General features: G+C 64.6%; 52 protein-coding genes (2 of these 52 running past the window's edge). 27 read left to right on the top strand and 25 right to left on the bottom strand.

The genetic code is table 11. The features are described 5' to 3' along the window. Positions 1-819 carry the 5' portion of an LLM class flavin-dependent oxidoreductase gene (locus A9971_RS11810; RefSeq protein WP_077933199.1) on the bottom strand. Its footprint begins 510 nt before the window's first position, so the window shows 819 of its 1,329 coding nt (coding positions 1-819); its start codon is at positions 817-819; its stop codon lies beyond the left edge, outside the window. A 143-nt stretch (positions 820-962) separates the two neighbouring features. After that, the gene (locus A9971_RS11805) at positions 963-3,221 is read right to left on the bottom strand and encodes a TonB-dependent receptor (RefSeq protein ID WP_077933198.1); all 2,259 of its coding nucleotides are present in this window, start codon (positions 3,219-3,221) and stop codon (positions 963-965) included. Between the two features lie 205 nt (positions 3,222-3,426). Between A9971_RS11805 and A9971_RS11800 the strand changes: the two genes are divergently transcribed. Then, a complete protein-coding gene (locus A9971_RS11800) occupies positions 3,427-4,473 on the top strand; it encodes a LacI family DNA-binding transcriptional regulator (RefSeq protein ID WP_077933197.1) in 1,047 nt (348 codons plus the stop codon). A gap of 12 nt (positions 4,474-4,485) precedes the next feature. On the opposite strand, the gene A9971_RS11795 is transcribed toward A9971_RS11800, so the two are convergent. The 3 genes from A9971_RS11795 to A9971_RS11785 all read right to left on the bottom strand — a co-directional run bounded on the left by A9971_RS11795 (position 4,486) and on the right by A9971_RS11785 (position 6,207). Then, on the bottom strand, positions 4,486-4,887 hold the full coding sequence (locus tag A9971_RS11795; RefSeq protein ID WP_041120520.1) for a type II toxin-antitoxin system HicB family antitoxin: 402 nt from the start codon (positions 4,885-4,887) through the stop codon (positions 4,486-4,488). A 29-nt stretch (positions 4,888-4,916) separates the two neighbouring features. Further along, entirely contained in the window at positions 4,917-5,099 is a 183-nt protein-coding gene (locus A9971_RS11790) for a type II toxin-antitoxin system HicA family toxin (RefSeq protein WP_041115175.1), read from the bottom strand. A 217-nt stretch (positions 5,100-5,316) separates the two neighbouring features. After that, positions 5,317-6,207, bottom strand: a complete 891-nt coding sequence (locus tag A9971_RS11785; protein WP_011058633.1) for a LysR family transcriptional regulator — start codon at positions 6,205-6,207, stop codon at positions 5,317-5,319. A 132-nt stretch (positions 6,208-6,339) separates the two neighbouring features. Here A9971_RS11785 and A9971_RS11780 point away from each other — a divergent pair, with 132 nt between their 5' ends. Beyond that, the gene (locus A9971_RS11780) at positions 6,340-7,080 is read left to right on the top strand and encodes an SDR family oxidoreductase (RefSeq protein ID WP_019094920.1); all 741 of its coding nucleotides are present in this window, start codon (positions 6,340-6,342) and stop codon (positions 7,078-7,080) included. A gap of 52 nt (positions 7,081-7,132) precedes the next feature. Continuing rightward, positions 7,133-7,390: a hypothetical protein gene (locus A9971_RS11775; protein ID WP_015633747.1), complete on the top strand. Its 258-nt coding sequence runs from the start codon at positions 7,133-7,135 to the stop codon at positions 7,388-7,390. 9 nt (positions 7,391-7,399) lie between these two features. Here A9971_RS11775 and betT read toward each other — a convergent pair whose 3' ends face one another. Together betT and epsC are read right to left on the bottom strand one after the other, a co-directional pair. Further along, entirely contained in the window at positions 7,400-9,361 is a 1,962-nt protein-coding gene (betT, locus tag A9971_RS11770; protein ID WP_161466434.1) for a choline transporter BetT, read from the bottom strand. 386 nt (positions 9,362-9,747) lie between these two features. After that, positions 9,748-10,674, bottom strand: coding sequence for a serine O-acetyltransferase EpsC (gene epsC / locus A9971_RS11765; protein ID WP_183000632.1), 927 nt, complete (start codon positions 10,672-10,674; stop codon positions 9,748-9,750). A 189-nt stretch (positions 10,675-10,863) separates the two neighbouring features. Between epsC and A9971_RS11760 the strand changes: the two genes are divergently transcribed. The 11 genes from A9971_RS11760 to A9971_RS11710 all read left to right on the top strand — a co-directional run bounded on the left by A9971_RS11760 (position 10,864) and on the right by A9971_RS11710 (position 22,430). Next, on the top strand, positions 10,864-11,859 hold the full coding sequence (locus tag A9971_RS11760) for a D-cysteine desulfhydrase (RefSeq protein WP_011058629.1): 996 nt from the start codon (positions 10,864-10,866) through the stop codon (positions 11,857-11,859). 339 nt (positions 11,860-12,198) lie between these two features. After that, positions 12,199-12,996 carry a cystine ABC transporter substrate-binding protein gene (gene tcyJ / locus A9971_RS11755; RefSeq protein ID WP_011058628.1) on the top strand — a complete coding sequence of 266 codons (798 nt, stop codon included), beginning with the start codon at positions 12,199-12,201 and terminating at the stop codon, positions 12,994-12,996. Beyond that, entirely contained in the window at positions 12,996-13,661 is a 666-nt protein-coding gene (tcyL, locus tag A9971_RS11750; RefSeq protein WP_015633746.1) for a cystine ABC transporter permease, read from the top strand. The genes tcyJ and tcyL overlap by 1 nt, the downstream gene beginning before the upstream one ends. A gap of 4 nt (positions 13,662-13,665) precedes the next feature. Next, the gene (gene tcyN, locus A9971_RS11745; RefSeq protein WP_011058626.1) at positions 13,666-14,427 is read left to right on the top strand and encodes an L-cystine ABC transporter ATP-binding protein TcyN; all 762 of its coding nucleotides are present in this window, start codon (positions 13,666-13,668) and stop codon (positions 14,425-14,427) included. Between the two features lie 694 nt (positions 14,428-15,121). Beyond that, positions 15,122-16,363: an SfnB family sulfur acquisition oxidoreductase gene (locus A9971_RS11740; protein ID WP_053148467.1), complete on the top strand. Its 1,242-nt coding sequence runs from the start codon at positions 15,122-15,124 to the stop codon at positions 16,361-16,363. A gap of 39 nt (positions 16,364-16,402) precedes the next feature. After that, the gene (locus A9971_RS11735; protein ID WP_103290581.1) at positions 16,403-17,602 is read left to right on the top strand and encodes an SfnB family sulfur acquisition oxidoreductase; all 1,200 of its coding nucleotides are present in this window, start codon (positions 16,403-16,405) and stop codon (positions 17,600-17,602) included. After that, positions 17,602-18,969, top strand: a complete 1,368-nt coding sequence (locus A9971_RS11730; RefSeq protein WP_015633741.1) for an LLM class flavin-dependent oxidoreductase — start codon at positions 17,602-17,604, stop codon at positions 18,967-18,969. Before A9971_RS11735 ends, A9971_RS11730 begins: the two co-directional genes overlap by 1 nt. 112 nt (positions 18,970-19,081) lie before the next feature. Continuing rightward, on the top strand, positions 19,082-19,891 hold the full coding sequence (locus A9971_RS11725) for a MetQ/NlpA family ABC transporter substrate-binding protein (RefSeq protein WP_183000631.1): 810 nt from the start codon (positions 19,082-19,084) through the stop codon (positions 19,889-19,891). A gap of 1 nt (position 19,892) precedes the next feature. Next, positions 19,893-21,017, top strand: coding sequence for a methionine ABC transporter ATP-binding protein (locus tag A9971_RS11720; protein ID WP_053155887.1), 1,125 nt, complete (start codon positions 19,893-19,895; stop codon positions 21,015-21,017). Continuing rightward, complete coding sequence (locus tag A9971_RS11715; protein WP_053148458.1) at positions 21,007-21,651, top strand: methionine ABC transporter permease; 645 nt, start codon at positions 21,007-21,009, stop codon at positions 21,649-21,651. The genes A9971_RS11720 and A9971_RS11715 overlap by 11 nt, the downstream gene beginning before the upstream one ends. Before the next feature lie 152 nt (positions 21,652-21,803). Continuing rightward, positions 21,804-22,430, top strand: coding sequence for a bifunctional 2-polyprenyl-6-hydroxyphenol methylase/3-demethylubiquinol 3-O-methyltransferase UbiG (locus A9971_RS11710; protein ID WP_183000630.1), 627 nt, complete (start codon positions 21,804-21,806; stop codon positions 22,428-22,430). 229 nt (positions 22,431-22,659) lie between these two features. Here A9971_RS11710 and A9971_RS11705 read toward each other — a convergent pair whose 3' ends face one another. The 3 genes from A9971_RS11705 to A9971_RS11695 are packed head-to-tail and all read right to left on the bottom strand — an operon-like array spanning position 22,660 to position 27,904. Continuing rightward, positions 22,660-25,746: an efflux RND transporter permease subunit gene (locus tag A9971_RS11705; protein WP_183000629.1), complete on the bottom strand. Its 3,087-nt coding sequence runs from the start codon at positions 25,744-25,746 to the stop codon at positions 22,660-22,662. Next, positions 25,743-26,813, bottom strand: a complete 1,071-nt coding sequence (locus A9971_RS11700) for an efflux RND transporter periplasmic adaptor subunit (protein WP_053148452.1) — start codon at positions 26,811-26,813, stop codon at positions 25,743-25,745. Before A9971_RS11700 ends, A9971_RS11705 begins: the two co-directional genes overlap by 4 nt. Next, complete coding sequence (locus A9971_RS11695) at positions 26,810-27,904, bottom strand: efflux RND transporter periplasmic adaptor subunit (RefSeq protein ID WP_011058616.1); 1,095 nt, start codon at positions 27,902-27,904, stop codon at positions 26,810-26,812. The genes A9971_RS11700 and A9971_RS11695 overlap by 4 nt, the downstream gene beginning before the upstream one ends. 274 nt (positions 27,905-28,178) lie before the next feature. Here A9971_RS11695 and A9971_RS11690 point away from each other — a divergent pair, with 274 nt between their 5' ends. Beyond that, positions 28,179-29,375 (top strand): AAA family ATPase, encoded by a 1,197-nt coding sequence (locus A9971_RS11690; RefSeq protein ID WP_011058615.1) that lies wholly within the window; start codon positions 28,179-28,181, stop codon positions 29,373-29,375. 239 nt (positions 29,376-29,614) lie between these two features. On the opposite strand, the gene A9971_RS11685 is transcribed toward A9971_RS11690, so the two are convergent. From A9971_RS11685 to A9971_RS11635, 11 genes are all read right to left on the bottom strand, one after another. Beyond that, on the bottom strand, positions 29,615-30,499 hold the full coding sequence (locus tag A9971_RS11685; RefSeq protein WP_015633733.1) for a transporter substrate-binding domain-containing protein: 885 nt from the start codon (positions 30,497-30,499) through the stop codon (positions 29,615-29,617). Continuing rightward, positions 30,496-31,278 carry an amino acid ABC transporter ATP-binding protein gene (locus A9971_RS11680; protein ID WP_183000628.1) on the bottom strand — a complete coding sequence of 261 codons (783 nt, stop codon included), beginning with the start codon at positions 31,276-31,278 and terminating at the stop codon, positions 30,496-30,498. The genes A9971_RS11685 and A9971_RS11680 overlap by 4 nt, the downstream gene beginning before the upstream one ends. Beyond that, the gene (locus A9971_RS11675; RefSeq protein ID WP_183000627.1) at positions 31,275-31,934 is read right to left on the bottom strand and encodes an amino acid ABC transporter permease; all 660 of its coding nucleotides are present in this window, start codon (positions 31,932-31,934) and stop codon (positions 31,275-31,277) included. The genes A9971_RS11680 and A9971_RS11675 overlap by 4 nt, the downstream gene beginning before the upstream one ends. Further along, positions 31,915-32,580 carry an amino acid ABC transporter permease gene (locus A9971_RS11670; RefSeq protein ID WP_011058611.1) on the bottom strand — a complete coding sequence of 222 codons (666 nt, stop codon included), beginning with the start codon at positions 32,578-32,580 and terminating at the stop codon, positions 31,915-31,917. Before A9971_RS11670 ends, A9971_RS11675 begins: the two co-directional genes overlap by 20 nt. 471 nt (positions 32,581-33,051) lie before the next feature. Next, positions 33,052-33,834 carry a MetQ/NlpA family ABC transporter substrate-binding protein gene (locus A9971_RS11665; protein ID WP_011058610.1) on the bottom strand — a complete coding sequence of 261 codons (783 nt, stop codon included), beginning with the start codon at positions 33,832-33,834 and terminating at the stop codon, positions 33,052-33,054. Between the two features lie 407 nt (positions 33,835-34,241). After that, the gene (locus A9971_RS11660) at positions 34,242-35,174 is read right to left on the bottom strand and encodes a sigma 54-interacting transcriptional regulator (protein ID WP_011058609.1); all 933 of its coding nucleotides are present in this window, start codon (positions 35,172-35,174) and stop codon (positions 34,242-34,244) included. Positions 35,175-35,231: 57 nt separating this feature from the next. Beyond that, complete coding sequence (locus tag A9971_RS11655) at positions 35,232-35,813, bottom strand: alpha/beta hydrolase (RefSeq protein ID WP_011058608.1); 582 nt, start codon at positions 35,811-35,813, stop codon at positions 35,232-35,234. A gap of 423 nt (positions 35,814-36,236) precedes the next feature. After that, positions 36,237-36,638 carry a biopolymer transporter ExbD gene (locus tag A9971_RS11650; RefSeq protein WP_011058607.1) on the bottom strand — a complete coding sequence of 134 codons (402 nt, stop codon included), beginning with the start codon at positions 36,636-36,638 and terminating at the stop codon, positions 36,237-36,239. Position 36,639: 1 nt separating this feature from the next. Next, entirely contained in the window at positions 36,640-37,365 is a 726-nt protein-coding gene (locus A9971_RS11645) for a MotA/TolQ/ExbB proton channel family protein (RefSeq protein WP_011058606.1), read from the bottom strand. Positions 37,366-37,420: 55 nt separating this feature from the next. Next, positions 37,421-38,236, bottom strand: a complete 816-nt coding sequence (locus tag A9971_RS11640) for an energy transducer TonB (RefSeq protein ID WP_011058605.1) — start codon at positions 38,234-38,236, stop codon at positions 37,421-37,423. 511 nt (positions 38,237-38,747) lie between these two features. Continuing rightward, the gene (locus A9971_RS11635) at positions 38,748-39,611 is read right to left on the bottom strand and encodes a LysR substrate-binding domain-containing protein (RefSeq protein WP_011058604.1); all 864 of its coding nucleotides are present in this window, start codon (positions 39,609-39,611) and stop codon (positions 38,748-38,750) included. A 108-nt stretch (positions 39,612-39,719) separates the two neighbouring features. Between A9971_RS11635 and A9971_RS11630 the strand changes: the two genes are divergently transcribed. The 9 genes from A9971_RS11630 (at position 39,720) to A9971_RS11590 (ending at position 45,641) form a co-directional block, all read left to right on the top strand. Further along, positions 39,720-40,382, top strand: coding sequence for an ankyrin repeat domain-containing protein (locus A9971_RS11630; RefSeq protein ID WP_183000626.1), 663 nt, complete (start codon positions 39,720-39,722; stop codon positions 40,380-40,382). 28 nt (positions 40,383-40,410) lie between these two features. Further along, positions 40,411-40,872, top strand: a complete 462-nt coding sequence (locus A9971_RS11625) for a nucleoside deaminase (protein ID WP_183000625.1) — start codon at positions 40,411-40,413, stop codon at positions 40,870-40,872. Beyond that, a complete protein-coding gene (locus tag A9971_RS11620) occupies positions 40,859-42,064 on the top strand; it encodes a CynX/NimT family MFS transporter (protein WP_183000624.1) in 1,206 nt (401 codons plus the stop codon). The genes A9971_RS11625 and A9971_RS11620 overlap by 14 nt, the downstream gene beginning before the upstream one ends. Before the next feature lie 150 nt (positions 42,065-42,214). Then, on the top strand, positions 42,215-42,691 hold the full coding sequence (locus A9971_RS11615; RefSeq protein ID WP_019095364.1) for a DUF6392 family protein: 477 nt from the start codon (positions 42,215-42,217) through the stop codon (positions 42,689-42,691). 540 nt (positions 42,692-43,231) lie between these two features. Then, positions 43,232-43,810 (top strand): hypothetical protein, encoded by a 579-nt coding sequence (locus A9971_RS11610; protein ID WP_011058599.1) that lies wholly within the window; start codon positions 43,232-43,234, stop codon positions 43,808-43,810. 9 nt (positions 43,811-43,819) lie between these two features. Continuing rightward, positions 43,820-44,035, top strand: a complete 216-nt coding sequence (locus tag A9971_RS11605; protein WP_011058598.1) for a helix-turn-helix transcriptional regulator — start codon at positions 43,820-43,822, stop codon at positions 44,033-44,035. 75 nt (positions 44,036-44,110) lie between these two features. Further along, positions 44,111-44,782, top strand: coding sequence for a hypothetical protein (locus A9971_RS11600; RefSeq protein ID WP_047335383.1), 672 nt, complete (start codon positions 44,111-44,113; stop codon positions 44,780-44,782). A 95-nt stretch (positions 44,783-44,877) separates the two neighbouring features. Then, positions 44,878-45,315, top strand: a complete 438-nt coding sequence (locus A9971_RS11595; RefSeq protein WP_011058596.1) for an SMI1/KNR4 family protein — start codon at positions 44,878-44,880, stop codon at positions 45,313-45,315. Beyond that, positions 45,312-45,641, top strand: a complete 330-nt coding sequence (locus A9971_RS11590; RefSeq protein ID WP_220802970.1) for a hypothetical protein — start codon at positions 45,312-45,314, stop codon at positions 45,639-45,641. The genes A9971_RS11595 and A9971_RS11590 overlap by 4 nt, the downstream gene beginning before the upstream one ends. A gap of 64 nt (positions 45,642-45,705) precedes the next feature. Here the strand turns inward: A9971_RS11590 and A9971_RS11585 are convergent, their stop codons facing one another. After that, positions 45,706-47,043, bottom strand: a complete 1,338-nt coding sequence (locus A9971_RS11585) for an aryl-sulfate sulfotransferase (RefSeq protein ID WP_183000623.1) — start codon at positions 47,041-47,043, stop codon at positions 45,706-45,708. A 66-nt stretch (positions 47,044-47,109) separates the two neighbouring features. Next, positions 47,110-49,482, bottom strand: a complete 2,373-nt coding sequence (locus tag A9971_RS11580; RefSeq protein ID WP_183000622.1) for a TonB-dependent receptor — start codon at positions 49,480-49,482, stop codon at positions 47,110-47,112. A 154-nt stretch (positions 49,483-49,636) separates the two neighbouring features. Between A9971_RS11580 and A9971_RS11575 the strand changes: the two genes are divergently transcribed. Continuing rightward, positions 49,637-50,581, top strand: coding sequence for a LysR family transcriptional regulator (locus tag A9971_RS11575; RefSeq protein ID WP_047283431.1), 945 nt, complete (start codon positions 49,637-49,639; stop codon positions 50,579-50,581). Between the two features lie 233 nt (positions 50,582-50,814). Continuing rightward, positions 50,815-52,431, top strand: a complete 1,617-nt coding sequence (locus A9971_RS11570; RefSeq protein ID WP_015633721.1) for an alkaline phosphatase family protein — start codon at positions 50,815-50,817, stop codon at positions 52,429-52,431. Between the two features lie 158 nt (positions 52,432-52,589). Here the strand turns inward: A9971_RS11570 and A9971_RS11565 are convergent, their stop codons facing one another. Further along, the gene (locus tag A9971_RS11565; RefSeq protein ID WP_015633720.1) at positions 52,590-53,495 is read right to left on the bottom strand and encodes a TauD/TfdA family dioxygenase; all 906 of its coding nucleotides are present in this window, start codon (positions 53,493-53,495) and stop codon (positions 52,590-52,592) included. Positions 53,496-53,678: 183 nt separating this feature from the next. On the opposite strand from A9971_RS11565, the gene A9971_RS11560 reads away from it, so the two are divergent. Further along, on the top strand, positions 53,679-54,599 hold the full coding sequence (locus tag A9971_RS11560; protein WP_015633719.1) for a LysR family transcriptional regulator: 921 nt from the start codon (positions 53,679-53,681) through the stop codon (positions 54,597-54,599). Between the two features lie 160 nt (positions 54,600-54,759). On the opposite strand, the gene A9971_RS11555 is transcribed toward A9971_RS11560, so the two are convergent. Next, positions 54,760-55,622, bottom strand: the 3' portion of a protein-coding gene (locus tag A9971_RS11555) for an ABC transporter substrate-binding protein (protein ID WP_041115133.1). It continues 160 nt past the right edge of the window; only the last 863 of its 1,023 coding nucleotides appear in the window; its start codon lies beyond the right edge, outside the window — the gene reads right to left on this strand; the stop codon is at positions 54,760-54,762.

Below are 55,622 nucleotides of genomic sequence, written 5' to 3'. Positions count from 1 at the left end.
AGGCATGATTTTCAGGGATTGCGTACTACGATCGTACTGCTTAAGGCGTCCTTTCAGGTCGGCATAGAAGGCCTGCGCGGCAGCCAGGGAGGGCTGGGCGGTGAATACCACTTCGGCGGTCTGGGCCGCCAGCTCACGACCGCTCTCGGAGGAACCGGCCTGGACGATCACCGGGTATCCCTGGGGTGGGCGCGCCACATTCAGTGGCCCTTTGACCTGGAAGAATTCACCGCGATGGTCCAGTAAATGCTGCTTGTCTGGGTCGAAATACTCGCCCCTGGCCTTGTCGCGGACAAAGGCGTCGTCCTCCCAGCTGTCCCAGAGCCCGGTGACCACCCGATGGAACTCCCGGGCCCTGCGATAACGTTCCGCGTGCCCAAAATGTTCCTCCCGACCGAAATTCCGCGCTTCGGCGGCATTGTCGGAAGTCACCAGGTTCCACCCCGCCCGACCACCTGAAAGATGGTCCAGCGACGCGAATTTACGTGCTACGTGGTACGGTACGTTATAGCTCGTAGTGCTAGTGGCAATTAGCCCTATCCGCTCGGTCACGGCCGCCAGGGCCGCCAGTAACGTCAAGGGTTCGAAGTAATCGGAGCGGGCCATGCGGCTGGCGATGGGGCCGGTAGGGGCTGCCAGGCTGTCGGCGACGAACAGTGCATCGAAGCGCGCGGCTTCGGCGATCTGCGCCAGTTCTTTATAGACGGCAAAATCCAGCCCTGCCTGGGCCGGAACATCCGGATGACGCCAGGCAGCAACGTGGTGACCGGTGGCCATGAGAAAGGCGCCGAGCTTGAGCTGGCGAGTGGAACGGGACATGGATCACTCCTTGTTTCATGCTGCAAAAGGGACACCGCCAAAGCCCGCTGTAGGAGCGGGCTTGCCAGCGAAAGCGCCCTCGGGACCTGCTCCCAGCTCGCCGACCCATTCGCCGGCAAGCCGGCTCCTACAACGGCAGGGCATCAGAAATCCTTGCGCAACTGCACGCCGAAATAACGTTCGTCATCCCGGGGCACGGCGCGGTAGATGTAGTTGCCGCCACTGGCCAGCAAGGGCGAATAGGACTTGTCGGCGAGGTTCTTGCCCAGCAACGCCACGCGCCAGCCATCGTTGTAGTCGGCCAAGGCAATGCTGGCGTTCCAGATGCCGTAGGCGCCCTGCCGGGTGTCGAGGTTCTGGCTGATGTCGTACTGCACTTCGCTTTGCCAGCTGTAGTCAGTGCCCAACTCGATATCCAGGCCGTTATCCAGGGGAATGCTGTAGTCGGCGCGCACGTAGCTTTTCCAGTCCGGGCTGAAGGGCAACGGCTTGCCGTTGACGTTGCACGAAGCCGCCGCGCCCGCCGGGCAGGCGAATTCGTCGATGCGCGCCCGGGTGTAGGCCAGGGCCCCGGAGAACTTCAGTTGCTGGGTGGCCTGCAGGGCGTAATCCAGTTCCACGCCCTCGCTGCTGACGCTCCCGGCATTGATCAGGCGGGTCACTACCTGCCCGGCCACGGTGTCGAAGAAGTTGGCCTGGTAGTTGTCGTATTCGCTGTGGAACACCGCGAGGTTGGTGGTCAGCCGGTTATTCCAGCTGCTGGCCTTGATCCCCGCCTCCCAGGTGTTGGAGGTTTCGGGTTTCAGCGCTTGGGTGTCCCGCGGCTGCATGTTGAAGAACACGTTGTAGGCCGGGCCCTTGTAGCCCCGGGAATAGGTCAGGTAGCTGGTGACCGTGGCGCTGAGGTCATATTGCAGGCCCAGGCGCCCGGACCAGCCATCCTCGTCCACCGAGCCGGAACTCTGGGTGCCCGGCTGGATGCCGCTGACCGTGGTCGCCGAAGTCGAGACCCGGCGGTGATCGTACTTCAGGTCATCGTGGGTCCAGCGCAGGCCGGCGATGCCACGAAAGTCCTCGGTGAAATTCAGGGTGCTCTCGCCAAATACCGCGTAGCTGTCGTTGGTGGTGCTGTAGTCGGCAATGCCCCGGTTGGCGCCGGTGGTCGTGGTCAGGGTGCGCTGGTAGGTTTCTTCATCCTTGCCGTGCATGTAGAACAGGCCGCCGACGTACTCCAGGAACCGCCCCTTGGGCGATGCCAGGCGCAGCTCCTGCGAGTACTGGTTGTAGTCCAGGTCACCCTTGTCGGCGGTCCCGGGGAACGCCGCAGTGACCGTGCCAAGACGGTCGCCGTCCTGGTACTGGGTATTGTTCCAGCCGCGCCAGGCGGTGATCGAGGTCAGGGTGTAGTCGCCCAGGCTCCAGTCCAGCTGGCCGGAAAGGCCCTTGTTGATATCGTCCACATGGGTACGGGTGTCGGTGTTGATGTCCCGGTTGTCGCTGCTGGCGCGCACGGGGTTCAGGGCATTGGCGAAGGCGGGTGTCAGGGCCTTGCTCACCACCCCGTTGGGGGCGTCATCATGGGATTGCATGTAGTCCGCCGCGAAGGTGAACTTGAGGTCCTCGCTGGGGGTGAACTCCAGCTTGCCGCGCACGCCCTTGCGGTTGTAGCCGTTGACCTCCTGGCCGTTGTGGCGGTTATCCACATTGCCGTCGTAACTGCCGAACAAGGTGGTGAACGAGCCCTTGAGGGTGTCGGGAATCAGGCTGCCGCCAATGCCGAAACGGGTGCGGCTTTCGTTGCCGCTGTAGTAGGCCTGGTCGATGTAGCCATGAGTCTCGGCCGTAGGCGCCTTGGTGATGACATTCAGCACCCCGGCCGAGGCGTTCTTGCCGAACAGGGTGCCCTGGGGCCCGCGCAGGACTTCGATCCGTTCCAGATCCAGCAGGTCCAGGGTGGCCTGGCCGGGGCGGCCGTAGACCACGCCGTCGATCACCGTCGCCACCGTGGGCTCCACCCCCGGTGAGGTGGAAATGGTGCCCACGCCACGGATGAACAGCGAGGTGTCCTTGTTCGAGGCACCCGTGCGGAAGTTCAGCGATGGCACCTGCTGCACGATGCTTGCAACGCCGTTGCGGTTATCCCGCTCCAGTTGCTCGCCCTCCACCACCGAGACCGCCACCGGGACTTTCTGCAGCGATTCTTCGCGGCGGGTGGCGGTGACGGTCACCGACTTCAGGGTCGGTTCCTGATCCTGTGCGCTGGCGCCGCTGTCAGCGGCATAAGCCGCCGGCAGCGGCAAGGCGGCCAGCCCCGCCAGCAACCAGCCCAGATGGGGTCGCAATGGCGTGGCACCACGGATCGACTGCGTGAGACTGTGCTGTTCCCCAAGAAAGTTCTGCATGCTGCACCTGCTGAAAAATGCCCCGAACCGCTGCCGATCTGTGCCGGCAGCGCCTGAAAACTGTCTTGGGCATTCGCTCGAGCGAGTAGCAGACATGGCGCTTTGTTAGCGCTAACATCGCCAGTATCGACAGGCTCCTGATAGAGCGTCCAATACTGAAAAATTACTTTTATATGCATTTTTGTTCAGCCAAAGGAATGCGCCCATGACCTCTGACCAAGCGCCTGGCCGCAAGCGCCGCGGCGCCGGCCGCGTAACCCTGAACACCGTGGCGCGCCAGGCCGGGGTGTCGGCGATCACCGTTTCGCGCTATTTCAACCAGCCCGACAGTGTTTCCCCCGAGCGCCGTGAACGCATCGCCGCGGTGGTCGCCGAACTCGGCTATGTACCGAACCTGGTGGCCGGCGGGCTGGCCTCGGCCCGCGGGCGGATTGTCGCCATGGTCATCCCGAACATTTCCGGGCCGATTTTCGCCCAGACCATCCAGGGCTTCAGCGACACCCTCAGCCGCCATGGCTACCAACTGCTGCTGGCTTCCAGCTACTTCGACGCAAGGCAGGAGGAGAGCGCGGTAAGGGCCTTTCTTGGCTGGTCGCCGGCAGCCCTGGTACTGACCAGCCACTTCCATAGCCCGGGCACGGAAAAGATGCTCGCCGACACCGAGATCCCGGTGATCGAAACCTGGGACTACCAGCCCCAGCGCCAACCGCTGCAGATCGGCTTTTCGCACTTTCAGGTAGGGGTCACGGCCGCTCGCCACCTGCACGCCAAAGGCTACCGGCGCATCGCCTTCGTGCAGAACAGCGCCCCCGGAGACTTCAGTGCCCTGGAGCGGCGCGACGGCTATCTGGCAACGCTGGCCGAGTTGGGGCTGGCGCCCCGGGTGTTTGCCCCGGATGCCGACCGCGCGCCCTTCGAGGCCGGCAAACAGGCCATGGAAGCGCTGATGGGCAGCCCGGAACGCCCCGACGCGATCATCTTCGCCAACGACAACCTGGCGGCCGGCGGCCTGCTGGCGGGGCAACGAGCCGGGCTGAAGATCCCCGAGGAATGTGCGGTGCTGGGCTTTGGCGACTACCCCTTTGCGCAGATGCTGCTGCCCAGCCTGAGCACCATCCAGCCACCGGCGCTTCAGATCGGCGTACTGGCCGCGACCCGGGTGCTGGAGAGCCTGGGAGTGCTGCCAGTGGCCGGCACGGTGCAACGCCTGAACCTGCTGCAATGCCAGCTGATCGAGCGCGAAAGCAGTTGAGCCCACCGCCCCTCAGGCAGAGAGCTCGCGCAGCGCCGCAGCGGCGAGGAACCCGGAACGCGAACGGTAGCGCTGATCGCGTTCGACCCTCTGGTCGATGCGCTCCAGCAATTGCTCCGGCAGGGTGGCGTTGAAGCGCACCGACTTGCCGAAGTAGGGCGTCACGTCGAACTCCACCACGCCCCATACGCCACCGGCGTAGTCGGGGTTGTCCAGGTGATCGTCAATCTCATGCACCTGGGGCAAGGGCTCGCCGTCCGCCACCAGGCCCTCGTAGTGCAGGGACAGCGCTTCCTTGATGTTCTCGAACGCCAGGGAAACCGTCGGGCCGGCAGAATGGCAGCCCGGTACATCCGGAACTGTCACCCCATATTCGGAGTCGGCATCCTTGTGCAGAACCACCGGGAATTTCATGTCGTTGGACTCCTCGTTCAGAAACAGGCTCATTTCAGGCCCGCCTGTTTCAAGATGCTGTTGAGCGTGCCTTTGGGCAGATCCGTATCCGGGTGCCTGATGGTCACGCGGCCCGGCTTGAAAGGATGCTTGTACTGATGGTGACTGCCCTTGACGGCCACCAAGTACCAACCATCCGCCTCGATCCTGCTGATCATTTCCCGACTGCGCATAGCCCCGCCCTGTGGATGCCGAACGATCAGGCACCTTAAGCAATGCAGCAGAGCAAAATACACACTATACACACTTGGTTAATTAATACGCTGGTGGCCAATCGCCCAGCGTGCAGGAGCCGGCTTGCCGGGGAACAGGCCTTTAGGTCCGGCATCGCTCTCGCGGCGGCCTTCGCTGGCAAGACGGCTCCTGCGCATGGCGTGCCATCGGGGGGCGTCAATGCGCCTCGGTAAACACCTGCGCCAGCCAGTCGACAAATACCCGCACCCGCGGCGACATGTGCCGACTGTGGGGGTAGACCACCGACACCGGCATTGCCGGGGGCGGCGTGTGACAGAGAATCTCGCGCATCGATCCCTGCTCGATCTGCCGCGCCACGTGATAACGCGGACACTGGATGATCCCCAGCCCCGCCAGGGCCGAGGCGCCGTAGATCTGCGCACCGAACACCGACAAGGCGCCATCGATGGCCACTTCGCGCACCTGCCCCTCGACCAGGAACTCGAAGGGGAACGAGCGGGTGGCGGTACGCGAAACGTAGTTCACCGCCCGATGCGCGCCGAGTTCGTCCAGGCTCTGCGGTTCGCCGTATCGCGCCAGGTAGGCGGGGCTGGCGCAGGTCACCTGCTGCAGGTTCGCCACCCGCCGGGCAATCAGCGAGGAGCCTTCCAGGTTGCCGGCACGCAGCACGCAGTCCACGCCCTCGGCGACCAGGTCGACAAAGTGGTCGGCCTCGCTGATGGCCAGTTCGATCTGTGGATAACGTTGCATGAACTCCCCCAGCCGCGGGATCACGAAGTGCTTGGCCAGGGTGCCGTGCATGTCCACCCGCAAGCGCCCATGGGGCTCCACAGTGCGAAACGCCAGTTCAGCCTCTTCCAGCTCCGCCAGCAGTTGCACGCAACGGGGGTAATAGGCCTGGCCATCCAGAGTCGGGCGTACCCGGCGGGTGCTGCGCTCCAGCAGCCGGGTACCGAGCCAGGCCTCGAACTGGTTGAGGGTGTGGGTCAGGGTCGCCCGGGGCAGGTTCAGGTCATCGGCGGCTAGAGTGAAGCTGCTGCGCTCGTAGATCCTTACGAACACTTTCATCCCTTTGACTTGGTCCACAGGTGGCTCCAGAAGCTCGATTGTTGGCGAATATTGAACAGTCAAGGCAACTCTGGCGCATTTATCCAGCACGGTAAATCCGTGAACCTGTTGCCCAGACAAGCCGTTCAACCTCCATGAAGGACTGACCCCATGACCGCTCAAGCCGCAAAAGTCGCCATTGTCACCGGAGCCTCCCGAGGCATAGGCGCAGTGATCGCCCGCCAGTTGGCCAAGGAGGGTTACGCCGTGGCGATCAACTACGCCAGCAGCAGCGAGGAAGCTTCCCGGCTGGTGGTGGAACTGCGCCAGGCCGGGCACCGGGCCATAGCGGTCAAGGCCGACGTGGCCAGTGCCAGCGATGTGCGCCGGCTGTTCGAAGAGACCGAGACCCAACTGGGCAAGGTCGATGTGCTGATCAACAACGCCGGCATCCTCAAGGTGCTGCCCCTGGCCGAGCACAGCGACGAGCTCTATGAGCAGACCTTCGCCATCAACACTCGCGGTACCTTCAACACCCTGCGCGAAGCCGCCGGGCGCCTGAATGACGGCGGCCGTATCGTCAATTTCTCCAGCAGCACCGTCGGCCTCAACCTGCCGGGCTACGCGGTGTACATCGCCAGCAAGGCGGCGGTGGAATCCCTGACCCAGGTGTTTGCCAAGGAGCTGCGCGGGCGCCAGATCACGGTCAATGCCGTGGCGCCGGGGCCGGTGGCCACCGAACTGTTCCTCAAGGACAAGACTGCCGAGCAGGTGGCCAGCTTCGCCAGGATGCCGCCCCTGGAACGCCTGGGGCAGCCGGAGGATATCGCCAGCATCATCAGCTTCCTGGCGAGCCCGGCGGCGGCCTGGGTCAACGGGCAGATCCTGCGGGCCAATGGCGGGCTGGTTTGACGCCTATGCTCGATATATGCGCCGGCACACCGGCTCCCGGGGAGTACCCATCATGCACACCACCATCATCATCACCTTTGGCCTGATCCTGCTGGCACTGGTGCTGTTTATCGGCGAGCGGCTGGGTTTCAGCCGCCAGACCCTGGGCTATGGCTTCTCGGGGCTGTGGCTGGCGTTGACGGTCATCAACGGTGCGGTGGGCATGGTCACCGCCCACCAGCCCCTGCGTTCGGAGCTGGCGGTCGGCAGCCTGGTGTTTGCCGTGCCGGTGCTGGCCCTGGTGTTCTACCTGTTGCTCACCAAGGCCTGAGCGAACGGCTCAGCGCACCAGATGCAGGAACTGCATATGGCGTTCGTACTGGTCGAGGATGTCGTTGATGATCTGTTCCTTGGTGTAGCCCATCAGGTCGTAATCCTGACTGCCCTCGGCCAGATGCACCTCGGCCCGGTAGTAACGGCGGTTGCGCAGCTCCTTGGGCCCCATGCCGCCACGGGCGAAGGACGGGGTGAAGTAACCGCGCATCTGCACCTGATAGATGAACGGGTGCTGGTCGCCATGGCCGATTTCCAGGCTCACGCTGTCGTTGGCCGGGTCCGGCTGGGTCACCACGTTCAGGCCCTTCTCGACGAACACCGCGGTCACCTCTTCGATAGCCGGGCGCACCGTCTGATCGAGGAAGCGATACACCTCATCCCGTGACGGGAAATGCACCGCCTGGCTCAGGCGCTGGCGCCAGCCGCCCTTGCCCCGCCGCGAAGGCGCAACCGGCGCCAGGGAATGCAACTGGGCGATGCGCCGCTGGGATTCCAGGTAGAACGCCTTGTGCAGCCCCCACATCATCAACAGCAGGATCAGCGAGAACGGCAGCGAGGTCAGCACCACCGCCGACTTCAGCGAGTCGATGCTGCCGGCGAACAACAGCGCGCTGGTAACCAGCGCCGTCATCGCCCCCCAGAACACCCGCAGCCATTTCGGCCCATCCTCATCGGCGTTGCCGCCCTTGGCCGACAGGGTCGAGAGCACCACGGTGCCGGAATCCGCCGAGGTGACGAAGAACACGAAGCTGATGAACACCGTGACCGCAATCACGGTCTTGCTCCAGGGGTAGGTTTCCAGCAGCAGGTAGAGGGTCATCGACGGGTTGTCGATAGCCGACATGCCCAGGGCGCTCATACCGTGGTTGAGCACCTGGTCGATGGCGCTGTTACCGAAGATCGACATCCACGCCAGGGTGAAGCCCAGGGGAATCAGCAGTACGCCGAAGACGAACTCACGAATGGTCCGGCCCCGGGAAATCCGCGCGATGAACAGGCCCACGAACGGCGACCATGCAATCCACCAGGCCCAGTAGAACACCGTCCAGCCGCCCAGCCAGTCGCTGGGCTTGTTGTAGGCGTAGACGTCGAAGCTCTTGGTGGGCAAGGCGCCCAGGTAGTCGCCCAGGTTCTGGATCAGGGTGTTGAGCAGGTGCTGGGTGGGCCCGGCGAACAGCACGAACAGCAGCAGCGCCACCGCCAGCAGCATGTTGATGTCGGACATCACCCGCACGCCCTTGTCGACCCCGGACACCGCGACAATGATCGCCGCGCCCATCATCAGGGTGATCAGGCCAACCTGGATCCACTGGGTGTGGGCGATGCCGAACAGGTAGTCGAGGCCGGAGTTCAGGTGCAGTACGCCAAAGCCCATGTCGGCGCCCAGGCCGAACACCGTGGCGATGATGCCGAAGCCATCCACCGCGTAGCCGATAGGGCCGTTGATGCGCTTGCCGATCAGCGGGTACAGCGCCGAACGCAGGGCCAGCGGCAGGTTGTGCCGATAGGCGAAGTACGCCAGGGCCATGCCGACGAAGGCGAACACGCCCCACCCGTGCAGGCCCCAGTGCAGGAACAGCAGCTGCATGCCCTGGCGCGCCGCCTCGGCGGTGCCGGCCTCGCCCTGGGGCGGTTGCAGCATGTGGGTCAGGGGCTCGGAAACGCAGAAGAAGAACAGCGTGATGCTGATCCCGGCGGCGAACAGCATGCCGGCCCAGGACAGGTAACTGAACTCGGGTTCGTCGTGGTCGGCACCGAGCTTGATCTTGCCGTAGCCGGACAAGGCGGTGACCACCACGAAGACCAGGTACAGGGTCATCGCCAGCATGTAGTACCAGCCGACCGTATTGGCCGCCCAGTTTTGCGCCGCCAGCAGCCAGGCGCCGGCCTGTTCCGGCATGGAAATGACCACCACGCCGAAGATCAGGATAAAGCTCGCGGCGAAGTAGAACACCGGAGGGTTCATGCGAATCAGAGCATTCGCGGAGGTGGATGGTGCACTCATGAACGGTGCACCTCGAAGGGATGAAACATGGCTGAAATAGACGGACTCAGCAAAGGCAAGCCTCCTGTTGTGAGCGGGCAGCGAACCACCGGTTTAACTTGAACAAGCGTTCAAGTTAAACATGGATAGGGGGCTCAGGACTAATCGCAGGGCTCAGCGGTACCTTTTTGTACGCTAGCTCAGGGAAGGGTATGACGTGTGTCGAACGCAATCGTTCAGCAGAAAAAGCCCCTTGCCGGGCCGGCCTCTCTCCCGTAGGAGCCGGCTTGCCGGCGAAGAGGCCCGCAGCCCTGCATCGCTCTCAGGGACGCCTTCGCTGGCAAGCCAGCGCCTACACAAGCCAGCGCCTACTTCTGCGAGCCGTCTTCGTGCTGCAGGTTGGCCTGGGTCAGGTTGCAGCCGGCCGGCACGCTGCGGGTCAGCCAGACGTTGCCGCCAATGGTCGAGCCCTTGCCGATGGTGATGCGCCCCAGGATGGTCGCGCCGGCGTAGATCACCACGTCGTCCTCGACGATCGGGTGGCGCGGGTGGCCCTTCTGCAACTGGCCGTCCTCGTCCGCCGGGAAGCGCTTGGCGCCCAGGGTCACCGCCTGATAGATGCGCACCCGCTCGCCGATGATCGCGGTCTCGCCGATCACCACGCCGGTACCGTGGTCGATGAAGAAGCTGCGGCCGATCTGCGCACCCGGGTGGATGTCGATGCCGGTGGCCGAGTGGGCGATTTCCGAGCTGATCCGCGCCAGCAGCGGCAGGCCGGCGCGATACAGATGGTGCGCCAGGCGGTGGTGGATCACCGCCAGGATGCCGGGGTAGCACAGCAGCACCTCATCCACGCTGCGGGCCGCAGGGTCGCCGTGATAGGCCGCCAGCACATCGGTGTCCAGCAGCACCCGCAGGCCGGGCAGGGCCAGGGCGAAATCCTGGATCAGGCGGATCGCCCGGGCGTTGACTTCGGCATCGGCCTCGCCGCTCTGCCGGGCCACATAGCGCAGCTCCAGGCGCGCCTGGGCCAGCAAGGCGTTGAGCGCCGCGTCCAGGGTGTGGCCCACGTAGAAATCCTCGCTCTCTTCGCGCAGGTCCACCGGCCCCAGGCGCATGGGAAACAGGGCACCGCACAGGGCCTCGAGGATTTCCGCCATGGCCGCCCGCGACGGCAGCTCACGCCCGCCCTGCTCGCCGCTGACCCGACCGTTGCGGGTACGCCACTGGTCACGGGCATCACGCAGTTGGCCAACGATGGTCTGCAATTGCCAATGGCTGGAACGCTCGCTCACGATAAGACTCCTTACTCGGGCGGCCGGACAATCGGGCCGCGCAAACGGCGATCACTTTACGCCCGGCGACGGCGGCGCTTAAGAACTAATTGTCTGGCTTCAAGCACTTTTTCGCATAAGCGATTGGCGGTTGCCCGGGCAAAAAGGGCTGCCTATAGTCCTTGCACCTTCCCTGTTCCGTGCGGCCCCATGATCAAACAACAGCTCGCCCGCTTTAACCGTCTCGACCTGCTCAGGTCTACCACCGCCCTGGAAAAACTCGAACGCCTGTCGGCCTGGATCGGTCGCGATGTCTACGTCAAGCGTGACGACAGCACACCCCTGGCCATGGGCGGCAACAAGCTGCGCAAGCTCGAATACCTGGCCGCTGATGCCCTGGCCCAGGGCGCCGACACCCTGATCACCGCCGGTGCCATCCAGTCCAACCATGTGCGCCAGACCGCAGCCCTGGCCGCCAAGTTGGGGCTGGGCTGCGTGGCCCTGCTGGAAAACCCCACCGGCACCCAAGACCCCAACTACCTGGGCAATGGCAACCGCCTGCTGCTGGACCTGTTCGACGCCAAGGTGGAGCTGGTGGAAAACCTCGACCAGGCCGACGAGCAACTGCACGCCCTGGCCGCGCGCCTGCGCAGCAACGGCAAGAAACCCTACCTGGTGCCCATCGGCGGCTCCAACGCCCTGGGGGCCCTGGGCTACGTGCGCGCCGGCCTGGAGCTGGCGCAGCAGATCGAAGACAGCGGCCTGGAATTTGCCGCCGTGGTCCTGGCCTCCGGCAGCGCCGGCACCCACAGCGGCCTGGCCCTGGCCTTGAGCGAAGTGCTGCCGCAACTGCCGGTGATCGGGGTCACCGTGTCGCGCAGCGAAGAAGACCAGCGGCCCAAGGTCCAGGGCCTGGCCGAGCGCACCGCCGAACTGCTGGGAGTGAAGCTGCCCGACGCTTTCAACGTGCAGTTGTGGGACGAGTACTTCGCCCCGCGCTACGGTGAACCCAATGCCGGGACGCTGGCGGCGGTCAAGCTGCTGGCCAGCCAGGAAGGCCTGTTGCTGGACCCGGTATACACCGGCAAGGCCATGGCCGGCCTGCTGGACGGGGTCGGTCGCCAGCGCTTCGATGATGGCCCGCTGATTTTCCTGCACACCGGCGGCGCCCCGGCCCTGTTCGCCTACGCCGGCGCCTTCTCGTAGGAGGTGAAGTTTTGTGTAGGAGCCGGCTTGCCGGCGAACAGGCCGCAAGCCATGCGCCGCCCTCGACGGCGCCTTCGCTGGCAAGCCAGCTCCTACGGGTTGAGTGCCGTGAAGTTTTTGTAGGAGATGGTGGCGCAACAAAACCAAACAAAAAGGAATAACAAAGTAAATTTATATTATTTTTAAACCTATAAATGCCGTCTTATAGTCGCGCCGCAGGCCCAATTGCCACGAGACGCGCCGCGCGCATTTAAGGCAGGATAAAGCACAGTTCGCGCCTCACCGATTGACCTGCAACTCCACCCGCATCGTGCATAAGAAAACACACAGGGGCTTGTCATGAATTTTTCCGTACTGCGTCGCAATCTGCTGATTGGCACACTGGGCCTGGCCTTGGGTGCCGGACTGATGGGGCAAGCGGTTGCCGGCGAGCAACTGCAGAAAATCAAGGATGCCGGAGTCATCAACGTCGGCCTGGAAGGCACCTACCCACCGTTCAGCTATGTGGACGAAAACGGCAAGCTGACCGGCTTCGAGGTGGAATTCTCCGAAGCCCTGGCGAACAAGCTCGGGGTCAAGGTCAAGCTGCAGCCGACCAAGTGGGACGGCATTCTCGCCGCCCTGGAGTCCAAGCGCCTGGACGCCGTGGTGAACCAGGTGACCATCTCTGAAGAGCGCAAGAAAAAGTACGATTTCTCCATCCCCTATACCGTCTCCGGCATCCAGGCCCTGACCCAGAAGAAGGACGAAGGCAAGTTCAAGACCGCCGCCGACCTGGGTGGGCACAAGGTCGGCGTGGGCCTGGGCACCAACTACGAGCAGTGGCTCAAGGACAACGTGCCCACCGCCATCATCAAGACCTACGACGACGATCCGACCAAGTACCAGGACCTGCGCGTAGGCCGTATCGAAGCCATCCTGGTGGACCGCCTGGCGGCCTTCGAGCTGATCAAGAAAACCAAGGACACCCTGGTGGTATCCGGCGAACCCTTCTCCCGCCAGGAAGCCGGCGTGGCCCTGCGCAAGGGCGAACCTGAGCTGCTGGCGGCGGTGAACAAGGCCATCGAGGAACTGCGGGCGGACGGCACGTTGAAAAAACTCTCGGAAAAATACTTCAACGCTGACGTCACCCAATAATGGAAGCAGGCCTGCAACTGGCGCTGGAATCAGCGCCATTTCTTCTCAAAGGCGCGTACTACACGGTCATCCTCAGCCTCGGCGGCATGTTCTTCGGACTGCTGCTGGGCTTTGGCCTGGCCTTGATGCGCCTGTCGCGCCTGGCCCTGGTGAGCTGGATCGCCCGCATCTACGTGTCGTTCTTTCGCGGCACGCCGCTCTTGGTGCAGCTCTTCGTGATCTATTACGGCCTGCCGCAACTGGGGCTGGAACTGGACCCGCTGCCCGCGGCACTGATCGGTTTCTCCCTGAACATGGCGGCCTATGCCTGTGAAATCCTCAGGGCTGCCATCGGCTCCATCGAGCGTGGCCAATGGGAAGCCGCCGCCAGCATCGGCATGACCCGCGCGCAGACCCTGCGCCGGGCGATCCTGCCCCAAGCCATGCGCACGGCTCTGCCGCCGCTGGGCAACAGCTTCATTTCCCTGGTCAAGGACACGGCCCTGGCCGCCACAATCCAGGTGCCTGAACTGTTCCGCCAGGCGCAGCTGATCACCGCCCGCACCTTCGAAATCTTCACCATGTATCTTGCCGCCGCCCTGATCTACTGGATTCTCGCCAGCGTGCTCGCGCACCTGCAGAACCGGCTTGAAGAGCGGGTCAATCGGCACGACCAGGAGTCCTGAAGCCATGATCGTGGTGGAAAAACTGACCAAGCAGTTCAAGGGCCAGACGGTGCTCAATGGCATCGACCTGGAGGTCAAGGAAGGCGAAGTGGTCGCCATCATCGGCCCCAGCGGCTCGGGCAAGACCACCTTCCTGCGCTGCCTGAATTTTCTCGAAGAACCCACCAGCGGCCGCATCCGCATCGGTGACATCAGCATCGACAGCAGCATCCCCCTGAGCCATCAGCAGGGCCGGATCCGCCAGTTGCGCCAGCAAGTGGGCTTCGTATTCCAGAACTTCAACCTGTTCCCCCACCGCACCGCCCTGGAGAACGTCATCGAAGGCCCGCTCGTGGTGAAGAAGACCCCGCGGGAGCAAGCCGTCGCCCTGGGTCGCGCGCTGCTGGCCAAGGTCGGGCTGGCAGGCAAGGAAGATGCCTACCCCAGGCGCCTGTCCGGCGGCCAGCAACAGCGGGTAGCGATTGCCCGGGCCCTGGCCATGGAACCGCGGGTGATCCTGTTCGACGAACCCACCTCGGCCCTGGACCCGGAGCTGGTGGGCGAAGTACTGGCCACCATCCGCAGCCTGGCCGAAGAGAAACGCACCATGGTCATCGTCACCCACGAGATGGGCTTTGCCCGGGACGTGGCCAACCGGGTGATCTTCTTCGACAAGGGGGTGATCGTCGAACAGGGCGAAGCCAAGGCGCTGTTCGCCAACCCCCAGCACGAACGCACCCGACAGTTTCTCAGCAAGTTCCTCGGCGCAAGCCACGCCCCCTTGTAGGAGCCGGCTTGCCGGCGAAAAGGCCCTCGAGCCTTGCATCGCCCTCGCGGACGCCTTCGCTGGCAAGCCAGCTCCTACAGCAGATCACGCCCCCTCCCCCGTAGGAGCCGGCTTGCCGGCGAAAAGGCCCTCAAGCCTTGCACCACCCTCGCGGACGCCTTCGCTGGCAAGCCAGCTCCTACAGCAGATCACGCCCCCTCCCCCGTAGGAGCCGGCTTGCCGGCGAAGAGGCCCTCAAGCCTTGCATCGCCCTCGCGGACGCATTCGCTGGCAAGCCAGCTCCTACAGCAGATCACGCCCCCTCCCCCGTAGGAGCCGGCTTGCCGGCGAAAAGGCCCTCGAGCCTTGCACCACCCTCACGGGCGCCTTCGCTGGCAAGCCAGCTCCTACGTGCAGGTATGGGGTGGTTTTGGGGGACATTCGTCGCTAGAACCACAGCCGTGGAAGCACGCTAAGGCCTTGATCCATAACGCCTGCGGGCTTCGATTCAACCCTTCTATTCATATTCCTAAAAGTTAGTTTATTTAATTTTTATACGCGCATAGGGTATATGCACCGGACCACCGGACATTCTTGATTCTGATTTCGCCGCATGACGCGGCCTATCCAAAAGATGTGAGGTAGGTATGGTCCGGAACACAATCACCCCAGTGCAGATCGCCAGGGCATTGCGTGCAGCCAAGGAGTGGCACTGATGTCCAGTCTGATCGAAGCCCAGGTCCAGAGTGACCTGGATATCGCTCCCCTTTTGCTGCCCGCTCGGGTTCTGCGCAACGACGCCGAAGCCCTTCAGGCTGCCCATGAATTGGCCGACGCGGCCCGCCAGCAGGCCGCCCAGCGCGACCGCCAGCGCAAGCTGCCCTGGGCGCAGATCGAACAATTCACCCGCAGCGGCCTGGGCAGTATTTCCGTGCCCCGCGCCTACGGCGGGCCACAGGTTTCCTTCGTCACCCTGGCCGAAGTCTTTGCCATCATTTCCGCGGCCGACCCGGCCCTGGGGCAGATCCCGCAGAACCAGTTCGGCATCCTCGGCCTGATTCTCGGCTGCGGCACCGAGCGGCAGAAGAAACAGCTGTTGCAGAGCGTCCTGGAAGGCTGGCGCATCGGCAATGCCGGCCCGGAACGCGGCACCAAGAACACCCTGGAACTCAAGGCACGGATCACCGCCGACGCCGACGGCCACGTGATCAATGGCCAGAAGTTCTACTCCACCGGCGCCCTGTTCGCCCACTGGGTGGCGGTCAAGGCACTCAACGAGGAAGGCCGCCAGGTGCTGGCCTTCGTCCGTCGTGGCACCCCGGGGCTGCGCATCGTCGACGACTGGTCGGGCTTCGGCCAGCGCACCACCGCCAGCGGCACCATCCTGCTCAACGATGTGCGGGTGGACGCCGAGCTGGTGCTGGACAACTGGCGGATCAACGAAACACCGAATATCCAGGGCGCGGTATCCCAGCTGATCCAGGCCGCCATTGACGCCGGCATTGCCCGGGAAGCCGTGGCCGACGCCATCCGTTTCGTTCGTGAACGAGCACGCCCGTGGATCGATGCCAACGTCGAGCGGGCCGGCGATGACCTGTATGTGATCGCCGACATCGGCAAGCTGCAGATCGAACTGCACGCCGCCGAAGCCCTGCTGCGCAAGGCCGGGCAGGTGCTGGACCAGGTCAGCGCGGCGCCGATCACTGCCGAGTCCGCGGCCCGCGCCTCCATCGCCGTAGCCGAAGCCAAGGTGCTGACCACCGAGATCTCGCTGCTGGCCAGTGAAAAGCTCTTCGAGCTGGCTGGCAGCCGCGCCACCCTCGCCGAATTCAACCTCGACCGTCACTGGCGCAACGCCCGGGTGCACACCCTGCACGACCCGGTGCGCTGGAAGTACCACGCCGTGGGCACCTATCACCTGAACGGCACCTTGCCTGCCCGGCACTCCTGGATTTAACCGCCCAGAACGCTTTTGACCAGATCTCTGGAGAAACACATGTCTCTTTCCCAACACGTCGCGGTCATTACCAGCGATGAGCAAGCCCTGATTGTCGCCAGCGACCTGGCGGAAGATTTCAAGCGCGACAGCGCCCTGCGCGACCGCGAGCGGCGCCTGCCGCACCCCGAGCTGGAAGCCTTTTCCCGCTCCGGCCTGTGGGGCATCAGCGTGCCCAAGGAATACGGCGGCGCCGGGGTTTCCAACGTCACCCTGGCCAAGGTCATCGCCCTGATCGCCGAGGCCGACGCCTCCCTGGGGCAGATCCCGCAGAACCATTTCTACGCCCTGGAAGTGCTGCGGGTGAATGGCAGCGAGCCGCAGAAGCAGCGGCTGTATGCCGAAGTCCTGGCCGGCCGGCGTTTCGGCAACGCCCTGGCCGAGCTGGGCACCAAGACCGCCCACGACCGCACCACCCGCCTGAGCCGCGACAGCAACGGCCCGGGCTACCGCATCGACGGGCGCAAGTTCTACGCCACCGGCGCCCTCTACGCCCAGCGCATCCCCACCTCGGTGGTGGATGAACACGGCGTGCAGCAACTGGCCTTCGTCCCCGCCGACGCCCAGGGCCTGGACGTGATCGACGACTGGAGCGGCTTCGGCCAGCGCACCACCGGCAGCGGCTCGGTGCAATTCGACAACGTGTGGGTGGACGAGGCCGACGTGGTGCCGTTCCAGAGCGCCTTCGAGCGCCCGACCCCAGTCGGCCCGCTGGCGCAGATCCTCCACGCCGCCATCGACACCGGCATCGCCCGCGCCGCCTATGAAGACGCCCTGCGCTTTGTGCGCACCAAGACCCGGCCGTGGATCGACTCCGGCAACGACAAGGCCACCGACGACCCGCTGACCATCAAGAGCTTCGGCCACCTGAGCATCCGCCTGCACGCCACCGAGGCCCTGCTGGAACGCGCCGGGGAGTTCCTCGACAAGGCCCAGACCCAGACCAACGCCGACACCGTGGCCGCCGCGTCCATCGCCGTGGCCGAGGTCCGCGCCCTGAGCACGGAAATCTCCCTGGCCGCCGGCAGCACCCTGTTCGAACTGGCGGGCAGCCAGGCGACCCTGGCCGAGCATGGCCTGGACCGCCACTGGCGCAATGCCCGGGTACACACTCTGCACGACCCGGTGCGCTGGAAGTACCACGCGGTGGGCAACTACTACCTGAACCAGCAGAACCCGCCGCTGCGGGGGACCATCTGATGGCCGCGCCACAAACCACCAAGAAGAAGATCCTGCTCAACGCCTTCAACATGAACTGCGTCGGGCACATCAACCACGGCCTGTGGACCCACCCGCGGGACAACTCGACCCAGTACAAGACCCTCGAGTACTGGACCGAGCTGGCCCAGTTGCTGGAGCGCGGGCTGTTCGACGGGCTGTTCATCGCCGACATCGTCGGGGTCTACGACGTCTACCAGAACTCGGTGGACGTGCCCCTCAAGGAGTCGATCCAGCTGCCGGTGAACGACCCGCTGCTGCTGGTCTCGGCCATGGCCGCGGTTACCAAGAACCTGGGGTTCGGCCTCACCGCCAACCTCACCTACGAGGCGCCCTACCTGTTCGCCCGGCGCCTTTCCACCCTCGACCACCTGAGCCGTGGCCGGGTCGGCTGGAACATTGTCACCGGCTACCTGGACAGCGCCGCCCAGGCCATGGGGCTCAAGGAGCAGATCGAGCACGACCGCCGCTACGACCAGGCCGACGAGTACCTGGAGGTGCTGTACAAACTCTGGGAAGGCAGTTGGGAGGACGACGCGGTCCTCAATGACCGCGAGCAACGCATCTATGCCCAGCCGGAAAAAGTGCACAAGGTCGAGCACCAGGGCGAGTTCTACCAGGTCAGTGGTTACCACCTGTGCGAACCGTCGCCGCAACGCACCCCGGTGCTGTTCCAGGCCGGCAGCTCGGACCGCGGCCTGCTGTTCGCCGGGCGCCACGCCGAGTGCGTGTTCATCAGCGGGCAGAACAAGGCCGCGACCAAGGCCCAGGTGGACAAGGTCCGCGCCAGCGCCGTGGCTGCCGGGCGCAATCCCGAGGACATCAAGGTGTTCATGGGCCTCAACGTGATAGTCGGCGAGACCGAGGAACTGGCCTGGAAGAAGCACGCCGAGTACCGCAGCCACGCCAGCGCAGAGGCCGGGGTGGCGCATTTTTCCGCGTCCACCGGGATCGATTTTTCCCAGTACGAGATCGACGAGCCGATCCAGTACGTGAAGAGCAATGCCATCCAGTCGGCCACCAAGAACCTGCAGAACAACGACTGGACCCGACGCAAGCTGTTGGACCAGCACGCCCTGGGCGGCCGCTACTTCACCGTGGTCGGCTCGCCGCAGCAGGTGGCCGACGACCTGGAATCCTGGATCGCCGAAACCGGCCTGGACGGCTTCAACCTGACCCGCATCGTCACCCCGGAAAGCTACGTCGACTTCATCGACCTGGTCATCCCCGAACTGCAGCGCCGTGGCTCCTACAAGACCGCCTACGACGACGGCACCCTGCGGGAAAAGCTCTTCCGCCAGGGCCGCAAGCTGCCCGAACAACACACCGGCGCGGCCTACCGCCGCTAAACGCTTCGCCGGCAAGCCGGCTCCTGCACACCTCACTGTAGGCGCTGGCTAGCCAGCAAAGAGGCCCGCAACCACACCCCATTCCCTGGCCCCGACTCGGACCCTGACCCCTATGAAAACCAAACGCCTGCGCCACCCGCTCAAAGCCCTGGCCCTCGCCCTCGGCCTGTTCAGCAGCGCCGTCTTCGCCGCCGACGCGCCGCTCAAGGTCGGCACCACCGCCGCCTTCGCCATTCCCCTGGAGGCCGCCGTGGAAGAGGCCGACAAGCAGGGCCTGAAAGTCGAGCTGGTGGAGTTCACCGACTGGATCGCGCCCAACGTCAGCCTGGCCGCCGGTGACATCGACGTGAACTACTTCCAGCACATCCCGTTCCTGGAAAACGCCAAGGCCGCCGCCGGTTTCGACCTGGTGCCCTTCGCCCCGGGCATCATCAACAACGTCGGCCTGTACTCGAAGAAATACAAAAGCTTCGACGAACTGCCACAAGGTGCCAGCGTGGCCATCGCCAACGACCCGATCAACAGCGGGCGCGGCCTGCAACTGCTGGCCAAGGCCGGGCTGATCACCCTCAAGCCGGGCGTTGGCTACAAGGCCACCGAAGAAGACATCGTCAGCAACCCGAAGAAGATCAAGATCCTCCAGGTCGAAGCCGTGCAACTGGTGCGCGCCTATGACGACGCTGACCTGGTCCAGGGCTACCCGGCCTACATCCGCCTGGCCAAGACCTTCGATGCCGGCTCGGCGCTGCTGTTCGACGGCCTGGACCACAAGGAATACGTGATCCAGTTCGTGATCCAGCCCAAGAGCCAGAACGACCCGCGGCTGATCAAGTTCGTCGACATCTACCAGCACTCGCCTGCCGTTCGCGCCGCTCTGGATAAAGCCCACGGCAAGCTCTACCAAGCCGGTTGGGAAGGTTGAGATGAGTGTCGCGACGCTACAGCGCAAGCTGCCGGAAGCGGCGCCCCGGCGCGCCGAGCAGACCGAGCTGCACCCCGAACTGAATCGCGCCCAGGTGCGCTTTATCGGCCTGGGCAAGACCTACCAGGGCCAGCAGGGTCCGGTGCAGGCCTTGCACGATATCGACCTCTCGATCCAGCGCGGCGAGGTGTTCGGCATCATCGGCCGCAGCGGCGCCGGCAAGTCGTCGCTGATCCGCACCATCAACCGCCTGGAGCAGCCCAGCAGCGGCCGGGTGCTGATCGACCAGGTGGACATCGGCGACTTCGACGAAGACCGCCTGGTGGCCCTGCGCCGGCGCATCGGCATGATCTTCCAGCACTTCAACCTGATGTCGGCCAAGACCGTGTGGCACAACGTCGAGCTGCCGCTGAAGGTGGCCGGGGTACCCAAGGCCGAGCGCCAGCGCAAGGTGCGCGAGCTGCTGGAGCTGGTGGGCCTCAAGGACAAGCACCGGGCCTACCCGGCGCAGTTGTCCGGCGGCCAGAAGCAGCGGGTGGGGATCGCCCGGGCCCTGGTCCACGATCCCGAGATCCTGCTGTGCGACGAGGCCACTTCGGCCCTGGACCCGGAAACCACCCAGTCGATCCTCGGCCTGCTGAAAGAGATCAACCAGCGCCTGGGCCTGACCATCATCCTCATCACCCACGAGATGGCGGTGATCCGCGATATCTGCGACCGGGTGGTGGTACTGGAGCACGGGCGCATCGTCGAACAGGGGCCGGTCTGGGAAGTCTTCGGCAACCCGCAGCACGAGGTCAGCAAGACCCTGCTGGCGCCCCTGCAGCACGGCCTGCCGGAAGAACTGCAGAACCGCCTGCAAAGCCATCCGACGTCTTCCGATGCGGCGCTGGTGCTGAGCCTGCGCTTCACCGGCAGCAGCCATGAGGAACCGGACCTGGCGGCGCTGTTCGGCGCCCTGGGCGGCCGCGTACGCCTGCTGCAAGGCGGCGTGGAACGCATCCAGGGCCACGCCCTGGGGCAACTGCTGCTGGCGGTCCAGGGCTCGTCCCTGGAGGCTGCGCAACTGCGCCAGCGCGCCGGGCAATGGGCACAGCAAGTGGAGGTACTGGGCTATGTGGTTTGATCGCTTGTTGCAGGGCGTCCTCGACACCCTGCTGATGGTCGGCGTGTCCTCGCTGATTGCCCTGCTGGCGGGGATTCCCCTGGCGGTGATCCTGGTCACCAGCGGCAAGGGCGGGATCTATGAGGCGCCGACCCTGAACCGGGCCCTGGGGGCCTTTGTGAACCTGTTCCGCTCGATCCCGTTCCTGATCCTGATGGTGGCGCTGATCCCCTTTACCCGGCTGATCGTCGGCACCACCTACGGCGTGTGGGCCGCCGTGGTGCCGCTGACCATCGCCGCCACGCCGTTCTTTGCGCGGATCGCCGAAGTCAGCCTGCGGGAAGTCGACCACGGCCTGATCGAGGCCGCACAGGCCATGGGTTGCCGGCGCTGGCACATCGTCTGGCACGTGCTGCTGCCCGAAGCGCTGCCGGGCATCGTTGGTGGCTTCACCATCACTTTGGTGACCATGATCAACTCCTCGGCCATGGCCGGGGCGATTGGCGCGGGCGGCCTGGGGGACATTGCCTACCGCTACGGTTATCAGCGTTTCGACAGCCAGATCATGCTCACGGTGATCGTGCTGCTGGTGATTCTGGTAGCCGCGATCCAGCTGGGTGGCGACCGCCTGGCGCGGGTGCTGAACAAGCGTTGAGGGCTGTGGTGTCCGTTCGGACGCCTTCGCGAGCCAGCTCGCTCCTACCAAGGACGGTGATCATCCCGTAGGAGCGAGCTCGCTCGCGAACAGGCCGCCAGGCCGTCATTGGCGGTATATTGGCCGCCTCCTCTCTACCCACGCAGCCCGCCATGAAACTCGCCCCCGACGATCTCGACAGCATCACCGCCACCACCCTCGGCCACTACAACCAGGTGGCCGAAGGTTTTCGCGAAGGCACCCGCGACCACGATGTGAGCCAGAACATCGACGCGCTGCTGCGGCATATCCAGGGCCCGGCGCCGTTCAGCGTGCTGGACTTCGGCTGCGGCCCGGGGCGTGATCTGCAAACCTTCACCCGCCTGGGCCATGTGGCCATCGGCCTCGACGGCTGCGAGCGCTTCGCCCAGATGGCCCGGGAAGACAGTGGCTGCGAGGTCTGGCAGCAGGACTTCCTCAAGCTCGACCTGCCGGCTGAACGCTTCGACGGGATCTTCGCCAACGCGGTGCTGTTCCACATTCCTCGCCAGGAACTGCCGCGGGTGCTCAAGCAACTGCATGCCAGCCTCAAGGACGGCGGCGTACTGTTCAGCTCCAATCCCCGGGGTAACAACCAGGAAGGCTGGAACGGCCCGCGCTATGGTGCCTACCACGACCTGGCGGCCTGGCAGGCGTTGCTGACGGATGCCGGGTTCGTCGAGCTGGAACACTACTACCGCCCCGCCGGCCTGCCTCGGGAACAGCAACCGTGGCTGGCCAGCGTCTGGCGCAAGGCCTGATCCCCCTGCGAGGAGCCGGCTTGCCGGCGAAGGCGCTTGCGGATCAAGCGCCCGTCTCTCGGGCCTCTTCGCTGGCAAGCCAGCTCCTACGAGATCGTGGGGGCCTATGCCCTCTGCAACGCCGCATACCCCGTAGGAGCCGGCTTGCCGGCGAAGGCACTTGCGAGTCAGGCGCCTGTTTCTCGGGCCTCTTCGCTGGCAAGCCAGCCCCTACGGAAATAGCCAGCGCCTATGAGGCCGTGGGCCGGGTGCGCTCGGTGTCCTTGCTCGGTTCCTTGATCTTGTACCAGGCCACGTACAGCGCCGGGAGGAACAGCAGGGTGAGCAAGGTGGCAACGATGATGCCGCCGATCATGGCGTAGGCCATCGGCCCCCAGAACACTTCCCGGGCAATCGGGATCATCCCCAGGCTGGCCGCCGCCGCGGTCAGCAGGATCGGCCGCCGTCGATGGTGGGTGGCTTCCAGCACCGCGTCCCAGGGGTGATAGCCCTCACGCTCGTATTCGTCGATCTGGGTCACCAGGATCACCGAGTTGCGGATGATGATGCCGATCAGCGCCAGGATCCCGAGGATCGCCACAAAGCCCATGGGCGTGCCCGTGGGCACCAGGGCCAGGACCACGCCGATCAGCCCCAGGGGCGCCACGCTGGCCACCAGGAACAGCTTCTGCACGCTGTGCAGCTGGATCATCAGGAAGGTCGCCATGAGGAACAGCATCAGCGGCACCACCTTGGCGATCGGCCCCTGGGCCTTGCCGCTTTCCTCCACAGTGCCACCGGTGGCCACCGAGTAGCCGGCCGGCAGCTGCGCGGCAAACTGCTCGATGTCCGGCTTCAGTTGCTTGACCAGATCCGTGGGCTGGATCGCGTCGCGCACTGCGGCCTTGATGGTGATGGTGGGTTTGCGGTCGCGGCGCCACACCAGCGGCTGCTCCAGTTCGTAGCGCACCGTGGCGAAGGCCAGCAGCGGAATCGAAGTGCCGTTGGGGGTGACGATCTGCAGGTTCTGCAGGGTTTCCGGGGAGCCGCGCTCGTTGTCGTCGGCGCGACCGACCACGTTGATCAGGTAGATGTCGTCATGCACCTGGGTCACGGTGGAGCCGCTGACGATGCTGTTCATCAACTGCGCCACGTCTTCGGAGGACAGCCCCAGTTGCCGCGCCTTGTCCTGGGCGATGTCGATGCGCAGCACTTTGCCGGGCTCGTTCCAGTCATAGATGATCTCGCCAATGTGCGGGTTCTTGTCCAGCTCGGTGGCCAGTTCGATGGCGTGCTTGCGCACCTGGTCGATGTCCTTGCCACTGACCCGGTACTGAATCGGCCGCCCCACCGGCGGGCCCATTTCCAGGGCCTGCACATAGCTGCCGATGCCGACGAAATCTTCCCGCAGGCGTTTCTGCAAGCGCTGGGTCAGGGCCGTGCGCTGCTCCAGGCCCTTGCTGACGATCACCAGCTGGGCGTAGTACGGGTTCTGCAATTGCTGGTCCAGGGGCAGGTAGAAACGGATCGCGCCCTCGCCGATATAGGTGCTCCAGCGCTCGATGTCCGGGTCGTCCTTGAGGGTGGCCTCCAGGCGGTCCACGGCCTGGCGGGTCTCGTTGATCGAAGCGTTCTGCGGCAGGTTGAGGTCAACGAGGATCTCCGGCCGGTCCGATGACGGGAAGAACTGGTTCTGCACGAAACGCATGCAGAACACCGAAGCCACGAACAGCAGCACGGTGATGCCGATGGCCCACCAGCGGTTGCGCATGGCCCACAGCAGGCCACCATTGAAGGCGCGACCGATGCGCCCCGGCTCATCGGAATGGGGTTTGACGTTGGTGCTGAGGATGTGGATGCCGATCACCGGGGCAAACAGCACCGCGACTATCCACGACACCAGCATGGCCACCGCGATCACCGCGAACAGGGTAAAGGTGTACTCACCGGCAGAACTGGCGTTGAGGCCGATGGGCACGAAGCCGGCCACGGTCACCAGGGTCCCGGTGAGCATGGGAAAGGCGGTGGAGGTGTAGGCGAAGGTCGCTGCCTGCTCCTTGCTCTCGCCCTTCTCCAGCCGCGTGACCATCATTTCCACGGTGATCATCGCGTCATCCACCAGCAGCCCCAGGGCGATGATCAGCGCCCCCAGGGAGATCCGCTGCATGGTGATGCCGCTGTACTCCATGAACACGAAGACCATGGCCAGCACCAGCGGAATCGAGCAGGCCACCACCAGCCCGGCGCGGACCCCGAGGCTGATGAAACTCACCACCAGCACGATGATCACCGCCTCGAACAGGGCACTGGTGAAACCGCCCACTGCCTCTTCCACCACCTCGGCCTGGTCGGAAACCTTGTGCACCCCGACGCCCACCGGCAGGTCGGCGGTGAGCTGGTCCATGCGGGCGTGCAAGGCCTTGCCGAAGTCCTGGATGTTGCCGCCCTTCTTCATGGCGATCGCCAGGCCGATGGCCGGCTTGCCATTGAAGCGGAACAGCGGCGTGGAAGGGTCGACATAGCCGCGGCTGATCTCGGCGATGTCCGCCAGCCGGTAGAAGCGGTCGTTGAGCCGCAGGTTGACCGTGGCCAGGTCCTTCTCCGAGGCGAACTGCCCGGACGTGCGCACCGAGATGCGCTCCGGCCCAGCCTCGATCACCCCGGCCGGGGTCACCGCGTTCTGCGATTGCAGGCTCTGCAGGACCTGGCGCTGGTCGATGCCCAGGGCCGCCAGCTTGCGGGTGGAGAAGTTCAGGTAGATGACTTCGTCCTGCTCGCCGACCATCTCCACCTTGCCCAGGTTCGGCACTTCGCGGATCTGCGCCCGTACCTGCTCCACGTAGTCGCGCAGCTGGCGCATGCTCAGGCCATCGGCGGTGAAGGCGTAGATCGAGCCGAACACATCGCCGAACTCATCGTTGAACCCCGGGCCCTGCAAACCCTGGGGAAAGTCGCCGCGGATGTCGTTGATCTTCTTGCGTACCTGGTACCAGATCTCGGGGATGTCCTTGGCACTGGTGGTGTCGCGCAGGTAGACGAAAACCGTCGATTCGCCGGGGCGGGTGTAGCTTTTCACGTAGTCGAGCGAGTCCAGCTCTTCGAGTTTCTTCTCGATGCGGTCGGTGACCTGCTTCAGGGTTTCTTCCTGGGTCGCACCGGGCCAGCGGGTCTGGATGACCATGGTCTTGATGGTGAAGGAGGGGTCTTCCTCGCGCCCCAAATTCATGTAGGAAAACACGCCCATCAGCAGCGCAACGAACATCAGGTACCAGACGAAGGACTGATGCTTGATCGCCCACTCGGACAGGTTGAAGCTCCCTTTGCTGTCGGGCGTCATTGTGCGCGGTCCTCATCGATTTTGACTTTCTGCCCCGGCTTGAGGCTGTTGACCCCGGCACTGACCACCCGCTCGCCGGACTTGACGCCGTGGCTGATCAACGCCGAAGCGCTGTCGCGGCTGAGCACCGTGACCTCGCGCGGAGCCACCGTCTGGCTCTGGGGGTCGACGACCCAGATCCGGGTCTGGCCCTGCACCTCTTGCAGGGCGGTCAGCGGCACCTCGGTGCGCGGCTCGATGGCGGTGCTCAGGGTCACGCTGATGGCGGTGCCCAGGCGAAAGGCCTCGGGGGTGTCCTTGAGGGTCAGGCGCGCACGGCGGGTACGGGTCGCGCTCTGAGCCTGGGGCTCGATCTCGCGCACCGTGGCAGTGGTGTTGATGCTTGGGTCCAGCTGTGCCGCGACCTTGAATTCCACACCGGCCGGCAACTGGTCCACCAGGCTGGCCGGCAGGTCGATCACCGCTTCCTTGATCTCCGGTCGGGCCAGGGTCACCACTTGCTGGCCGGCGGTCACCACCTGCCCGGCCTCGGCGTTCCAGGCGGTGATCACGCCGCCGTGATCGCTGCGCAGTTCGCTGTAGTTGAGCTGGTCCCGGGCCTGGCGCACCGAGGCCTTGGCCTGGTCCAGGGAGGCACCGGTGGTCTTCAGGTCGGTCTGGGCGATGTCCAGTTGCGCCTGGGCGCCCACGCCGCGATCGAACAGTTCCTGCTGGCGCCTGGCATTGGCCTGGGCGTTGATCCACTGCGCCTCGACCTTGGCCAGGTCGCCCTGGGCGGCCCGCAGCTGGTTCTGCTGGTCGGTGGGGTCCAGAGTGGCCAGCAAGTCCCCGGGGCCCACTTCGGCACCGACATCGACATTGCGGTTGGCAATGCGCCCCGGCACCCGGAAGCCCAGGTTGGTCTCGTAGCGGGCCTGGATGGTGCCGGCAAAACGCCCCAGGCTTTCCTCGGCCTGGGGCGCCACCCGGAACGACAGCACCGGGCGCACCGGCTCCGGCGCCGGCTCTTCCCTGGAGCAGCCCAGCAACAAGGCGCTGGCACACAACAACGGCAGCAGGCGCTTCATGGCTGTGCTCCCTGGTCGCTCGTTTGCGAGGCGATCTCCACGAACATCCCCGGGTGCAGCAACTGCCCACCCGCCACCACCACTTTCTCGCCGCCCTTGAGGCCGTCGCTGATGATCACCTTGCCGGTGAGGTAGCGCCCGACCTTCACCGTGTGCAGGGCCGTCTTGCCGTCTTCGCCCACCAGCCACACGGCAGGCTCGCTGAGGTTCTTGGTCAGGGCCGACCAGGGCAGCACCACACTGGCCTTGCCATGGGCCCGGGCGGTGGCGCTGACCACCGAGCCCAGGTCCATGCCCGCCGGCAACGAATCGAGCACCACCTTGACCTGCACCGTGCCGCTCTGGGCCGAGACCACCGGCGTCACCTCGCGCACCTTGCCGGTGGTGGTCACCTTGGGGTTGTCCAGCAGGCTGATGTGAATGGTTTCCTGGCCCGGTGGCTGCATCAGCAGCGACTCGTAGACGTTGAACACCGCATCGCGCTCGCCATCCCGGGCCAGGCTGAAGATCGGCACCGTGGCCTGCACCACCTGGCCGACCTCGGCCTGGCGCGCGGTGATCACCCCCGGAGCCTCGGCCACCAGCTCGGTGTAGCTCAGTTGCTCGCGGGCGTTGGCCAGTTGCGCCTGGGCCGCGCTCAGGGCGCTCTGGCTGCTGCGCAGGGCGGCCTGGGCCGAATCGTATTCGCTCTGGCTGGTGTAGCCCTTGGGCAAGAGCTTCTGCTGGCGGACAAACGCCGCGCCGGCCTGCTTGACCCGGGCCTGCTCGGCGAACACCGAGGCCGCGGCAGAATCGACATTGGTCTGCAGGTCCTTGGGATCGAGCTTGGCCAGCACCTGTTGCGCGGTAACCCGATCGCCGACATCGACCATGCGCTGGATGATCTTGCCGCCGACGCGGAACGACAGTTCGGTCTGCACCCGGGCCTGGACGTCACCGGTCAGGGTCACCGAAGGGGCGAAGTCACTGCTCTGCACCTCCAGGATGCGCACCCGCGGGCGCTCCTTTTCCCCGGGCTTTTCCGCCCCGCAGCCGCCAAGCAGCAGCAACAGGGTCAATCCCACTATCCACTTCGAATTGAACGCAGCCATGCAGGCTCCTTTTGCGTGATGCTGTCTCGCCAGTGACGTTACGACTGTGAGCTTAGAACAGGGTTCAACCGCTGCACGCCAGTCTCATCAGAGAGGGTTTCGGTGGCGCGGAGCTTGCTCCCACTGGCCGGCCGGCACCCCGGGGCGCAGCAGCCGCAACGGCCCTCGACGCGCTCTATCCTGGCAAGCACAACGTCGGTTTCGAGGGCCGCCGCAAGCAAGCTGCGGCTTCACAAATCAGGCACACTGCGCACCACGCAACAGGAGACCCGGCATGCTCAAGACCCTGGCGGTGGCCAACTACCGCTCCATCAACAAACTGGTAATTCCCCTGGGTCGGCTGAACCTGGTCACCGGCGCCAACGGCAGCGGCAAGTCCAACCTGTACCGCGCCCTGCGCCTGCTGGCGGAGACCGCCCAGGGCGGCGTGGTCAACGCCCTGGCCAAGGAAGGCGGGCTGGAATCGACGTATTGGGCCGGGCCGGAACAGATCAGCCGACGCATGAGCCAGGGCGAGGTGCCGATCCAGGGCGGGCCGCGCAAGGCCGCCAGACGCCTGCAACTGGGCTTTGCCGGTGAGGACTTCGGGTACGCGATCAGCCTGGGGCTGCCGGATTCCAGCGGCCATTTCATGTTGCCCGGGCACAGCTCGCCGATTGCCTCGCGCTTCACTCTCGACCCGTGGATCAAGCGCGAGAGCATCTGGGGCGGGCCCCTGTACCGCTCGGCCAGTGCCCTGGTGGACCGCCAGGGCCCGATGATACGAGCCCGTGCGGGCCGCCAATGGGAGGTGCTGGCGCAGCACACGAGCAGCGGCGACAGCCTGTTCGACCGGGTGGGCAACCTGAGTTCATCACCCGAGGTCCTGCATCTGCGCGAGCAGATCCGTGGCTGGCGTTTTTATGACCACTTGCGCACCGACAGCCAGGCACCCGCGCGCCGACCACAACTGGGCACCCGCACCCCGGTGCTGCACCATGATGGCCGGGACCTGGCCGCCGCGTTGCAGACCATCATCGAAGTGGGCGATCAGCAGGCATTGCACGAAACCATCAGCGATGCCTTCCCGGAGTCGCGGCTGGAGATCGATGCCGTTCCGGGGGGGCTGTTCGGGGTGCAGTTCTATCAGGAAGGCCTGTTGCGACCGTTGTCGGCCGCGGAACTGTCCGACGGCACCTTGCGCTACCTGTTGCTGGTAGCGGCCCTGCTGACCCCACGACCACCGACCCTGATGGTGCTCAACGAACCGGAGACCAGCCTGCACCCGGACCTGTTGCCGGCCCTGGCGCGCCTGATCATTCGCGCCTCGCAGCAGTGCCAGGTGTGGGTGGTGTCCCACGCCCGGCGGCTGATCGCAGCCTTGCAGCAAGACCCCGAATGCAACTGCATCGTGCTGGAGAAACAACTGGGCCAGACCGGCATCGTCGGCCAGCGCATGCTGGACGAACCGGCGTGGAACTGGCCCGATTGACCCCTCCCCGCCGGCCCCGACTGCCATGCCCCCCGTAGGAGCCAGCTTGCTGGCGAAGAGGCCCTCAAGCCCCGCACCGTCCTCGCGGACGCCTTCGCAGGCAAGCCAGCTCCTACAAGGCTCAAACGCAATACGCCCACCGTAGGAGCCAGCTTGCTGGCGAAGAGGCCCTCAAGCCCTGCACCGTCCTCGCGGATGCCTTCGCTGGCAAGCCAGCTCCTACGCGGAGGGAGGAGGGATCAGCCCTGCCACTTGCCGCCTTCGACAATCACGCTCTCGGGCTTGGTGTCGTCGCTCAGTTCCTTGCGCACGTACTGGTCATACAGCTTGAGCAGGTATTTCTCTTCGCCCAGTTTGGCCAGTTCGGCATTCACCCAGTCCCGCAGTTCGATGTTGCCTTTCTTCACCGCCGGGGCAATCGGCGCCTGTTCGCCCAGGGTCTGGGGCAATACGCGGTAGCCCGGGTTCTGCTTGGACCAGCTGAACAGAATCAGGTTGTCCTGGGCATAGGCGTCGCCACGGCCATTGGCCAAGGCTTGCAGGGACTCGGTGTTCTTCTCGAACTTGAGCAGTTTCCAGTCCGGGTGGTTCTGGGTCAGCCAGATGTCCGCGGTGGTGCCGGTGGTGACGATGGTGGTGCGGCTCGCCAGGTCATCCAGGCTCTTCACTGCACTGCCTTCGGGCACCAGGGCCTGCACCGCCACCTTGAGGTTGGGGTTGGTGAATTCCACCGCTTCCTTGCGCTCCGGAGTCACGGTCATGTTGGCCAGGATCAGGTCAACCTTGTCGCTCTGCAGGAAGGGAATGCGGCTGGCCGGTTCCACGGCGACGAATTCAACCTTGTTCTCGTCCCCCAGCAGGTCCTTGGCCAGTCGCCGGCCGATGTCGGTATCGAACCCCACATAGCGCCCGGTTTCATCGACGAAACCGAACGGCGGCTTGTCGGTGAACACGCCGACGATCAGCTTGTCCCGGGCCTTGATCTTGTCCAGGTAGCCGGCCGCCGGCGCGGCGCTGGCAGCGGTGGCCGCAGGCTTGGGGGCCTCGGCAGATTTATCGCAGCCGGCCAGCAGGGCCAGACCGAACAGCGGCAGTAACAACAGCGAAGACTTGGCAGTTTTCATAAGAGCTCCAGTTCCTTTTTAGGGGCTTTCTTGGGCAGTGCTTCAACGAAGGAGAACTTCTCCAGGAACTGCTGCGCGCGTGCGCTCTGCGGGTTCGTGAAGAAAGCCTCGGGGGTGTTCTGTTCCACGATGCGCCCGCCGTCCATGAACACGACACGGTCGGCCACGGCCCGGGCGAAGGCCATTTCATGGGTGACGATCAACAGGGTCATGCCGTCGCGGGCCAGGCCCTGGATCACTTCCAGCACTTCCTTGACCATCTCCGGATCCAGCGCCGCGGTGACCTCGTCGAACAGCATCACCTGGGGGTTCATGCACAACGAACGGACGATGGCGATGCGTTGCTGCTGGCCGCCGGAAAGCTGCCGGGGAAAGGCCTCGCGCTTGTCCAGCAGGCCCACTCGTTCCAGCAGCGCCTCGGCCTGGGCCCGGGCTTCCCGGGGCTCGCGCTTCTGTACCTTGAGCGGCCCCAGGAGGATGTTGTCCAGCACGTTCATGTGGGGAAACAGGTGATAGCTCTGGAACACCATGCCGATCTGCTGGCGCACCTGGCGCCAGTCGGTGGCGGGGCTCAGCAGTTCGCGCCCGGCAAAACGCAGGTGGCCGCTGTGGGCGGTTTCCAGGCCGTTGAGGCAGCGCAACAGGGTGCTCTTCCCGCAGCCGCTGGGGCCGAGGATGACGATCACCTCACCCGCCGCCACGCAAAGGTCCACTTCCTTTAGCACCTGCTGCGGGCCGAAGAACTTGTTGAAACCCTGGAACTCGATCAATGCACTCATGCTTGCGTCCAGCGCCGTTCCAGCACGCGGGAGGCGGCCGACAACGGGTAGCAGATAAAGAAGAAAAACAGAAACAGCACGCCGTAGATCAGCACCGACTCGTAGGTGCGCTCGATGATCTGCTGGCCGACCTTGATCACGTCCACCACGCCGATCAGCACTGCCAGGGAGCTGGTCTTGATGATCCGCGTGTAGACGTTGATGGTCGGTGGCGTCATGCGTTTCAGCGCCTGGGGCAGCAACACGTAGCCGTACAACTGGGTACCGGAAAGGCCGATGGACAGCCCTGCCTCACGCTGGCCTCGAGGCAGGGACTGCAGCGCCCCGCGCACCACCTCGCCGACCTCGCTGGCGCCCCACAGCGACAGCACCAGCACCGCGCAGGTGAAGCTGGGAATGCTAATGCCGAAGAAGATCGGAAAACCGAAGAACAGCAGGTACAGCCAGACCAGCACCGGAATCGCCCGGAACAGCTCCAGGTAGATCCGCAGCGGCACGTCCAGCACCTTGCGCTGCAAGCTGCTCAGCACGCCGTAGAGCACGCCGCCCAGGGTGCTGAAGGCAATGCTCAGCAGGGAAATCGACAAGGTCTGCGCAGCGCCCCGGGCCAGTTGCGGCAAGGACACCAGCAATAACTCAAGACCCGAACTGGCCATGTTGCAGCCTCCTTTCCAGACGGCTGAGCAACAGCGACAACGGCAGGAACAACAGCACGCAGATCAGCGTCAGCACCGCGAGCATTTCGTAGGTCTTGTAGTACAGGGCGATGTAGCTCTTGGTGGTGTAGAGAATTTCCGGCACCGCCACCGCCGAGACCACGGTGGTTTCCTTGAGCAGGAAAATGAAATTGGCGAACAGCGACGGCAGGCTGAGGATGCCGGCCTGAGGCAGGATCACGTAGCGCAGCAACTGCCACTGCGACAGGCCGATGGAGCGCCCCGATTCCAGCTGCGCCTGGGGCACGGCTTCCACGCCGGCCCGCAGCACTTCGGTGAGGTAGGCACCGCCGAGAAACGTCATGGTGATAATCGCCGCAGTGAAGCCGGAGACCTTGATCCCCAGGGCCGGCAAGGCGAAGTAGACGAAGAACAGCTGGATCAGCAGCGGCGTATTACGCGCCAGCTCCACGTACAGGCCAATCAGCCGGTGCAGATAAGGGGTGCGAAACACCAGGAGCGTGGCGTTGATCAGGGCCACCAGCAGGGAAGTGCCGATGGCGATCAAGCCGACCTGCAGGGTCACCCCCACGGCCTTGAGAAAGGCCGGCAAGGTGCTGAGGATAAAAGCGTAATCGAGGGTCATTGAAAGTCCTGGACGCCGCTGGGGTACAGCGGCGGTGGTGCAGTCCATGGGGCGATGGGTAACCGCCCGGCTGCCGCGACTTTATAGCTATAAAAAGCAGAATTTAAATACCGTTAAGGCATATTGATATCACCCAAAAACCTAACCCGCGGATTTGCCGGGCTGGCGCCCAGCTACTACCTTCTCTGCCGGGCCTGCCGGGTTCTTTCGCGCTCGAACAGCCCCACTGGACGCTGCACTTCTCAAGGACGACCACCATGGCCGATGCAAAGACCCCGCAACCCCTGGACCCCCATGAACTGATGAAATGGCTGGCGGCCCTGCGCCGGGCCACCCAGCCCACCGCCCAAAACGCCCCTGTGTAGGCGCCGGCTCCTACGGTTTTTTCGGGCGCAATAAAAAACGCCGACGCTGCGATAGCCGTCGGCGTTTAAACCTTGAAGGGGTTTGTCGCGTCAGTAGCCTAGTTCATCAGAACGCCGGCAGTACTGCGCCGCTGTATTTTTTCTCGATGAAGGCTTTGACTTCCGGGCTGGTCAGGGCCTTGGCCAACTTCTGGATGGCCGGGCTGTCCTTGTTGTCCGGGCGGGCCACCAGGTAGTTCACGTAAGGCGAATCGGAACCTTCGATGATCAGCGCATCCTTCGCCGGGTTCAGGCCGGCTTCCAGGGCGTAGTTGGTGTTGATCATGTCCAGGTCAACCTGGTCCAGGACCCGCGGCAGCATGGCCGACTCAAGTTCCTTGAACTTGAAGTTGTGCGGGTTCTTGGCGATGTCCTTGGGCGTGGCCACGGCGTTCTTCGGGTCCTTGAGCTCGATCAGGCCGGCCTTCTGCAGCAGGATCAGGGCGCGGCCGCTGTTGCTGCCTTCGTTGGGGATGGCGATGGTTGCGCCATCTTTCAGCTCGGCCAGGGTCTTGACCTTCTTCGAGTAACCGCCGAAAGGTTCGACGTGCACGCCGATCACGGTTTCCAGGTGGGTGCCTTTGCCTTCGTTGAAGCTTTTCAGGTAGGGCAGGGTCTGGAAGTAGTTGGCGTCCAGGCGCTTCTGGTCGACCTGCACGTTGGGCTGCACGTAGTCGGTGAAGACCTTGATTTCCAGGTCCACGCCTTCCTTGGCCAGGGTCGGCTTGATCAGCTCGAGGATCTCGGCGTGGGGCACCGGGGTCGCGGCGACCACCAGCTTCTCGCCAGCCTGGGCGATACCTGCGCTCAGGGCTGCCGCCAGTGCGGTGAACAACAGAACTTTTTTCATGCAAGGTCCTTAGGTTTCGAGGTCGACGACGGCTTCAAATAGGGAACTGATCGAGGTGCCAGTGAAGTGCCACTGCTGGCGTGAGGCGGACAATACCGAGATTTTTTATTCCCGAACAATATCTTTTATTCACGTTCATATTCCATTTTGTTCATACAGCCTCCCGGCGCTCTAGCCTGCGATTTCCCACCTGCCAGGCCAGCCTTGGTAGTAGCCGGCTTGCCGGCGAAGAGGCCCTCAGGCCTTGCATCGCCCTTGTGCACGCCTTCGCTGGCAAGCCAGCTCCTACGGGTCGGATTTGAAATCGTCTTGGTAGGAGCCGGCTTGCCGGCGAAGAGGCCCTGAGGCCTTGCATCACCCTAACGAACGCCTTCGCTGGCAAGCCAGCTCCTACGGTGGCCGGGGTTTCAGGTCAGGGCGGTGCGTTGCAGCAACTGGTGCAGCGCCTGGCGCTCGACAGCGGATCCGATCTCGGCGATCTGCTGCAACAACTGCTGGATCTGCTCCAGCGGCGAGGGCGTCGGCGGCAGGTTGAGGTGCTCGGGCAGTATCTCCTCGCCGCTGCTGACCAGCAGCGCAAAGTGGATGACGTTCTCCAGCTCCCGGGTGTTGCCCGGCCAGCTGTGGCGATTCAGGGCCTGCTGCGCGGCTTCGCTGATCAGCGGCACCGGCAGGTCCAGGCGCTGGCTGTAGATGCCGAGGAAGTATTCGGCCAGGGACTCGATGTCTCCCACCCGTTCCCGCAGCGCCGGCAGCTCCAGCTGGCCTTCGCTGAGGTAGCGATACAGGCGCTCGTGAAACTTGCCCGCCGCCACCGCCTGGGCCAGGTCGATGCTGGTGGCCGCCACCAGGCGCACGTCCACCGGGCTCGGTTGCTGGGCGCCAACCCGGGTCACTTCGTGGTTCTCCAGGGCGGCCAGCAGCTTGGTCTGGATCGGCAGCGGCAGGTCGCCGATTTCATCCAGGTACAGGGTCCCGCCGTTGGCCGAGCCGAACCAGCCGGCGCGGCTGCTGGCCGAACCGCTGAAACTGCCGGCGGCATAACCGAACAGTTCGGCGTCGGCGTAGGTCGGGCTGATGGCGCCGCAGTTCACCGAGACGAACAGGCCACTGCGATCGCTGGCACGGTGGATGTGCCGGGCCAGCAGCTCCTTGCCGGTGCCGGTTTCGCCACGGATCAGTACCGAAACCGAACGCGGCGCCAGTTGCTCCAGCTCTTCGCGCAACTGCCGCGAGCGCGGGTCGACGAACACCAGCGCCTTGGCGCGGATGCTCAGGGGGCTTTTCTCGGCATCGGGGAAGGTCAGCAACGGCTGACCGAATGGGGTATGGGCACTCATGGCAGGCTCCCGCCCCAGACCGCCGGGGGACGGGGCGTTTAAACGAAAAAAGGACGATCAGGCACGACGCAGGGCGTGTTGTTCCATGCGGTTCTGCAAGCGGTACAGATAGGCGAAACCCTGCTCCCAGCGATGGTGGCCGGACTTGACGTTGATATGGCCGGCGCCGGCCAGGATCCCGGCTTCGGCGCCCCAGTCACGGGCCAGCTCCAGGGCCCGCGGCGCGCTCACGGCACTGTCGTTATCCGAGCTGACCACTTGGCTGGGGAACGGCAGCAGGTGCCGGGGGATCGGCGCGAAATTGCGCAGCGCCGGGGCACAGGCCGGGCGCTCGACGTCCGCCGGGGCCACCAGCAACGCACCGCGCACCTGGCGCAGGGCCGCTACGGGCGCGCGCGCGGCCCAATGAGCCACGGTAATGCAACCCAGGCTGTGGGCAATCAGGATCACCGGAGTGTCGTCGGCGGCAATGGCCTCGGCCAGGGCCGCCACCCAATCTTCGCGGCGCGGCGTCAGCCAGTCGGCCTGCTCCACCCGCGCGCTGTTGGGCAGGCTGTTCTGCCAGTGGGTTTGCCAATGATCTTCTGGCGATCCTTGCCAGCCCGGCACAATCAAGTAGCGAATGGATTCGTTGCGCATGGGGAACTCTCCTGCTGCGTGTCTGTTCCCGGACGAGTATAGGGAGGGGATTTATATTCGTTAAGGAATAAGAAGCTATTTATTAATACCTTAAACGAATATAAAACTTCCCCCCGGCCTCCGTAGGAGCCGGCTTGCCGGCGAAACGGCCCGCAAGCCTTGCACCGCACTCAAGGACGTCTTCGCTGGCAAGCCAGCGCCTACATCTGGCGCGATTACGGCGGTGTTCTTGTAGGAGCCGGCTTGCCGGCGAAGGGGCCCGCAAGCCTTGCACCGCGCTCAAGGACGCCTTTGCTGGCAAGCCAGCGCCTACGGCTGGCGCGATTACGGTGGTGTTCTTGCGGGGGCTTTTTCGCCAGGCAAAAAAAAGGCCGCACCCTGCCAAGGAGACGGCCTGAAAAGTCGTGGCGTTGTTGCTCGGTCTCAGCGCGCGGTAATCACCGACAGTTTGGTGATGCCCGCACGCTCGATGGACGCCATGGCTCGGGCCACTTCGCCGTAGTTGACGCCATCGTCGGCCTGCAGCTGGACCCGCACTTGCGGGTCCTTGGCCTTGGCCGCTTGCAAGTTGGTTTCCAGCAGGTCCGGCTGGATCTCGTCCTTGTTGATAAAGAGTTTGCCGGCACCGTCGATGCTCACCACCAGCGGGTCTTTCTGCTCCACCGGGGCCACGGCCTCGGTCTTGGGCAGGTTGATCGGAATGGCGTTGGTCAGCAGCGGCGCGGTGACGATGAACACCACCAGCAGCACCAGCATCACGTCCACCAGCGGTGTGACGTTGATCTCACTCAGCACTTCATCGCTGTCTTGGGTGGAAAAGGCCATGTCAGGACGCCTCCTTCACTTTTTGCGGGCTGCCCTGGGCCGCGGCCTTGTGCACGCTCGGGTGGATCAGCACGCGGAAGGAGTTCTTCTGCGCCAGGCTGTAGAAGTCGTGGGCGAAGTCGTCCAGGTCCGCGGCCGTGAGCTTCAGGCGCCGCAGGAAGTAGTTGTAGACCAGCACCGCCGGCACTGCGACGGCGATCCCCACCCCCGTCGCCACCAGGGCTGCGCCAATGGGACCGGCCACGGTTTCCAGGCTCGCCGAACCAGCAGCGCTGATGCCTTTCAAGGCTTCCATGATCCCCCACACGGTGCCGAACAGGCCGATGAAGGGCGAGGTGCTGCCGATACTGGCAACCACCGCCAGGCCGGTTTCCAGGGAACGACGCTCACGCACGATCTGCTGGCGCAGGGCACGTTCGAGACGGTCCTGGTGGTTGATTGCCTGGCTCAGGTCCGCCGCGTGGGGCGCTTCGCCAACCTGGATCGCCGCATAGCCGGCCTGGGCCACCCGGGCCGCCGCGCCGGGCTGGGTTTCACTCAACGAGGCAGCGGAGTCGAGACTGGACGCTGCCCAGAACTGATTGTGGAACTTGCGATCCTGGGACTTGAGGCGGGCGAACTGCACGCCCTTGACCAGGGCCAGGCCCCAAGTGGCGACGGAGAAGACCACCAACAGCCAGATCACCGCGCTTTCGATGGATTCCAGTGGAGATGCCAGTAACGTCATGATGTGTTCCCTCTGTGTAAGCGTTTAGCGCGTGTTGGTTGATCGGCCTTGCGGCTCAATGAATCTTGAAATCTATGGGTACGCTGACCCAGCCGTCCTGGGCCACGTCGCCCTGCTTGGCAGGGACGAAACTCCAGCGCTTGACCGCGGCCAGGGCGGCGTCATCGAGTTGCTGGCGACCACTGCTCTTCTGGATCTGGATCTCGCCTGGCTTGCCGCTGGCCAGTACATGCACCCGCAGCAGCACCGTGCCTTCCCAACCGCGACGCTGGGCCAGCGACGGATATTCCGGCGCCGGGTTCTTCAAGTACGCGGCATTCGCCGAAGCCGGGGTCACGGGCGCCGGGGCCGGTGGCGCGGGCGGAGCCGGAGCGGCTACCGGGGCCGCGGGCTGTGGCGGCGCCGGAGTCTGCTGCACCGGTTTGGGCGCAGGTTTCGGCTCGGGCTTGGGCACCGGCTTGGGTTTGGGTTTGGGCACCGGCTTGGGCGGTGGCGGCTTCACGGCCAGCTCGTCCTCCACTGGCGGTGGCGGCTCCACCACCGGCTGTACCGGCTGTGGCGGTGGGGGCTCGACCACCGGCGGCGCCGGGCGCGAGAACTCGATGGTCATGGGCGGGATTTCCGGCGGTACGATCGGCAGCACCGGGGTAGGCTTCTGGCTCAGCCAGTAGATCACTGCCGCGTGCAGTACCAGGGCCGCGGCGCCGAGGATGATGGCCTCACGGCGACGCAATATCCCCTTGGGCGTGCGTTGCAAACGCAATTGGCCCAGCGGCAAGCGGTGAGGCCGGCCGAGGTCGACCAACTCGCCGCTCGGTGCCTGGCGCCACAGCACCTCGTGTGCACTGGCGGCGGTCTGGACATTGCCCATGGATTCACTCCCTACGATCTTTTGAAAAACCCGGCACCGGCGTTTGAACTGCCCCCACGCAACGGTGCCGCGGGGTCAATGATCAGTGCCCCGTGCTTATCTCTTAAAGTAATCTTTCAAGTTATAGATAGATCGAAATCGAATACCTGATTTCGCGAAAAAGCCCCAGGCCCCGTGGTTCAAGGGCTGCAGCCAAGAGGGAAAAACACCATGCCTTGCGGGCATCGAAAATATTCCCGCAAAGCATCGAAACAAGACGCTTGGCGGAGGATGGAACAGCTCTCCAAGCAGCAGCGCCCCCTCAAGATCAGCCCTTGCGCTGCTGAACAATCTTGTGAAGGGGCATTCCAGGGCCGCTGGGGCACTGTGCTACCGGCATGAGGCGACGAGATCCCGGCGGCCGCCTGTTATCGAACGCGCGACGGCTAGGCGAAGCTGTTCCGCAACTCGCCCCCCGGATGATCGGCCTGTACAGCCCTGGTGCAGACGAACCTGGCCAACCAGCAGACAGTTATCGCCTGGCCACTTGCGGCTTGACGCTTGCCACTGCCCGCAACTGTTCCTGTAGCTCCTTGCCGGCCCGGCTCAAGCCACTGCCGGCGTACAACGCCAGCCGCACGCCCTGGATGTCCGGCAAACCGCTGTCGGCGTCGAGCACGCGATGCCCCTTGCCCAGCACCCGTACCGGCAACAGGCTGATGCCCAGGCCCGCCGCCACCGCCGAACAGACGCTGGCCAGGCTGGCGCTGGAATAGGCGATGCGCCACGGCCAGCCTCCGACCTCCAGGTGATGGAGCATTTCCTGGCGGTACAGGCCGCCCACCGGGAACGCCACCAAAGGCAGCGGATCGCGGCCAAAGGCGGGCTGGCGAACGCTATCGACCCAGCACAGCGGCTCGGGCCAGGAGTCCACGCAGTCATCGCTGTGGCCCATCTGCTTGACCAGCAGCAGGTCGAACTCACCCCGCCGGTACTGGCGCAACAGCTCAGGGCCCAGGCCGCTGCTGACCTCCAGGCGCACTGCCGGGTAGTCCAGGCCAAAGCGCGAGAGCATGGGCATCAGGCGCTCGGCGGCGAAATCTTCCGGCACCCCGAGGCGCAGGACTTCTTCGCCGCGCTGGTTGACCAGCATATCGCTGGCCTCTTCATGCAGCGCCAGGATGCGCCGGGCGTAGGCCAGCAGCCGCTCGCCCTCCACCGTGGCCACCACCCGGCGCTGGTCACGGTCCAGCAACTGGCAGCCCAGGCTCTCTTCCAGGCGCCGCACCTGCTGGCTCACAGTGGACTGGGTGAGGTGCAGGCGCTCGGCGGCGCGGGTGAAGTTCTGGCTGTCGGCGACCGCGACAAAACTGCGTAACAACACCGGATCCAACATGTTGACCTACCATCCTGACTGCCACTGGTTGGCATGATTATATTTAATTTCAGAATACCCAGGGCCATCACCATACTTCCCTTTCATCAGCCGGAACGGGAGGTTCTCATGCAACTCAAGCGTTTTCTCAAACGCGGCCTGATCGCCGCCGGCCTGTTCACTGCGGGGGTGGTCATGGCCAGCGATGGCGCGTTGCTGGAAGCGGTACGCAAGGGGCAACTGCAACAGGTGCAACAGTTGCTTGAGCAAGGCGCGGCGCTCGATGGCCGTGGCCTGGACGGCAGCAGCCCGCTGCTGGTGGCCACCCGGGACAACCGCATCGACATCGCCCGGGCGCTGATCGAGGCCGGGGCCGACGTCAACCGCAAGAACCTGATCCAGGACAGCCCCTACCTGCTGGCCGGCGCCAGCGGTCACAACGAAATCCTCAAGCTGACCCTGGCCCACGGCGCCGACCTCAAGAGCACCAACCGCTACGGCGGCACCGCGCTGATCCCGGCCTGCGAACGCGGCCACGTGGAAACCGTGCGCCTGCTGATCGAGGCCGGCGTCGAGCTGGACCACGTCAACCACCTGGGCTGGACCTGCCTGATGGAAGCCATAGTGCTGTCCGACGGCGGCCCGGTGCACCAACAGATCGTCGCCCAACTGATTGCCGCCGGCGCCAACCTGAACCTGCCGGACCGTGCCGGCCTCAGCCCGTTGCAACAGGCCGAGCGCCGTGGCCAGGGCGCCATCGCCAAGCTGCTGCGCGATGCCGGCGCTGCCTGAGCCCGCCCCTCTTTTGAAGGAACCTTGCATGCACGACGATCAACACTACCTGCAACAGGCCGTGGCACTGGCCCGGCGCAATGTCGAACAGGGCGGCCGCCCGTTCGGCGCATTGCTGGTGCACAACGGCCGGGTACTGGCCGAGGCGGTGAATGAAATCCACCTCAGCCAGGACCCCACCGCCCACGCCGAGATGCTGGCCATCCGCGCCACCAGCAGGCAATTGGGCCCGCGCCTGGATGGTTGCGTGATCTACGCCAGCGGCCAGCCCTGCCCCATGTGCCTGGCCGCCATGTACCTGTGCGGCGTGTCCCGCGCGGTATTCGCTGCCAGCAATGAGCAAGCTGAGCCGTTCGGCCTGTCCACCGCGGCCATCTACCAGCAACTGAGCAAGCCCCTGGAAGCCCAGCGCCTGCCGGTGCTGCACCTGCCCCAGGCAGCGATGAGCGCCCTCTACCAGGATTGGCAGGAGCGTCATGCAGCGAACTGAATCCACCTTCCAGCGCTGGGCCGGCTGGGCCCTGCTGGTGTGCCTGGGGCTGAACCTGCGGCCCATCCTCAGCTCGGTCAGCCCGCTGCTCAACGAGATCCGCGGCGCCACCGGCATGAGCTTCCAGAGCAGCGCCTGGCTCACCAGCCTGCCGGTGATCTGCATGGGCCTGGTGGCCTTGCTCGGTGTACGCATCGAAGCCCGCCTGGGCGAGCGTCGGGGCGTTTCCCTGGGCTTGCTGCTGGTGCTGCTGGCCTGCCTGGTGCGGCTGTTCTTCGGCCAGGCCGCGGCCTTGCTCGCCACCGCCCTGCTCGGCGGCGCCGGGGTGGCCTTGATCCAGGCTCTGGTACCGGCGTTGATCAAGCGCCAGTTCCAGCAGCGCGTAGCCCTGGCCATGGGCGTCTACTCGGCCTCGCTGATGGGCGGTGGCGGCATTGCCGCCCTGCTCAGCCCGCAGGTGGCCAGCCACTTCGCCAACTGGCAGGCGGGGCTTGGCGTCTGGCTGCTACCGGCGATGGCGGCGCTGCTGCTCTGGGCCTGCCTGCCCCTGGGGGCCGGCCGCCGCAACGGCAGCCCGGCTCCCCTGGCCGGGCTCTGGAACAACCGCCGCGCCTGGCTGCTGGCGTTGTATTTCGGCCTGGTGAACTGCGGCTACATGAGCATGGTCGCCTGGCTGCCGGCCTACTACCTGCAGATGGGCTGGAGCGCCAGCCAGAGCGGTTCGCTGCTGGCCTTCATGACCCTGTTCCAAGTCAGCGCCGCCCTGCTGATGCCGGCCCTGGCCCAACGCAGCAGCGACCGCCGCCCGCTGCTGGGCATCAGCCTCGCGGCCCAGGCCGCGGGTTTTCTCGGGCTGGTGCTGTGGCCCTTGCAGAGCCCGCACCTGTGGGTGGCGCTGATCGGCTTCGGCCTCGGAGCGTGCTTTGCCCTGAGCCTGATCCTCACCCTGGATCACCGGCGCGACCCTCGGGAAGCCGGGCAACTGGCGGCTTTTGTCCAGGGCGTGGGCTTTCTGATCAACGCCGTCTCGCCATGGCTCAGCGGCTGGCTGCGGCAAGTCACCGGCAGCTTTGTCAGCGCCTGGTGGGTGCTGATCGTGGGTGTCCTGGCGATGCTGCTCCTGACCCGGATCTTCAGCCCCGCCAGCTATCAGGCCCGGGCCCAGCTCGATACCGCGCCCCAACCGGCCTGACACCGGCCCTCCAACCCACCGCCTGCCAGCACGGCAGGCGGCGTTCTTCATGTCGCCACAGCACCACTATCCTTCTCGACCGGCTAAGATCGCCCGCCAACGCCTCTCGCGACAACGGGCACACACTCAACTCAGGACACAGGAATAGCGATGGACGCTGCAACGATCGGCCGCTGGGTAAGCAGCCTGGGGCTCAGCCATGAAGAACTGATCGCCCGGGGAGAACGCATCGAGACCCCGACGGACAAGATCTACGATGAATTCGATTGGCTGACCGTGATCGTCGAGCCCGGCCTGATGCTGGACTTCTGGGAAGACAGCCTGGCCCTGGAAAAGGTATTGATCGAACTCATGCCCCTTGAACAGGGGCGCTCGTTCTACAGGGGCGAGCTGCCCGCCCCGTTCTCGCGCAGCATGACCCACGCCGATATCCGCGAGCTGCTGGGTACGCCCCTGCGATCGGGGGAGCGCAGGCCATCAGCAGATGGGCAATACACGCTCAACGCCTGGGAGAGCTACCGCCTGCCGGAGCACCTGCATCCCGGTGCGCGGGTTGGGTTCGTCTATAGCGCCGACCGGCAGATCAAGGTCCTGTCGTTCGACTTGCTGGAGCCGCAGCGCGACTGATTCGACCACACAGAGTGGCTCGTGGAAACTCGCGGCGATCCGCCAGGCATCAGAGGACCGGCGCGAGATCGCCAAGCAAGGCCCTGCGGTCCTTTTCGCAGCCTCGCAGGCTCGGCAGCGGCTACAGGAAACGTGAAGGACGACAGAGATAGGCCGGCAGGCAGGCCGCCGGCAGATTTTGATCTTGCTCTGGCTTTTGATCTTCCTGCCCCCTTAGACACGATGGCCAAACGCAGGCGAGGCACCGAGTGGAGGGGCAGGTGCCTTTGGTTACTTTGGGCTGGCCGGCATTCCGGGCTTCAAAGTGACTCGCTGCAAGAGCGAAACCATAAGTGGCCGTGACCGCAGCAATGGATAGGTACACCAATAAGACCCCAACCTCAGGTTTTACGGCCACTACGCGCCCGAGCGGGAACAAGCTCCCTCGCCACAGCATGATTCCTGGCCTGGAGTCGTGACGATTATTGAAAATAAATTATTGTAATTCGATAATTTTTTATCAATAATTTGCCACCCCCAAAGTTTTGCAAGGAATAACGCATGAACTCCCAAATCAACGGCTCGGCCCAGTACCGCTTACGACGGGTCGGCCTGCTGGCCGCGATCCTGGCCTGGGTCATGGGCGTGGTGGAGCTGGGCGGCAATGCCGGGCTCTGGATCTACAGCAAGGACCAGGTCCTGGGCGCCCTGCTCAGCGTATTTGCCGAACACTCGCCGCGCCTGCTGGAAGCCGACTTCAAGCTCTCGTCGCTGAGCTTCACCCTGCTGGTGATCCTCGACTTCCTGCCACTGTTGCTGTCGAGCTTCGCCCTGTACCTGACCGGCGTGTTCTTCCTGCGCCTGTCCCGTGGCGAAACCTGGAGCGATCGCAACATCCGCATCCTCTGGCGCGTGGGCATGCTGTGGATAGTCGCCCCGGCCACATTCCCGATGATGGAAACCCTGCAAGGCCTGGCCCTGTCCATCGACCTGCCGCCCGGCCAGCGCATCCTGCAGATTTCCGCGGGCTTCTCGTCCTACGCGGCCTACGAGGTGGTCAAAGGAATCTTGCTCTGCTCGTTTTCCATTATCATGCGCGACGCCAAAGTCCTCAGTGATGAGCACAGTCACTACATATAGAACAATGAGATGACCATTATCGTTCGGCTTGACGTTGTCATGGCTAAAAACAAGATTCGCTCGAAAGAGTTGGCCGCCATCCTGGGCATTACCGAGGCCAATCTGTCGTTGCTGAAAAATGGCAAGGTCAAGGGGATGAAAATCGAGACCCTGGACAAACTCTGCGCCGCACTCGACTGCCAGCCCGGCGACCTGCTGGAATATCAGGCCACCGAGCCCGCGTGACACCCCCGCGTTTGTTTGATCCGAGTCCCGATCGTTAAAGCCTTACCACTCCTCACGTTGCACATTGGCTTATTCATGACTCGCTACCTGCTCTGCCCGCTGCTTTTGCTCGCCTGTCTTTTGACCGGCTGCGCCAACAAACTCGAAGTGGCGATTGCCGCCACTCCGGCCCCGGACTACTACTTCGACCCTCAGGCCCCGGTGCTGGTAAGCATCAACGGAGCCAACGATGCCCACGGCCTCAACGCCAGCTACTACCTGCGCGACATGGTCGCCGCCCTGCATGGCATGGGTTTCAAGCAGGTCTACACCGATACGTCGCTGCCCAAGAACCATCCGCCGTTCCGAATGAACTTCACCCTCGACGTGGGCAGTGAAAAGGTCAGCTACCGCTACACCGCCACCGACTACGGCCAGGTGCCCAGCAGCACCAAGACGGTGTGCAAGCAGAGCACCCATAAAGACAAGAACCTGGTGTGCAACAGCACCCCGACCACCACCTGGGGCCCGGTGGGTTCCTCGGAGCGCACCGGCTACACCACCCTCAGTACCTTCAACATCAAGGCCAAGGACGAACAGAGCAGGCGCACGGTATTCCTGCTGCGGGCCTCGTCCTATAACGAGGACTGCCAGGACGCCAAGGTCGAGGATTTCCTGGTGCAGGAAAGCCTGGACAACCTGGACTTCCGCAACCGGGTGCAGCGCAAATACACCGTCACCCTGCCCGAAGGCCATAGCTGCAAATAAGCGCCTACCACGCACCGGGCGACACGCCTACAATCGCCCCTCGACGCCCGCCCGATCCTCCATCGGGCGGGCGCGGTCCCTCAACGACAAGGCGCATGTCGAGCATGACCCTGGATTGGAATGCCTGGGAAATAGAACCCGGATCTATCGTGGACGAACAGCTGATCGCCCAGGTGCAGCATCGCCTCGGCGTCGAGTTTCCGTCGCTGTACCTGGAGCTGGTGCAGTACGCCGAGGCCGCCACGCCGGGGATCGGCGGCTTCGCCTATGACGGCGGCTACACCTGCATCAGCGAGTTCTTCGAATTCGGCCTGAGCAGCCAGCCCTGGACCCTGCTCTGGTACGCCAGCCCTGGCCGTGTGCCGGGGCTCGCCGCAGGCTGCCTGCCGATTGCCCGGGATGCCGGCGGCCTGCTGATCTGCCTGGACTTCAACAGCCCGGCCGTGGCGGTGGAAATCTTCGACCCCGAGAGCGCCAGCCGTTACCCGGTGGCCGCCGATTTCAAGGCCTTTGTCGAGCTGTGGCAGCCATGAAGTGGATAGTCGTGCCCACCAGCAAAGACGCCCAGCAACGCCTGGACCTGGACCAGTGCCTGCCAGGAGACCTGGAGGAACTGGCGCTGTCCCCGGAGCAGTGGGCAGCCCTGTCCCGCAGCGACCTGCTGCCCAGCTTGAACCGTGCCCTGGGCACTCTGATCGATGACTACGAGGACGCGTCGATCCAGGGCCAGGCCGCCCTGGCCACGGCCCTGTCGATCCTGACCCGGGCCGCTACGGCGCAAGACAAACTGCTCCCCAAGCTGATCGCCTTGAATCGACTGGCCCTGGAACGCGACACCGGCCTGTTTTTCTACTTCTGAAGCCATCCCCAGGGCTGCTCCCGCACCTGATTTGTGGCGAGGCCGCCCGCCCCCGGGAACCTGCTCAAATCCCCGCCTGTTTGAGCCCCGAGCCCGGCACGCTCACTGCCGTTTCCGAACGTGGCGTGCCCTGGGGCACCCAGTCGTAACTCACCGGCAGAGCCCGGTACACCCAGTTGCTGATGGCCTCGCTGCCCGGTGCCTTGCCCAGATAGGGGCTGACGTATTCCCAGACGATTTCACCGCCGGCCGTCACCTGGAAGAAGCGCCCGTTCATGCCTTCATCGATCAGGGTGTTGCCGTTGGGCAGGCGCCGCGCACTGCTGATGAACGAGCTGTAGAAAGCCCAGCCCGGCTGCCGGGAACTGGCGGCGCTGTACTGCCAGACGATCTGGTTCTTGATCGGGTCGATCTCCAGCACCCGGGAGCCGGCGATCAGCCCCAGGGGCACCGAGGGGTAACCGGCGGTGCCCTGGTTGTCGAACACCAGCAGATGCCCGGCCCCTGGCAAGCCGGCGGGAATGATGTGGGCGTCATGCTGGCCGACGAACTGGTCCACCGGGCGCGGCACCTTGGCGGCGGTCTTCGGGTTGATCGGCGACAGGTTCGGCCCCAGGCGCCAGACCACCTTGCCGCTGTGCTTGTCGAGGATGGCGATGAAGTTGGCGTTGCGCGAGTCGATCAGCAGGTTGTCCGGGGCGAAGCGTTTATCACCGGCGTCGAACCACTGGTTGGGGCCCACCACGCTGAGGTTGTTGATGTGCAGGTAGTCCGGGTTGTCGGTGCCGTACACCAGCTTCAGTTGCGCCGGGGTAAAGCCGAATTCCTTGAGGTGTTCGGAGGCCAGCCACTGCCATTTGACCTGGCCCTCGGGGCTGACTTCATAGATCGCGTCGTCGATCACCTGGGGCACCTTGAACCCCGCCACCTTGTGCACCTTGTTGGCCAGCACCAGGGTGTTGCCGTTGCTCAGCCGGCGCTGGTCATGATGCTGCTGGGCCGCACCGCCCGGGGCCTGGTCGCCCCACTGCCAGACCAGCTTGCCGTTCCAGTCCAGCTCGCCGACGCTCTGGTTGCCCAGGCCGTTGCCCGCCGAACCCAGGGGCCCGGGCTCCTTGTCCTTGAGCTGCAACAGCACCCGGCCACGCTCGCCGCCCACCAGTTGCGGGTCGATGATGGCCGAGGGGAAACCGGCCTGGGGCCAGTTCTTCACTTCGTTGCCATTCATGTCGATCAGGTGGGTCTGCTTATCGGCACCACTGAAGATCACGTACTGGTTATAGGCCCTGGCCGGGTCGTAGCGAGTGACGCCGGTGGGGTAGACGCTGGGCGCGGCCTGCACCGCCGAGGCCAGCAGGGCGGTGGACAGCAGCAGGGGCAAAGCAGTGGTGAGGCGCAACATGACAAGCACTCCTGTTCAAGTCGAAAGGCGCCGGAGAACCCGGCGCAAGGTGCGAAAAGCCGGGTATCAGAAATCGTAGCGACCGGTCACGCCCAAGGTCCGCGGGGTGCCCAGCAGGCCTTCGTAACCGCCGTTGCCGCCGGTCCAGAGGGTGGTGTAGTAGGTCTTGTCGAAGGCGTTCTTCAGCCACAGCGAAACGTCCCACTGGCCCTGCTCGTAGTTGCCGCGCAAGCCGGTGGAAAGGTTGACCACGGCGTAGCTGGGGATCTGCCCGTACTCGGAATCCTCCACGGTGCCCACCGCCTTGGAACGGAACGCATAGCTGGCGGTGACGTACTCTTCCAGGCCGTTGTCCAGGTTCCACTTGTATTCGCCGTTGGCGTTGCCGATCCATTTTGAGGCGCCCACTACCTGGTGGCCGCTGAGATCGCACGAGGCCGGAGCACCGGGGCGCAGGCTGACTTCCGGCGGGCACGGTGCATCCTTGTAGGAGAGGTAGCGCACGTCGTTGTAGGAACCGTTGATGTTCAGGGTCAGGCCACGGATCGGCACCAGGGTGCTTTCCACTTCAACCCCGCGCGAGCGCACCGAACCGGCGTTGGTCAGGTACTGCACGCGGTTGGCGTCGTCGTAGGCGTTGGTCTGGTAGCCGTTGACCTGGGTCCAGAACAGGTTGGCGTTGAGTTGCAGGCGGCGGTCCCACAGGGTGCTCTTGAAACCCAGCTCGGCGTTGTTGGCGCGCTCGGTGCCGATCAGCAGCGAATCGGCCCCGGCGGTAGGCGCCGACCCCACCGTCAGGTTGACCCCACCGGACTTCTCGCCGTGGGACAGGGTGGCGTAGCCCAGCAGGTCGTCGGTGATGCGGTAGCTGAGGTTGAGCAGGCCCGAGGGGCTGGTGCTGTACTGATTGAGGTCGCCGGAGTCATAGGCTCCGGTGCGCCCGCGCCGCGCGTTGGCGGCGGCGCCGGCCACCGCCACGCCGCCCACCGGGGCGTTGCGGGTCACCCAGGCGCTTTTCTCCTCGTAGGTGCCGCGCAGGCCGGCGGTGAAATCCAGGCGCTCGGTGAGGTGCCAGGTGCCCTGGGCAAACAGGGCGAAACTGTTGGTCTGGATATGCCCGTTGCCGATGCTGGTGACGTTGCTCAGGGCGCCGGCCGGGGTGCCATTCCAGATGTCCGCCTTGGGCCCGTAATAGGCGAAGGATTTGTTGTCCAGGTCGGAGCCGAAGTAGTAGGCGCCCAGCACGTAGTCGAAGAAGCCGCCGGTGGGCGAGGCCAGGCGAAATTCCTGGGACCACTGCTTGTCTTGCACCGAAACCCCGGCGTTGTAGCTGGCCGGAACGTTGAGGCCATCGTCGTTGCGCGGGGTGAAATTCCACCAGCGGTAGGAGCTGACCGAGGTCAGGGTGAAGTCGCTGGGCAGGGTCCAGTTGGCCTCAAGCGAAGTGCCGCCCTGGAACACCGTCACGTGCTGGTCGTTGTCCAGGTTGACCTTGCGGTGCGAACCATTGACCAGGGTCGCGCCGGCCGCCGCCGCGCGCGACTCGTAGACATTGGTGCCGTTGATGGTCGGCCCGGTGCTGTACAGCACTCGGGTGCCGGCGCTGGAATCCTCTTCGTTGTAGTCGCCGATCCAGCGCAGGTTGAAGCTCTCATTGGGCTTGTACAGCAACTGCCCGCGAAAGCCCTGGCGTGATCCGCCGTTGAGGTCATGGCCGTCGAATTCGTTCTTGATGTCGCCGTCGCTGCGGGTGCGATAGGCGGAAAAACGCCCCGCCAGCTCATCGGTCAGCGGCCCGGAAATCGTGCCCTTGGTCTGGAAGTATCCATCCTCGCCGAGGGAGGTTTCGATGCTGCGCTCCGGGGTGAAGCTCGGCGCCCGGGTGCTGATGTTGATCACCCCGGCGGTGGTGTTCTTGCCGAACAGGGTGCCCTGGGGGCCGCGCAGCACTTCCAGCTGCTCGATGTCCATCAGGTCGAACACCGCCATCCCCGGCCTTCCGAGGTAGACGTTGTCGATGTACAGCCCGACGCTGCCTTCCAGGCCGTCGCTGGCCGGGTTGTTGCCCAGGCCACGGATCGACACGCTGGACTGGCGCGCATGCATGTAGGCGACGTTGACGCTGGGCACCAGTTGCTGCAGATCCTGGATGCGGTACACCCGCTGGCTCTCCAGGGCCTGGCCGCTGACCACGCTCATGGGGGTGGGCACGCTCTGGGAGCTTTCCTCGCGTCGACGGGCAGTGACGGTCACCGTCTGCAACTGGCCATCATCGGCCTTGGCCTTGCTGGCACTGCTCTTGGCCGGGGTGGCTTGCGGCGCCGGGGCCTCTTCGGCCCAGGTCGGTGTCCAACTGGCACTGCCGGCCAGCAACAGCGCCAGGGGCAGGCGCTTGAGCCGCCGGGGCGAGAGGGGTGAAGCGAGGGACAACGGGCTCATGGGCGGCTCCTGGTCAGAAAATATACAGCCTTGTATATTCCTTAAAGTTATTTATTTATGTTTTTACAAAGATTTACTGCATAAGAGATTGCCTTTATAAGGAGTCGACCTAATGCATAGCCAATGCATTTCCCCGATATTTTTTATGTGAAAAATGCATATCGACCTGCGCCAGCTCCGCCACTTCATCGCCCTCGCCGAACAGCGCAGCTTTGTCGCGGCCGCAGCGGCGGTGAACCTCTCGCAATCGGCCTTCAGCCGCAGCATCCAGGCCCTGGAACACAGCGTCGGCTGCCAGCTGGTGGATCGCGGGCGCAAGGACCTGGCGCCGACCAAGCAGGGCCAGTTGCTGCTGGAGCACGCGCGCCGGCTGGTCAGCGGCGCCCAGCAGATGGCCAACGAGATCAGCCAGTTCAATGGGCTGGAAGCGGGAGAGTTGCGCTTCGGCTGTGGCCCGGCGCCAGCCGCCGGGCTGATCCCCCGGGCCATCGGCAGCTTTATCGGGCGTTACCCCAAGGCCCGGGTGCAGTTCCAGGTGGATGACTGGCAAAGCCTGAGCAAGCGCCTGCTCAGCGAAGAGTTCGAATTCTTCGTTGCCGACACCCGGCACTTCGAGGCCGATCCGGACTACCTGACCCAGCGCCTGCGCCCGCGCAAATGGCATTTCTGCTGCCGCGCCGGGCACCCCCTGGCCCAGCGCGAAAGTGTCAGCGCCAGCGAACTGATGAGCTACCCACTGGCGGTGACCATCCGCCCGCCCAACCTGCGCAAGGTCATTGTCGATCTGAGCGGCAAGCCGGACTTCACGCCCAATGTGGAATGCGAAAACAGCTACAGCCTGCTGGGGGTGGTCATGCGCTCGGACGCCATCGGCATCGTCGGTTCCTACAGCGACGCGTTGCACAACGCCAAGGGCGAGCTGGTGTGCCTGAAGATCGACGGCCTGGCCGACGACCTGGAAGAGCTCTACACCCGCTACGGCATCGTCAGCCGCGCCGGCTATCGCCTGTCGCCTTTGGCCGCGGCGATGATCGACGAGATCAAGCGCATCGACGAACAGGACGAAGAGGTATGCAACCTGGACAACCTCGCCGTGTGAACTGCCCCCACCCGTAGGAGCCGGCTTGCCGGCGAAGAGGCCCTTGAACCTTGCAGCGCGCTCGAGGGCGCCTTCGCTGGCAAGCCAGCTCCTACAAGACCCTGCCGTCCGCACACGACGTGGGGGGCCGGTCGGCATTGCATGAAACGCATCGAAACTATTCGGCAAATGCGCTTGCCGGAAGCCCCCGCCGGAGGCGAAAAACCTCGCCTGTCTTCCCCTCGGTGAACCCCATGTCCAATACCCATCCGCCCGTGCGCAACGTGCTCTACATCATGTGCGACCAGCTGCGCCGGGATTACCTCTCGTGCTACGGCCACCCGCACCTGCATACCCCGAACATCGACCGCCTGGCCGCCGCCGGGGTGCGCTTCAGCCGCGCCTACACCCAGGGCACCATCTGCGGCCCGTCGCGCATGTCGGCCTACACCGGGCGCTACGTCAGCAGCCACCAGGTGGCCTGGAACGCCGTGCCCCTGCCCCTTGAAGAACTGACCCTGGGGGACTACCTGCGACCCCACGGCATCCGCACCGCGCTGGTGGGCAAGACCCACGCCACGCCCAACCTCGACGCCCTGCAACGCCTGGCCATCGACCCCGGGAGTGCCCAGGCCGAGGTGCTCAACGAAGTCGGCTTCGAGCCCTATTTCCGCCATGACGGCATCTACCCCGACGACCCGGTATTCGACGACAAGCGCGAGTCGGCGCCCTACACACACTACCTGCGCGACCTCGGCTACCAAGGGCGCAACCCCTGGCACGACTGGGCCAACGCCGGGGCCGGCGAGCAGGGAGAAATCCGCAGCGGCTGGAAAATGCGCAACGCCCACCTGCCGGCCCGGGTCGCGCAAGAGCATTCGGAAACCGTCTACACCACCGACCGCGCCATCGACTTCATCAGCGAACAAGGCGAGCAGCCCTGGTGCCTGCACCTGTCCTACATCAAACCGCACTGGCCCTATATCGCGCCTGCCCCGTACCACGCCCTGTATGGCCCGGAGCAGGTGATCCCGGCGGTGCGCGCCGCGCCAGGGCAGCTCAGCGATCACCCGGTCTACGCCGCCTTCCGCCAGCATGAAGAAAGCCTGAATTTTTCCCGGGATGAGGTGCGCCTGAACGTGGTGCCCACCTACATGGGCCTGATCAAGCAGGTGGATGACCAGCTCGGCCGGCTGTTTGACTTCCTGCAGAGCAACGGCCGCTGGGACGACACCCTGATCGTCTTCACCAGCGACCACGGCGACTTCCTTGGCGACCACTACCTGGGGGAAAAGGAATTTCTGCTGGAACCGGCGGTGGGCGTGCCGTTGATCGTCCGCGACCCGCGCACGGCGGCAGACAGCAGCCGCGGCACCGTGGACGAACGCCTGGTGGAAACCATCGACGCCCTGCCGACCTTTCTCGAGGCCCTGGGCCTGCCGGGGGCCGAGCATCGCCTGGAAGGCCGCTCGCTGATCCCCCTGCTGCACGGCGCCGAACCGGCCTGGCGCCGCTACGCCATCAGCGAATACGACTACGCCTTCCAGGCCCCGGCGCGAGAGCGCCTGGGCCAGCCCATCGACCGCTGCCGCATGACCATGGTGCGCAGCGAGCGCTGGAAGTACCTGGCCTACGATGGCTTGCGCCCGCAGTTGTTCGACCTGCACAACGACCCCCAGGAGTTGCACGACCTGGGGACCGATCCGGCCTATGCCGCGGTGCGCGAAGAACACCTGGGATATGTGCTGGAATGGCTGCGCGGCCTGAAACGCCGTACCACCATCAGCCATCAAGAAATCGACCTGCGCGGCCAGCGTTTTCGCTACGGCGAGCCGGAAAGCGAAAAGCTGGTACAGATCGGCGTGTGGTAACCCCCACCCGTACCTGCACCTTCCCCCGTAGGAGCCGGCTTGCCGGCGAAGAGGCCCTTGGACCTTGCAGCGCTCTCGAGGGCGCCTTCGCTGGCAAGCCAGCTCCTACAGTGGGCAGGTTCATCGGGTAAATGCCCGTAGGGGCTTGAGGGGGCGGGTCAGAGGCCTTTGGTGGTCTGGCTGCGCTGGCCGTGGACGCCCACCGGGACGTCGCCCTTGAGGGTCACGCGGCGCACGATGCGGTCCTGGGTGCCGTAGTCGTCCACGGCATAGTGCTGGGTCGAGCGGTTGTCCCAGATCGCCACGTCCCCTGCGCTCCAGCGCCAGCGCACGGTGTTTTCCAGACGGGTGACGTGGCTTTGCAGCAAGCCGAACAGATGCGCCGAGTCCGCCTGGGAATAGCCCTTGATGCGCTTCACGAAGTGCCCCAGTACCAGGCTCTTTTCACCGCTCTCGGGGTGCACGCGAACGATCGGGTGCTCGGTCTCGAACACCGTGGAGGTGAACACCTTGCGGTAACGCTCCAGCTTCTCCGCCGAAACGTCCGGCTTGGCCCCGGCGTAGTCGTATTCATTGCTGTGCACCGCCCAGAGCTTGTCCGCCAGCTCCCGCAGTTCCGCCGACAGTTCGTTGTAGGCCGTGGCGGTGTTGGCCCAGACGGTGTCGCCACCGGAGGCCGGGGCCACCACCGAGCGCAGGATCGAGGCCTTGGGGTAGGCGTCGACGAAGGTCACGTCGGTGTGCCAGGAGTTGGCCCGCTGGCCCTCGGCACCGTCCAGTTCCAGCAGGTAGCGGGTGCCGTCGCGTACCGGCACGGTGGGGTGGGCCACCGGTTCGCCCAGCAGGTGCGAGAAGGCTTCCTGGCTCTGGTCGTCGAGGTGGGTCTGGCCACGGAAGAAAATCACCTTGTACTGCACCAGCGCTTGCTGGATCGCTTCCACGGTGGCGGCGTCGAGATCGCCGGACAGTTGCACGCCACGGATCTCGGCGCCGATACGGCCGGCCACCGGGTGAATATCAAGGGCATGAACAGCAGGTTGAACGGCTAAGGCGGCATTGCTCATCAGGTACACCCTCATCGGACTGCTTACAGTGGAACCGCCGCGAAACAACGCTCTATCTATATTCAATTTAGATCTAATAGATAACTACATGCTTCGTTGACGGAATAAGAGCTTGCATTTAAAACCTCATTCCTCACTCGTCGCAAATGCCTTCGAGCTATTTTTCGGATGCCGGGAAAGCATATGGATCTTCGCCAATTGCGTTACTTCATCGCCCTCAATGAACACCGCAGTTTTGTCCGCGCCGCCGACGCCATGGGTATCACGCAGCCGGCCTTCAGCCGCAGTATCCAGGGCCTGGAACAGGAGTTCGGCTGCGTGCTGGTGGACCGCGGCAACAAGGATCTGCGCCCCACCCCGGAAGGCCAGGTGGTGCTGCAGCACGCCTTGAGCCTGGTGCAGGGGGCGGCCTTGCTCAGCAGCGAAGTGACCCAGATGACCAAGCTCGACGCCGGCGAAGTGCGCTTCGGCTGCGGCCCGGCCCCGGCGGTGAAGTTGGTGCCCGATGCGGTGGCGCAATTCACCAGTGCCCACCCGAAGGTGCGCACCTGCTTTGCCGTGGATAACTGGGAAAAACTCAGCCGCAGCCTGAACCGCGAAGAGATCGAATTCTTTATTGCCGATATCCGCCATTTCGAAGCCGACCCGAACTACCAGACCCAGCCCCTGACGCCCAAGCGCGGGGTGTTCTTCTGCCGCCCCGGGCACCCGCTGCTGGCCAAGGAGAGCCTGTCCACCAACGACATGTTCGATTACCCCCTGGCCACCACCCTGATCCCCCCGGGGATTCGCAAGCTGCTGGCCAACCTCAGCGGACGCATCGATTTTTCCCCGACCATCGAGACCGAGCACTTTCCGGCGCTGGTGAAGATCGTCCGCCAGTCCAATGCCATCGGCGTGGGCACCGCCGAGGCCTTTGCCGAAGACATCGCCCAGGGTTCGCTGGCGCTGCTGCACTGGCGCAACCTGCCGCAGAACATCGACAGCCTGAATGCCCGTTGCGGCATCGTCAGCCGCAGCGGTTTTCGCCTGTCGCCGGCGGCGCGCAAGATGATCGAAGTGCTGGTGGCGGTGGATCGGCAGGGGCACGCCATCGCCGTGTAGAACAGCTTCGCCGGCAAGCCGGCTCCTACAAGATCCCGCACGATATCCCCGTCGACCGTAGGAGCTGGCTTGCCAGCGAAGAGGCCCTCAAGACCGCCCTCGCCGACAAGCCGGCTCCAGGGTTACGCAAGAGCCGGCTTGCCGGCGAATGGTGCCGACCTCAAAGACCGGCAGCGGCCAACTGCGGCGCTACCCAGGCATCCACCTTGAACGGCTTGCGAATCAAGCGTTCCTTGGCCGCCAGGTCTACCGAATCCTGCAGTTTGCCGAGGAACACCGGGTCCAGGGTCGAGGGGAAGATCTCGCTCAGGCGCTGGTCCTTGAGGTCATCCTGCAAGATCACCGGCGGGTAGCTGGCCAGCCCCGAAACCAGCTGGATGTAGGCTTCCTTGTTGCTGTCCTGGGTCAGCCACTCTACGGCCTGCTGCTGGGCCTTAAGCAGTTTTGCCACGGCCTCGGGATGTTCGTCGACAAACTTGCCGGCGCCCACCAGCACGCTCTGCACGCTGCCGGCGCCGCCCAGGTCCTTGGTGCTCAGGGGCAGTTCGGCCAGGCCTTTGCTGCGCAGGGCCGAGAGCCCGGTGCTGCCCCAGGAGGCGTCGATCTGCTTGGCCGCCAATGCAGCCACCGCCGCGTTGAAGTCAAGGTTGACCACCTTCAGGTCCTTCTCGCTCAGGCCCCGGCTGGCCAGGGCCGCGTCGAACGACAGCTGGGTGGCGGTGCCACGGAACACCGCTACGCGCTTGCCCTTGAGGTCTTCCAGGGTCTTGATCCCCGAACCCGGCACCACCCCCAGATAGTGCTTGACCCCACGGGCCGAGGCGCTGAGCAGGCGGGTATCCAGGCCGTTGGACTTGCCGATGATGGCGGCCAGGTCCCCCAGGTACGCCAGGTCCACCTGGCCGTTGGCGAAGGCCTCGTTGATCACCGGGCCTGCGCCCTTGAAGAAATTCCACTGGATCTTGATGCCCTGGTCGGCGAAGGCCTTTTCAAAGATCTGTTGCTGGCGCAGCACATCCACCA

This window comes from Pseudomonas sp. UME65, from assembly GCF_014170225.1.
GTDB classification, from domain to species: domain Bacteria; phylum Pseudomonadota; class Gammaproteobacteria; order Pseudomonadales; family Pseudomonadaceae; genus Aquipseudomonas; species Aquipseudomonas protegens.
This window is presented reverse-complemented; position numbering and strand designations above follow the sequence as displayed.

What these genes read in the sequence shown, in the direction of transcription:
- A9971_RS11805 (WP_077933198.1), bottom strand. Translation starts at nt 3,221, where the DNA reads ATGCAGAACTTTCTTGGGGAACAGCACAGTCTCACGCAGTCGATCCGT.
- A9971_RS11620 (WP_183000624.1), top strand. Translation starts at nt 40,859, where the DNA reads ATGCAGCGAACTGAATCCACCTTCCAGCGCTGGGCCGGCTGGGCCCTG.
- A9971_RS11570 (WP_015633721.1), top strand. Translation starts at nt 50,815, where the DNA reads ATGTCCAATACCCATCCGCCCGTGCGCAACGTGCTCTACATCATGTGC.
- A9971_RS11730 (WP_015633741.1), top strand. Translation starts at nt 17,602, where the DNA reads ATGGCCGCGCCACAAACCACCAAGAAGAAGATCCTGCTCAACGCCTTC.
- betT (WP_161466434.1), bottom strand. Translation starts at nt 9,361, where the DNA reads ATGAACCCTCCGGTGTTCTACTTCGCCGCGAGCTTTATCCTGATCTTC.
- A9971_RS11780 (WP_019094920.1), top strand. Translation starts at nt 6,340, where the DNA reads ATGACCGCTCAAGCCGCAAAAGTCGCCATTGTCACCGGAGCCTCCCGA.
- A9971_RS11640 (WP_011058605.1), bottom strand. Translation starts at nt 38,236, where the DNA reads ATGGGCAATGTCCAGACCGCCGCCAGTGCACACGAGGTGCTGTGGCGC.
- A9971_RS11625 (WP_183000625.1), top strand. Translation starts at nt 40,411, where the DNA reads ATGCACGACGATCAACACTACCTGCAACAGGCCGTGGCACTGGCCCGG.
- A9971_RS11655 (WP_011058608.1), bottom strand. Translation starts at nt 35,813, where the DNA reads ATGCGCAACGAATCCATTCGCTACTTGATTGTGCCGGGCTGGCAAGGA.
- A9971_RS11665 (WP_011058610.1), bottom strand. Translation starts at nt 33,834, where the DNA reads ATGAAAAAAGTTCTGTTGTTCACCGCACTGGCGGCAGCCCTGAGCGCA.
- A9971_RS11740 (WP_053148467.1), top strand. Translation starts at nt 15,122, where the DNA reads ATGTCCAGTCTGATCGAAGCCCAGGTCCAGAGTGACCTGGATATCGCT.
- A9971_RS11800 (WP_077933197.1), top strand. Translation starts at nt 3,427, where the DNA reads ATGACCTCTGACCAAGCGCCTGGCCGCAAGCGCCGCGGCGCCGGCCGC.
- A9971_RS11630 (WP_183000626.1), top strand. Translation starts at nt 39,720, where the DNA reads ATGCAACTCAAGCGTTTTCTCAAACGCGGCCTGATCGCCGCCGGCCTG.
- A9971_RS11610 (WP_011058599.1), top strand. Translation starts at nt 43,232, where the DNA reads ATGAACTCCCAAATCAACGGCTCGGCCCAGTACCGCTTACGACGGGTC.
- A9971_RS11705 (WP_183000629.1), bottom strand. Translation starts at nt 25,746, where the DNA reads ATGACGCCCGACAGCAAAGGGAGCTTCAACCTGTCCGAGTGGGCGATC.
- A9971_RS11725 (WP_183000631.1), top strand. Translation starts at nt 19,082, where the DNA reads ATGAAAACCAAACGCCTGCGCCACCCGCTCAAAGCCCTGGCCCTCGCC.
- A9971_RS11685 (WP_015633733.1), bottom strand. Translation starts at nt 30,499, where the DNA reads ATGAAAACTGCCAAGTCTTCGCTGTTGTTACTGCCGCTGTTCGGTCTG.
- A9971_RS11560 (WP_015633719.1), top strand. Translation starts at nt 53,679, where the DNA reads ATGGATCTTCGCCAATTGCGTTACTTCATCGCCCTCAATGAACACCGC.
- A9971_RS11720 (WP_053155887.1), top strand. Translation starts at nt 19,893, where the DNA reads ATGAGTGTCGCGACGCTACAGCGCAAGCTGCCGGAAGCGGCGCCCCGG.
- A9971_RS11660 (WP_011058609.1), bottom strand. Translation starts at nt 35,174, where the DNA reads ATGAGTGCCCATACCCCATTCGGTCAGCCGTTGCTGACCTTCCCCGAT.
- A9971_RS11690 (WP_011058615.1), top strand. Translation starts at nt 28,179, where the DNA reads ATGCTCAAGACCCTGGCGGTGGCCAACTACCGCTCCATCAACAAACTG.
- A9971_RS11615 (WP_019095364.1), top strand. Translation starts at nt 42,215, where the DNA reads ATGGACGCTGCAACGATCGGCCGCTGGGTAAGCAGCCTGGGGCTCAGC.
- A9971_RS11715 (WP_053148458.1), top strand. Translation starts at nt 21,007, where the DNA reads ATGTGGTTTGATCGCTTGTTGCAGGGCGTCCTCGACACCCTGCTGATG.
- A9971_RS11605 (WP_011058598.1), top strand. Translation starts at nt 43,820, where the DNA reads ATGACCATTATCGTTCGGCTTGACGTTGTCATGGCTAAAAACAAGATT.
- A9971_RS11575 (WP_047283431.1), top strand. Translation starts at nt 49,637, where the DNA reads ATGCATATCGACCTGCGCCAGCTCCGCCACTTCATCGCCCTCGCCGAA.
- A9971_RS11650 (WP_011058607.1), bottom strand. Translation starts at nt 36,638, where the DNA reads ATGGCCTTTTCCACCCAAGACAGCGATGAAGTGCTGAGTGAGATCAAC.
- A9971_RS11710 (WP_183000630.1), top strand. Translation starts at nt 21,804, where the DNA reads ATGAAACTCGCCCCCGACGATCTCGACAGCATCACCGCCACCACCCTC.
- A9971_RS11795 (WP_041120520.1), bottom strand. Translation starts at nt 4,887, where the DNA reads ATGAAATTCCCGGTGGTTCTGCACAAGGATGCCGACTCCGAATATGGG.
- A9971_RS11595 (WP_011058596.1), top strand. Translation starts at nt 44,878, where the DNA reads ATGTCGAGCATGACCCTGGATTGGAATGCCTGGGAAATAGAACCCGGA.
- A9971_RS11700 (WP_053148452.1), bottom strand. Translation starts at nt 26,813, where the DNA reads ATGAAGCGCCTGCTGCCGTTGTTGTGTGCCAGCGCCTTGTTGCTGGGC.
- A9971_RS11585 (WP_183000623.1), bottom strand. Translation starts at nt 47,043, where the DNA reads ATGTTGCGCCTCACCACTGCTTTGCCCCTGCTGCTGTCCACCGCCCTG.
- A9971_RS11790 (WP_041115175.1), bottom strand. Translation starts at nt 5,099, where the DNA reads ATGCGCAGTCGGGAAATGATCAGCAGGATCGAGGCGGATGGTTGGTAC.
- A9971_RS11695 (WP_011058616.1), bottom strand. Translation starts at nt 27,904, where the DNA reads ATGGCTGCGTTCAATTCGAAGTGGATAGTGGGATTGACCCTGTTGCTG.
- A9971_RS11565 (WP_015633720.1), bottom strand. Translation starts at nt 53,495, where the DNA reads ATGAGCAATGCCGCCTTAGCCGTTCAACCTGCTGTTCATGCCCTTGAT.
- A9971_RS11670 (WP_011058611.1), bottom strand. Translation starts at nt 32,580, where the DNA reads ATGACCCTCGATTACGCTTTTATCCTCAGCACCTTGCCGGCCTTTCTC.
- tcyN (WP_011058626.1), top strand. Translation starts at nt 13,666, where the DNA reads ATGATCGTGGTGGAAAAACTGACCAAGCAGTTCAAGGGCCAGACGGTG.
- A9971_RS11760 (WP_011058629.1), top strand. Translation starts at nt 10,864, where the DNA reads ATGATCAAACAACAGCTCGCCCGCTTTAACCGTCTCGACCTGCTCAGG.
- A9971_RS11735 (WP_103290581.1), top strand. Translation starts at nt 16,403, where the DNA reads ATGTCTCTTTCCCAACACGTCGCGGTCATTACCAGCGATGAGCAAGCC.
- A9971_RS11775 (WP_015633747.1), top strand. Translation starts at nt 7,133, where the DNA reads ATGCACACCACCATCATCATCACCTTTGGCCTGATCCTGCTGGCACTG.
- tcyJ (WP_011058628.1), top strand. Translation starts at nt 12,199, where the DNA reads ATGAATTTTTCCGTACTGCGTCGCAATCTGCTGATTGGCACACTGGGC.
- A9971_RS11680 (WP_183000628.1), bottom strand. Translation starts at nt 31,278, where the DNA reads ATGAGTGCATTGATCGAGTTCCAGGGTTTCAACAAGTTCTTCGGCCCG.
- A9971_RS11635 (WP_011058604.1), bottom strand. Translation starts at nt 39,611, where the DNA reads ATGTTGGATCCGGTGTTGTTACGCAGTTTTGTCGCGGTCGCCGACAGC.
- A9971_RS11675 (WP_183000627.1), bottom strand. Translation starts at nt 31,934, where the DNA reads ATGGCCAGTTCGGGTCTTGAGTTATTGCTGGTGTCCTTGCCGCAACTG.
- A9971_RS11645 (WP_011058606.1), bottom strand. Translation starts at nt 37,365, where the DNA reads ATGACGTTACTGGCATCTCCACTGGAATCCATCGAAAGCGCGGTGATC.
- tcyL (WP_015633746.1), top strand. Translation starts at nt 12,996, where the DNA reads ATGGAAGCAGGCCTGCAACTGGCGCTGGAATCAGCGCCATTTCTTCTC.
- A9971_RS11600 (WP_047335383.1), top strand. Translation starts at nt 44,111, where the DNA reads ATGACTCGCTACCTGCTCTGCCCGCTGCTTTTGCTCGCCTGTCTTTTG.
- A9971_RS11580 (WP_183000622.1), bottom strand. Translation starts at nt 49,482, where the DNA reads ATGAGCCCGTTGTCCCTCGCTTCACCCCTCTCGCCCCGGCGGCTCAAG.
- A9971_RS11590 (WP_220802970.1), top strand. Translation starts at nt 45,312, where the DNA reads ATGAAGTGGATAGTCGTGCCCACCAGCAAAGACGCCCAGCAACGCCTG.